The sequence below is a fragment of the Stenotrophomonas sp. TWI273 genome (assembly GCF_039674765.1).
GTDB lineage: Bacteria > Pseudomonadota > Gammaproteobacteria > Xanthomonadales > Xanthomonadaceae > Stenotrophomonas.
In genome coordinates this window covers 1-57,671 of the sequence record NZ_JBDJOA010000001.1, presented here as the reverse complement: position 1 = coordinate 57,671, position 57,671 = coordinate 1, and the positions used below count along the sequence as shown (strand labels likewise).

Genomic DNA, 57,671 nt, shown 5'->3' with positions numbered 1-57,671 from the left:
CCCTGCACCACCACGTCGGATCCAAGCGCTGCCTGCACCGCGTTGGTGCTGGCAGCGGTGGCGAAGGCGCCGGCGCCGGCCAGATACAGACCACCGGAACCGGCGACCGCGCGTGCATCCACGCTCCCGCCGTGGACGCTGGCCAGGATGTCCAGCCCACCGCGGTTGGACAGCACCGCGCCATTGCCTACATGGGCGTCCACTTTGGCACGGGAGGTGGCATCAGCGACCGCCGCACCGACCGCCAGGCCGCCGGCCAGTGCAGCACCGAAGGCTTCGGCGGACACCTGCGGGGTGGCCTCGGCATGCACCTCAATGCCGCCACCCACCCCCGATACGCGTGTCCGCTCGCCCAGCCAGGCGCGCACGTCGGAGCCATCGTCGGCCAGTGCGACGGCGGCGCTGACGCCGGCCAACACGCCACCGGCCGCACCCCACGCGCCCGCATGCGCGCCGCCCAGCGAGCTGGCGGCGAAGGTCACGTTGCCAAAGCCGGCCAAGGTACTGTCGTTCTGCAACCACGCCTGGACGTTGGCGTTGCGAGCAGCGGTTGCGACGACCGCACCGGCCGCGAGTGCACCGGCCGCCATGCCGGTGGCTGTCACATCCAGCGTGCTGGCATCGCTGGCACGGACCGCAAGACCCTCGCCCTGGCTGCCTGCCTGCAGGTCACCGGCCACCGTGGCCGTGACCGTCTGTTCCAGGCGCGCCAAGCCGATGGCCGCGCCGACGCCCACCAGGCCGGCACCGCCGGCATAGACGTCCAGACCTGCGGCCTTGCCTGCGCTGCCGTCGCCGGCGTTGGCGAGCACCGCGATGGATCCGGCCCGCGTGCTGTTCGCCGCCAGTACCGCCTCGGTGCTGCCATACAGGCCGGTCATGCCGAATGCGCCGCCCACGCCCACGCCACCAGCGCCGATGCCACCGACGGTGTTGCTGCTGCTCATCAGGGTCTGCGCGCTCACCTCAAGCGCGCGTGCCTGCACGGTGCCACCGCGGATGCTGGCGCTCACCAGATCGCCACGTCCCTGCAGACTGCCGATGTCCACCTGGGCGCGGCTGTTCAGCGCGCCGGCGCCCTGCGCCCCCAGGGTGCCGTCCAGCGCGGCGGCGTCGATCTTCTGGCCAGTCCCCAGCTGCTTCAGGCTGGCAAAGGTGCCACCCAGTTCCGTATCACTGTCACCGCGGTCGCCAATGCCGGCCAGCAGCAGCCCGGCAGCGCCGCCGATGCCGGTGGTGGCGCCCACGCCAGCCGTCACGGTGACCATGTCCACCGCACGATCGGAGACGGCATTCACTTCAACGCTGCCCGTGGTCGACAGCGTGCTGTCTTCCACGGTGGCCTTGACGGTGCTGCCAAGAATGGCCACCGAAGCGCCGGCACCTACACCGCTGCCGGCGATGCCCACGCCCACCGCACCGGAGTACGCGGACAGCCGCAGGATATCCTCGGCCACCACCGCCATATCGGTGGCATCCACCGAGGCCTGGGTGACCAGCGCACGGGTGTCGTTCTGCAGCAGGTGCACCTGTGCCATGCCGGCGATGCCGGCGGCGCCGGCACCCGCGCCACTCACCGCCACGCCGTTGAAATCCGAACGGCTGTGCGCGTTCACGTCGAGGTCGCGTGACACGGAAATGTGGGTCACGCGCGCACGTTCGCCCACCTGCGCCAGCGTGGTTGCAGTGCCCATGTTGACCAGCGCGGTGCCGGCCACCGCCGCGCCCCCCCCGACCGCGCCTGCGCCGCCGACCAGCGAGGCGGCGTTATCGCTGTTGGCGTTGACCGCAAGGGAGCCCGCCCGCAGGGTGCCGCCCAGCACGCTTGCACGGGTATCGGTGGTGAAATTGTTGACCACGCCGGTGGCAGCGCCGCCGGTCAGGCCCGCGGCCGCGCCGACCACGATCGCCAGCGCGTTCTGGCTGGCATTGGCCTCCACGGTCACCGCGTCGGCGGCCGACACGGTGGCGCCCTCGATGCTGGCGCTGGCATGGCTGTCGAACAGGTTGGTCGACAGCGCCCCTGCGCCCGAGAAGACGCCCGCGCTGGCGGCGATGCCGGCCACATAATTGGCCGAGGCCACGTGATGGCTGGCGCGCACATCCACGCTCTGCTCCGCTGCGGCGAGCCCTGCGCTGTCCTGGTCGGGGTCGCTGCTGGTGCCCAGCCCATGCTGGTTGATCCGTGCGTCCTTGATGATCGCGGTGGTACTGCCGGCGATGTCGTTGACGGCCGCCATTACCGCTACCGCACCACTGGCGATCGGGGTGGTACCCAGCGCGCCACTGACGCCGATGGTCCTGACCTGCTGGCGCGTGGCCGCATTGACCGCGATGCCATGCACGTCGATATGGCCGGTGCCCAGGTCCACGGTATCGAAGGCCATGCCGGCGGCGTCGGTACGGGTGCTGTGGGTATTGCCCGCCGTGCGCCGGCCACTGTCCACGCCTGCCAGCGCATCGCCCAGGCCCAGCGCGGTCACGGCAGTTCCGGCACCGGTGATCGCCGCCTCGGTGCTGCCATCCACCAGGTTGACGACGGTACCCAGGCCGATGCCCGCGTTGACGCCCCCGCCGATGCTGCCGGCGTACACGTCAATCTGCTGCGCCTGGGCGGCGAGCACGCCGACGTTGTCCTGTGCCAGGACATTGGCGCCTGCTTCAATCCGTGCCGAGACGGCGCCCTTCATCCGGTTCACCGCCACCGACGCTGCGCCACCGACCGCGCCGCCGCCGCCCAGGCCAGCAGCCACGGTGCGGATGCGGTTGCCCTGACCGCCGGCCTGTCCAGAGGCATCGGCCTGCACCAGCAGATTGCGGACATCCAGGTCCAGCGCACTGCCGGCAACCACCGCTGAGGTAGTGCCGCCGATATCGTTGTAGGCCACTGCCGCGCCCACGCCCACGCTGCCGCCGACCGCTGCGCCACCCGCCAGCGAATCGATGCTGCGCTCGTCACGGGCGCTCACCTTCACATCGGCCAGCGTGTTGTGCAGGCTGCTGTCACTGAGGCTGGCCTGCGTATCGGAATGGATCAGGTTGGTGGTGACACTGCCGGCCACCGCTGCCGTGCCCGCCCCCGCACCGGACACGGCCGCGGTACGCACCAGGCTGCGGTTGGCCGCATCGATGCTCAGCGCACTGGCGCCGCCCAGCCTGGCATTCTCCACCACGGCACGGGTACGGCCGCCGATGTCGTTGACGCTGCTGGCTGCACCGATGCCTGCCGTCCCCCCCGCCGACAGCGCGCCCCCCAACGAATAGGCCGCACCCAAGGTGTCGGCGCTGACGGACACCGCACCGGTGATACCACTCCCCTGCCCGGTGACACCCCGCAGGCGGGCCTCGGTGAGGGTGTCGATCAGGTTGGTGGTGTTGCTGCCGGCAACGGACGCGGTGCCCCCCAGCGCACCGGCAATGGCCAGTGTCTTGGTGGTGGCGGCCGACGTCGCACTGACCTCCAGCGCAGTACTCACCTCCAGCGCGGTGCCATCCACCTCGCCCAGCGTGGTATCGCCGATGGTGGCCACGTTGATCGCCGCGCCGATGGCGGCGGTGCCGCTGCCGGCAACCGCACCGGCCAGTGTGTGGATACGCGATTCGTTGCTGCCGGCCACCTGCACGATGCCTGCCTGCACCGTGCCGCCCTGCAATGCTGCCTCGGCATGATTGTCGATCATGCTCCAGCCCACCGAGCCTTGAATGGCGACATTGTTGGCTGCGCCTGCGGCAACCGCACCGGACAGGATCCTGGCGGCATTGGCGGCCTCGAGGTCGACCCGGCCGGTGCCAGCGGTCAGCTGCGCATCATCGACCAGCGCCAGCGTGGTATTGCCGATGTCATTGATGGTCAACGCCGCACCCACGGCGACCTTGGAGCCCAGCGTTGCCGCCCCCGCCAGCGAGCCGATGAAGGATTCATCGCGTGCCTGCAGGTGGATGCTGCCCGCGTTGAGCTGTGCGCCATCCCGGGGCACCTGGCCCTGCGCGTCCGCCAGGCCACGACCGACCAGCACCGAGGTGGTGTTGCCGATGGCGTTGTAGGACGCACTGCCCACCCCGGTGAAGTTGCCGGTGCTGCCGCCGATGCCGGCACTCACTGCCAGGATGTCGGACTGGTCACTGGCCGTGAGCGCAATGCGCCCGGCGGTGAGCGTGGCATCGTTGACCGAGACGGTATGTGTGTTGTTGATGGTGTTGTAGGCGAAGGCCACGCCGGCATTGTTGCCACCCACCTGGACCATGCCGGCAACAGCGATGATCGAGCTGCGGCCATTGTTGCGACCCGCCGCATCCACCCGCGTATCGTCAGTGCTCGCGGTATCGGCATTGGCATCCACCTCGATGCTGCCGATCCCGGTGCCACAGTAATCGACCGCAACGCCCGAGCCGCAGCCGTCACCGGTGCCACGCACGTCGTCGATCGTCGCCGTCCCGGCGAAGGCTTCAATGTCACCACTGGCAGTGATGCGGCTGCCGCCGTCAATGCTGGCGGCGGTCTGGCTGGCGATCTGGTTGACCAGCACCGAACCGGCGATCGCCACGCCGTCGCTGCGCGTGGACGCCCCTCCACTGGCGGCCGCCGCCACGATCCGGGATGCATCGGCCGCACGCACGCGCACGTCCTGTACGCCTTCGATGTCGGCGCCACTGACTGACGCGCGGGTGCTGTCGCCCACTTCGGCATACGTCACTGCCGCCCCGAGGCCGGCCTTGCCACCCGCATACAGTGCGCCACCCCCGTTGGCGATCTTGGAGGCGTTCACGGCCTTGACATCAACATCGGCCGCCGCGCCGCCCATGCCGCGGAGGCTGCCCCCGACGATGCTGGCGGCCGTATCGTTGTGGGACATCGCCACGGTCGCCGAGATCGCGCCGGCACCGGCCGAGCTCTGGTTGGAGGAGGCATTCACGCCCACGCTCAGCCCGACGTTGACCTGTTCGCTTTCGTTGCGTGCGGTCACCGTGACGGTGCCGGCATCCTCCACGGTACTGTCACGCAACTGCGCGGTGGTCGTGTTCTGGATGTCACCGTAGGCCACGCCACCGGCCAGCGATGCGCTGCCCTGGGTGTTATCCGACCCGGCCGCGGCCACCGACAACGCGCCGCTGACGCTGACCAGCAGCGTCTGGTTGGTCGCGGCAAGATCCAGCTTCAGGCCGTTGCCGCTGTTGTCCTTGATCACGGCCGAGCTGATGTCCGCCTTGGTGTTCTGCCGGGCACGATTCACCGTCGCACTGCCGGACAGGGCGATGCCGAACTTGGGTTGCGGCGTCTGCGCGCCCTGGCCCTGCCCCGGTGCTGCATTCCCACTACCCAGCAGGCCCTTGGCCTTGTCGAAGTAGGCGGTCAGCCCGGCGCTGCCGTTGCTGTCGGCCTTGTTGGCCATGCCTTCCAGCGCGGTCACCTTGCCGAGCGCACGGGTCTTGAGTGAATCCAGGAAGCCGGGATTCTCCGCGTTCTGCTTTGCCGCCAGCTCGTCCTGAGCCTTCTGCAGCTGTTCGGACGAGCTCTTGGCAACTGCGCCGGCGGCGGCCACCGCACCGGCCAGGCCACCGCTGGTGGCGTTGACCGCCAGCTCACCCGTGGTGATCGCGCCGACCGGCGCCGTGCTGCTGCCGGTCGCGAAGGCTGCAGGCACCGCACCGATGAAGGCGCGGGTATCGGTATCCAGCTGCTGGTAGGCGACGCTGGCCCCCACCGACACACTGTCGCTCATCGCAACCGCGCCGGCCACGGACCACACGAACAGATCTTCGTCGGCACGTACGCCGACCGTTGCGGCGCGGATGTCGGCACGGTTGCTGATCCCCGCCAGCGTGGTGCTGTCCAGGTCCAGCGCGGTGGCGGTTCCGCTGACACCGATGCTGCCGCCCTGGCCTGACTGCAGCGCCAGCGCCACCACGGTTTCCTTGTTGTCGGCCTGCACTGCCAGGCTGCCTGCACCGGCGTCGACGCGGACGCCATCATGGAGGATCGCTGCCGCCGTGTTCTGGTAGTCGATATAGCCGACGCTGCCGCCCAAGGCAGTTCCGCCGTTGCCGACGTTGCTGTCCTTGAGGTTCTTCAGGGCAAGATCACCCGCCGCGTGCAGACCGGTGACATCGGTGTTGGCACGCACGGTGGCGGTGGCGTCAAACGTCCGGCCGCGCGCAGCGCCGGCATGGTCCTCACCTTCCAGTGCGGCGCTCCACGCTGCGGTGCTGGTGTCGCGGGTGGTCAGCGAAGCACCGGCGGCGACATCGGTACGTGCGCTGTTGGTCGCCTTGAACCAACTCACCGCGCCCCCGATGGCCACTTCCTCGGCCGAGCCGCGCGCCGCCGCGTACGAGGCGAACAACTCCGATGGGTCGGTGATCAGGTCCTTGGCGGCGGAGATCGACGTCTTGAACGCGTCGAAGCTGCTGAAGTCCGGGACGGCCCCGGTGAGCGCACTGAAATCCCGAGGCAGGCGCACATCCGACGACAACCCGATGCGTTGCGCCGAGAGCTCAGCCGAACTGCCCACCAAGGTCCGTGCCTCATGGGTGAGGTTGGCGATGTTGACCGCCCCGGACAACGCGAACGCCGAACCATCCGCGCTCTTGCCCTTGGCCAGCACATTGCTCATCGCATGGTTGCCGATCTGTGCATCGGTTACCTGGCTGTCGACCACGATCGCGCCGGCGCTGTCGATGGTCGTACCGGCGCCGATACTGGCGGTGGCCGTATGGTCGCCGTCGACAACGCTGATCGCCCCGCCGAGGCGGAAGGGCGACGCCGTGGTCGGTGTAGTGGCCGGCGGCGTGCTGCCGCCGTCCTGGCTGCCGGTCAGTTTGGCGATGGCGCCACCCACGCCGGCGCCGGCCAGCGACTGCGCCACGCTCATCAGGCCATCGCTGCCGCTGCTGATCGCTTCCACCTGCTCCTGGCCGGGCAGCGGCTCGCTCTTCGGGCCGGTGATCAGCGTGCTGGTCTTGTTGAGGCGGGTGATGCTGGCCGCCTGCACGGTGACGTCGCCTGCCGTGGTGCGGGTGTCGCGGTCCAGGCGCGCTTCGGCCGCGATATCCTGCAGACTGATCGCGCCAGCCAGGCCGACCGCGCCATTCTTGTCGGCGCGCGCCGTGGCGGAGGTGTCCAGAGAGACCGCGTTGACCGCCGAAACGTTGACACTGCCGGCCTGCAGTGGCCCACCCGCTTCAATCACCGCGCGGGTGTCAACGTTGACATTGCTGATCGCCGCCGTGAACGCAGCGGCCGTGTTGTTCACCGCGAACGATTCGGCCGCAAGCTTCAGCGTCGTATCGGCATCGGCCTTCACCGCCACGTCGCCGCCAGCCGCAAGGGTTGCGCCCGAACGCACGATGGCTTCCGTGGTGGCGTTGATCTGCGCGTACGCCGCACCGAGGCTGAGCATGTGCTTCTTCGGAATGCTGTTGCCATTGGCATCCTTCACGGGATCGCCGTTGGCATCGGTGACGACATCACCTTTCTCGTACGCCTTGCCGGCCGCCGAGTTGTCGATGGCCTGGCGGGTGCTGGCATGCAGCGTAATGTCGTCGCGCGCGTCCAGTACTGCGTTGTCCTTCACCTCTACCCGCGCCGTGGTGGCGCCATGCAGGAACGAAATCTGCTCACCCAGCAGCTTGCCCGCCCCCAGGTTCACCAACGCATCGCCGAGGTCCGTGAGGGTGCTGGAGTCGGTGACGCTGTTGACGAGATCGGCCTTGAGCTCGTCGAATACCGCACCGTCCTTGTCGTAGCCGGAATCGATGACCGCAAGCGCGGTCAACTCGATATCGTCCGCCGCCAGACGTGCGTTGCCGCCCACCGTTACCGTTGCCTCGGCACTGCGCACACCCAACCCGGTATCGGAGATCGCCGCCGCGCGCAGTTGGATCCGGCCGCCCTCGTTGACCAGTACCAGCGGCTGCGAGGCGCCGGTATTGACGGCCGCCTCGATGCCCTGCAGATCGCCATTGGCATCGCGCGGGCCGGCCTGTACGAACAGCGTGCCGGTGACATCAATGGCCCTGGCCTGTACGCGGATGCCGTTGCTTGCATTCACCGTCCCGTGCAGCGCCACCGTCTTGTCGGTGAGTTGACCCGGCGTCAGCGTGCCGTACATCAGGGCATCCAGGCCCTTTCCGGCGTTGAGGATGTCGTCGGCCGTGGCGCGGTTGGCCGTGGCCACCGACAGCGAGCCGACATTGAGCACGCCACCGTTGCCGACCAACAGGCCATCCGGGGCGACGAAGAACACCTTGCCGCCCACCGCATTGGTCGACTCCAGCACGCTGTTGAGGTTGCCGTTGATGTAGGCACGCGCGTCGGTGACCAGGTTGACCAGGTTGTGCACCTGTTGCTGACCCTGGGTGGGCAGCACAAGATCAACGGTCTGGCCGACGTCCACCCCGAATTCGCGGAAGGCGTTGAAGGCGACCTGGTTGCCGGCGGCCCCCTTCACTGTACCGGTGGTCACCTTCCAGTGCAGATCGTTGCCCTGGCGGGTCACGCGGGTATCGGTGCGACCGTCGGTGACCATCGCACTGCCGTCATCGCCGGCAATCACGCTGCCTGGCAACGCCAGCCCCAGCACGGAGCCGATGGCCACGGCCAGGCCCGCAGGACGCAGGCGGCGTTGCGCCGGGGGCACATGACGCACGCTGGAGGACGGGCAGGACGAAGGGTCGCGATGGTTCATGGCAGGCTCCGGGCAGTGGCAGGCGGGGCAACCGCGGGCCAGCAAGGGTCGCGGCAAGGCAGGCGTGCCTTGCCGCTCGGTGGCGTTACTGGAAAGGGATCAGTGCGTTGCGGCAGCGGCTGGACGGCTGTCCAGCGCGCGGCTGAGCAGCTCGACATTGCCCAGCGAAAGCAGATGGGCGTAGATCAACCCGAGGTCGCCCGAACGCGCCAGATCCTGGAGCGCCTTGCCCTTCAATTCGCGCAGCTTCTGCTCATCGACCACAAAGAAGCCATCCAGCGAGAAGCCCTCGCCCAGCGCGGTCTGCACGTTCACCTGCCGCGGCACCAGCAGCCCATGGCTGGCCAGCGCCGCACTGAAGGCACGCGTACGCGCCAGATGCACCTGGTATTCCTGCAGGAACTGCAGTGCGTTGCTCAGCAGCGGGCTGTCCTTGCCCTCGTCATCGAACAGCGGCGCACCTTCCTCGCCACCTTCGCGGATGCCCGCATATGCCTCATCCAGGCACACGGTGAAGTCGCTGCCCTTCTCATCGCGTTCGGCAAGCACGAAGGGATAGCGGCGCAGAAACGCCGGGACATAGGCCCCTTCGGCCCAGCTGCCCTGCTCATCGACCATCAGGTTCTGGCCGGCGCGCAGGCCCAGCAGTGCGGCCGGCACCACCGCGTCGGCGCTGCTGCCGGCGAACAGGATCGGGTACTCGCGGGCGACCGGCGCGAATTCCACGCAGGCCAGCGGGACGGAATTGAGCGCGGCGGCGAAGGCAAAATCGCCCGGGGTCGCCACCACCCGATGGTTGCGATGGGCAACGCGGTTGAGCTGGATCGGACGTTCGTAGATGAGCAGCTGCTTCATGGTGGTTCCCCCTGGAGTGATCAAAAAGTGTCCCTTGCCAAATAACCGTGGAAAACAGGCCACTCCCATCAACCCACCGGCTATTCATCACACTTTTTTAATGAATCCGTTCATAAACAGCTGCCGCCCGGCCATGGGGGTCATGGCCGTGACGACCCCCTCAGACGAACATGCCGCCCGAGGCTTCCACGCGCTGCGCAGTGATCCACGCGGTCTGCGGCGACAGCAGCGCCACCGCCACCGGGCCGATGTCATCGGGTTTGCCGGGGCGGCCCATCGCGGTGACCGAGGACACCATCGCATTGACCTGCGCATCGTCGCGCACGCGCCCACCGCCGAAGTCGGTTTCGATCGCGCCCGGGGCGAGTGTGTTGGCACTGATGCCACGTGCGCCCAGTTCCTTGGCCAGGTAGCGGGTGAATACCTCGATGCCGCCCTTCATCATCGCGTAGGCCGAGCTGCCCGGCAGCGAGAAACGCGCCAGCCCGCTGGACACGTTGAGAATGCGGCCGCCATCGGCGATCAGCGGCAACAACGCCTGGGTCAGGAAGTACGGGCCCTTGAGGTGCACGGCGACCAGCGCGTCGAACTGCTCGACCGTGGTGTCGGCGATCATTGCGTGCAGGCCTTCGCCGGCGTTGTTGAGCAGGCCCTGCAGCTGGGTTTCCCCCCATCCCTCCAGCACGCGGCGGACCTGGCTGGCGAATGCGGGGAAGCCGGCGCTATCGGCCATGTCCAACGGAATCGCGGCGGCGCGGCGGCCCAGTGCTTCGATCTTGGCGACCACGTCCTGCGCGGCATCGGCCTGGCTGCGGTAGGTGAGCACGATGTCGGCGCCATCGGCGGCCAACGCGAGGGCGGCGTTGCGGCCGAGGCCACGGCTGCCGCCGGTGATCAGGACGACTCGGGTTGCGTTGCTCATGTCAGTGCACCTGCTTGGGGAGTGGGGCCAGCGTATTGATATTGCCGTGCGGCATAAATCAGTGGATGCTGATTTGACTGTCCAGACATTGCGAACAATCCATGGATCGCCTCGATCACCTGCGCTGCTTCCTGCGCGTCGCCGAACTGGGCTCGTTCACCGGGGCCGCCGACAGCCTCGGTTTGCCCAAGGCCAGTGTGTCCCTCGCCGTTCAGCGCCTGGAAGCAGAGGTGGGTGTGCAGTTGCTCCACCGCACCACGCGCCGTGTGCAGCTGACCGCCGATGGCGCCCAGTTCCAGACCCGCGCGCACGATCTGCTGCACGACATGGACGACCTGCAGGGCATGTTCCGGGTGGACACCAGTCAGTTGAAGGGCCGCCTGCGGGTGGATATGTCCAGCGGACTGGCCCGCCAGCTGGTGATCCCGCAGTTGCCGGACTTCCTGGCCCAGCACCCCGGGGTGGAAATCGAACTGAGCGGTACCGACCGCCGGGTGGATCTGATCCGCGAGGGCTTCGACTGCGTGCTGCGGGTCGGGCCGCTGGATGACAACACCCTGGTCGCCCGCCCACTCGGGCAGCTACGGATCATCAACTGCGCCAGTCCCGCGTATCTGGCGGCCCGCGGTACGCCCGCCACGCTGGACGATCTCGCCAGCCACGCCCTGGTCCACTATGTCGGCACGCTGGGCCAGCGCTCACCGGGGTTTGAGTATCACGACGGCGAGGCCTATCGCAGCCTGCCGATGGGCGGGGCGGTGACCGTCAACAGTGGGGATGGGTATACCGCTGCGGCGCTGGCCGGGCTGGGCATCATCCAGGTGCCGCTGCTCGGCGCGCGCCCGGCGCTGACCGCAGGAACGCTGGTGGAGATCCTTCCCGGGCTGCAGGCTGAGCCGATGCCGGTGACGCTGCTCTATGCCCAGCGCCGCCACCTGCCGCGTCGCGTCGCCGCCTTCATGGACTGGGCGGCAGCGGTGATCCGGCCGGAACTGCTCCCTGCCCTGTGACGCAACAGCGCGGGCGCAGCGCAAAGGCGCAAATTGACGCACCTTCATGCAGATTACCGCACACAAGCGCGCCAACTCTGGTAAAGTCTGCGGCCAATACAAGCAGTACCACGCACGAATGCGCATGCTCAGGCATGTCGGCATGGTGCTACCCGCCCTGACCGAGGTTACCCATGACCATCCAGGACGCCCTGCCGGGCGAACGCCAACAGACCATCCTGCGCCTGCTGCGCGACCACGGCCGCGTCATGTCCGCGCAGCTGGCCATCGAGCTGCAGGTCTCGGAAGACTCGATCCGCCGCGACCTGCGCGAGCTGGCTGCGCAGGGTCTGTGCCGCAAGGTGCATGGCGGCGCACTGCCGGCGGCCCCGGCGTTCCCGGCGTTGGCCGAGCGCCACGAAAAGGACCATGACCGCAAGCGCGCGTTGGCGCGGATCGCGGCGGCCCAGGTCCTGCCCGGGGAGCTGGTCTTCCTGGACGCCGGCTCGACCAATACCGTGATCGCCAGCTGCCTGCCCGAGCACCAGGGCCTGCGGGTGGTCACCAACGCGCCGGATATCGCGTTGGCCTTGATGGCGCGTCCGGGCATCGAGGTCAGCCTGGTCGGCGGCCGCATGGACCCGCGCATCGGCGCGACGGTGGGGGCGCAGACACTGGAAGCGATCCGTGCGCTGCGCGTGGACGTGTGCTTCGTCGGCACCTGCGCGGTGGATGCCGAGGCTGGCATCTGGGCAGTGGATGGCGAGGAAGCAACGCTCAAGCGCGCCCTGCTTGCCGCCAGCAGCCGCTGCGTGGTGGTCGCCACCAATGACAAGCTCGGTGCACAAGCCTCACACCGCATCGGCGATGTGGACCAGATCGATCTGCTGGTTGTCGAAGCCGATGCCCCGCCCGCCCAGGTGGTGGCGTTCGAGCGTCGCGGTGTCACCCTCCAGCGCGCTGCGCAGCACTGAGGCCCGAATTCCATGTCGACGCTTTCCGCTCCTTCGTCCCTGCTTGCCCGCAGCCAGCAGCACGCCACCCGCGCAGCCTTCTTCCTGCCCGGCTTCGCCACCGCAGCCTGGGCGCCGCTGGTCCCGTTCGCCAAGAACCGCACCGCCCTGGATGAAGGGTCGCTCGGCCTGGTGCTGCTGTGCCTGGGTGCCGGTTCGCTGCTGGCGATGCCGATCGCAGGCATGCTCGCTGCGCGCCACGGCTGCCGCGCGGTCATGATCGCCACGCTGTTGATGGTGATCGCCACCCTGCCCCTGCTCGCCGTTGCCCCTTCGCCGCTGACCCTGGGCCTGGTGTTGTTCGTGTTCGGCGCCGGCGTGGGTGCCTGCGACTGCGTGATGAACATGCAGGCGATCATGGTCGAGCGCGACAGCGGCCGGCCGATGATGTCCGGCTTCCATGCCTTCTACAGCATCGGCGGCGCGGTCGGTGCCGGTGCGATGACCGCTCTGCTGGCGTTCCACCTGCCGCCGTGGCTGGTGTGCCTGCTGGCCTCGGCGGTGATGGCCGCCCTGCTGGCACTCTCGCTGCCGTACTGGCGGACCGACAAGGCACCCAGCGATGCGCCGATGTTCGCGGTGCCGCATGGGGTGGTGCTGGCGATCGGCGTGCTGTGTTTCGTGGCGTTCCTGGCCGAAGGCTCGGTGCTGGACTGGAGCGCGGTGTTCCTGCATGAAGTGCAGCACGTTGATCCCTCCCGCGCCGGCCTCGGCTATCTGGCCTTTGCCATCGCGATGACCATCACCCGGCTCGTCGGCGATGGCGTGGTGGCCAAGCTCGGCCGCCATCGTTCGATCCTGATCGGCAGCCTGGTGGCGGCATCCGGCTTCGCCCTGGCAACGTTCGCCACCTGGATGCCACTGGCACTGTGCGGGTATGCGCTGGTCGGCCTGGGCTGCGCGAACATCGTTCCGGCGCTGTTCTCGATGGCCGGCAACCAGAAGGTCATGCCGGAGAGCCTGGCCATCCCGGCAATCACCACGCTCGGCTATGCCGGTGTGTTGGCCGGCCCGGCGTTGATCGGCTTCGTCGCGCAGGCCAGCAGCCTGGTGTTAGCGTTCAGCGCGGTGGCAGTGACGCTGGTACTGGTCGGGCTGTGCGCGCGGTGGGTGCGCGCCTGAGGCCGCCCAGGCCGCTCAGACGCTAGCGCCCGTGGCGCGCGAGGATCACCAGCGCCAGCAGCGCGATGGCGCTCAGTACCAGCACCAGCAGGAAGACCATGCGATAGCGCGCGGCCTTGCCCTGTTCGCGGCGCAGGCGCTGGCGGTAGGCCGGGTCACGCAGATAACGGATGGGGCTGATCCTGAACAGCGGCGCCAACAGCAGATCGATCACCTCGAGCATCCCTGTCTCCTTGGGCGCCCGGGCCAACGGCGCTGCGCCAGCGTTGCACGCGGCAAGGCCCCGGGCAACCCCGCTCAGCCTCGCAGCACACGCGCAACCTGCCCCTGCCCGCTCCGGACCGCCGTACGCATGCACACCCTTCCCGCACGCCGCTCCCTCAACAAGGGCGTGGCGGCCGCTGGCGTTACCATCGGGTGACTGCTGACCGGATGCGCACCATGACGGACCTTTCCTTCGATCCCCGGCCGCGCCGCGCGGCCTTCCGTGCGCTGCACGAGGAAGGCTGCTTCGTGCTGCCCAACCCGTGGGATGCAGGCAGCGCACGCTACCTGCACAGTCTCGGCTTCCAGGCGTTGGCCTCGACCAGTTCGGGTTATGCGTGGAGCCAGGCCCAGGCCGACGGCACGCTGACGCTGGAGGAGACCCTCGCACATCTGCGCAGCCTGGCCGCGGCGACCCCGTTGCCGTTGAATGCCGATTTCGGCGATGGCTTCGGCTCGCTGGAAGCAGTCGGCCGCAACGTCACCCTTGCCGTCGCCACCGGCGTGGCCGGCATCTCCATCGAGGATGCCAGCCCGGATCCCGCGCATCCGCTGCGCACGCTGGACGATGCGGTGGCACGGGTACGTGCCGCCCGCCGCGCGATCGACGCGTCCGGCGAGGACGTGCTGCTGATCGGCCGCGCTGAGAATTTCTTCGTCGGCCGGCCCGACCTGGACGATGCGATCACCCGCCTGCGTGCCTATGCAGAAGCCGGTGCGGATTGCGTGTATGCGCCGGGCATCACCAACCGCGAGCAGATCGAAGCGGTGGTGGCCGCGGTGGCGCCGCGGCCGGTCAACCTGCTGGTTGGCAGCGCGCTGCCGTTCACCCTGCAGGACATCGCCGGCATGGGCGTGCGCCGGGTCAGCGTGGGTGGTGCGATGGCGCGCACCGCCTGGGGCGGGATGATGCGGGCCTCGCAGCTACTGATGGACGAAGGCCGCTTCGACGGCTTCGCCGATGCGGCCTCCGGGGCGGTGTTGAATCAGTTGTTCCGCTGATCGGGGATCAATGGCTCGACAGCACCACCACCGCACCGGTGACCAGCGCGATCCCGACCCAGCCGATCGGGCGCAGCCGGTTGCCGAACAGCACGCGCCCGCAGAGGGCCGTGCCGATCACGCCGATGGCACCCCACATCGCATAGGCCGTGGCCAGATCCATGGTTTTGACCGCCTGACCGAGCAGCGCGAAGGCGATCCAGACCAGCACGATCGCGGCAAAACCCCAGGCCGGCTTACGGAAGCCATCAGATTTGGCCACCATCATGTTGGCCGCGATATCGATCAGTGCCGAGCACAGCACGAACAGGAAGGCAGTGAGGTTCATGGCGTGTGCGCCTCGCCGAGGGTGACGCAGACGATGCCGACCGCCGCCATCACCAGTCCGATCATCTGCTGCACGGACAGACTGTCCTTGAACACGAACATGCCGACCAGCGTCAGCAAGGTCAGGCCCAGGCCTTCCCACACGGCGTAGGCCACGCCCACCGCGATGCCGCGCACCGACAGCGCCAGGAAGTAGTACGCAATGGCCAGCGCCACGGCCATTACCACATAGCCCAGATAGCCCCCATGACGGGCGGCATCGGCCATGAACGAGGTGCCGACCACTTCGGCGACGATCGCCACGGCCAGGCAGGCCCAGGCGATCAGACCGCCACGGGCACGGGGTTGCGAATGCACCTGTGTGTGCATGGAAAGCTCCTTGATTGCGGCCGCGGGATGACACCCGGGCGACGCGCCCATTATCATCGCCATTTCCATCAGACCAAAGATGGAATCCATCGATAAAGGCGATACATCAATGCGCTACGGCCCCGAATCCCTGCACGCCTTCGTGGAAGCGGCTGCGCTAGGCTCGTTCTCCGCCGCCGCGCGCCGCCTGAAAAAGACCCAGTCGACCATCAGCACCGCGATCGCCACGCTCGAGGCCGACCTGGGCCTCACGCTGTTCGACCGCAGCGGCCGCTACCCGGTCCTGACCGAGGACGGCCGCAAGGTGCTCGGCCATGCACAGGAAATCCTCGCGGCCGCCGACCGTCTGGAGCAGCTCAGCATCCGCTTGGCGGATGAGGTCGAGCCGCGCCTGAGCCTGGTGTTCTCGGACATTTACCAGCTCAACCCGGACCAGCACCTGCTGCGCCGGTTCGAGCAGCGTTTTCCGGATATCGAACTGGAGTGGCTGGATGCCGAAGGCAGTGACGTGCTGGACGTGGTGCAGCGTGGGCGTGCCCATCTCGGGCTGATGCCGCATCAGCCGGCCTACCCGTCCGAACTGGCGGTGCGCGCCCTGCCCCTGCGCGCAGAGATGGCGGTGTTTGTTGCCGCCGGTCATCCGCTGGCCGCGCTGCACGCGCCGGACGAATCCCACCTGGCCAGCCACCGTCAGATCTGCCTGAGTGGCGATGCGGCGCGCGAGGGCCACGCACGCGGGCGCACGTGGTCGGCCTCGGACTATCTGATGGTGCTGGAGATGGCCGAGGATGGCTTCGGCTGGGCGGCATTGCCGCGCGCACTGGTGGCGCGCTATGGCCGGGGCATGCTGGTGGAGCTGCCCCTGCCCGGCTGGCCGCGGCTGGTCTCCACCGATGCGGTATGGCACAAAGGCGCGCCGCTGGGGCCAGCGGCGCTGTGGTTGCTGGATCAGTTCCTGGGGGCGGCCAACGCGTAATCGATCGCCGCGCAGATTGCCGCCACCTGGGCGTCGTTGCACTGCTGCGGGGTGGCGCGCGGGCTGTCCGGATACACCTCGGTAGTGGTGGTGTACCGGGCACCACTGACGCTGGCGCACAGGCCCAGTTTTTCCAGCGGGTACTCGATCACCCCCGGGGCGACCACCGGGGAACCGATGATCTCGCCCTTGTCGTCGGCCGGGGCGATATGGGTCACCCGCTCGACGGCCGCATTGACCGCGGTCTGGAAGGCCGGCTGCGGGTTTTCGGTGTCATCGACCAGGTAGAAACCATCCGGGATCAGGCCGGGCTCGAACGGCTTGCCGTCGCGCGCGGCCAACGCCGGGCGGAACTCGGTTTCATCGGTGTCCGTGGTTTCGTGCAGGTCGATATGCATCACGATGCTGCCGCGCAGGGGCGCGACCAGTGCGATCAGCGCAGCCGATTCGGCCGCCGGGCTGTTGGCCATGAACGAACGGTTCGGATCGATCGCCTCGGCGTTCCAGCGCTGGATGCGCTCGTAGCCCCACGGGCTGACGCAGGGCACGACCAGCAGATTGGCGCGCCCGGCGTATTCGGCCGCGCGGGTCTGCAGGAACTGCAACGCGCCCTGCACGCCGCTGGTTTCGTAACCGTGGATCCCGCCGGTGACCAGCATCGTCGGCAGTGCGGGGTTCCAGTCGCGGCTGCGCACGGCAAACAGCGGGTATTGGTCCGGGGCGTACTCGAGCGTGCCGTACCGGGTCACGTCGAAGCTGCCGCGCAGCGCCTCGACGGCCGGCAACACGTCATCGGCATAGCGGCGCTGCGGCACCTGACGAGCGCGCCACAGCGCCTTCTCCGCTGCGCCCCAGGGCTGGCCGGGGGTGCCGATGGGATAGAAGGGGGCGTTGGTCATGGCGTGCTCGTCTGTGCTGCGGGTGGAAACGTGATTTTACCATCGCCGCACACGGCGGCCCGAGTTACGCCCGGGCAAGCTGCGCGATCGCCTCATCGGCAGGCCGGTCACCTTCAGTCAACTCGATGATCGTGCGCCGCACCTGCGGATGCTCCACCAGCGCCACCAGCGTGGCGGCCACATCGGCGCGCGGGATATCACCATAGGCAATCGCCGGGCCCGCCGTGACGCGGCCGGTGCCCGGCGCATCGCTCAAGGTGCCGGGGCGCAGGATCACCCAATCCAGATCAGTCGCGGCCAGATACACATCGGCGCGCTTCTTGACCGTCATGTAATTCTCGAAGCCCTCGCCCATGCCTTTGTTGCGGCCGGCTTCCGGGAATGCCGAGACCAGCAGGAAGCGGCGCACGCCCGCCTGCCGCGCCGCATCCACCGCAAGCTCCAAGCCGCGGCCATCGATGGCGTTAGTGACCTCGATACCGGCACCACCCGCACCGGCGGTGAAAACAACCGCGTCACTGCCGCGCATCTGGCCGGCCAGCGTGTTCACGTCGGTGACGGTGAGATCGCCGGTGACCGGCGTTGCGCCCAGGTCGCTCAGTTCAGTGCCCTGCTCGGCGCGGCGATGCAGCGCCAGCACGCGATGTTGCTTGTCGGCCAACTGCTTGACCAGGGGACGGCCGACCTTGCCGGCCGCGCCGACGATGAAAACGGTACTCAAGACGGTTCTCCTGTTTCAATCGGCCTGTGAGGGTACGTAGGTGGATGTGACACGGCCGTCCCCATCGCGGAGCGTGGTTCAGTTGCCGCTGTACTGCGCGTCGCTGACCTGCTCCAGCCACGTCACCGGTGAGCCATCGACCGCTTCGGCGATCGCGATATGGGTCATTGCGGTGGCAGCTTTCGCACCATGCCAATGTTTGACGCCCGGCGGAATCCAGACGATGTCGCCCGGGCGGATCTCACGGGCGGGCTTGCCCCATTCCTGCACGCTACCCACGCCCGCGGTGACGATCAGGGTCTGGCCCAGCGGATGGGTATGCCACGCGGTGCGTGCGCCGGGCTCGAAGGTGACCGTGGCGCCGCTGACGCGCGCCGGCGCATCGGTCTGGAACGGTGCATCGATGCGCACCCGCCCGGTGAAGTACTCGGCCGGGCCGGCGGCCGAAGGGGCAGTACCGGCAGTGGTGATGCGGATGGGCGCGGTCTCGGCGGGTACGGTGGCCACCATGGAAAGCGACAGTGCTGCGGTGAACAGGTCCATGAAGCGATCTCCTGTGGGGAGCAGCGGTTCGCACCGCCGGGAGGGTCACTGTAGGCGCGCACCCACGTGGGTACTAGCCATCGCGATCGGCATGCAGCCATGATCGCAGCTCATCAATCGCAAAGCGAAGCTCCTTGAGCTCATCAGTCGGCAGCGCGCATCATGGACGCGCATGACTGCCATGCGCCCTTGGCCCTGCCCATGGCCCGCGAGAATTTCAACGACCTGCACGTGTTCGTCACCGTCGCGCGCGAGCGCAGCTTTACCCGTGCGGCCGCGCAGTTGGGTGTCTCACAATCCGCACTCAGCCACACGGTGCGCGGGCTGGAAGAGCGCCTCGGCGTGCGCCTGCTGACCCGCACCACGCGCAGCGTCTCGATGACCGAGGCCGGCGAGCGGCTGTACGAGACCGTCGCCCCGCGCATGCAGGAGATCGAGGCCGAGGTCGCCGCGATCAGCGAGTACCGTGACCGGCCCGCTGGCACGATCCGCATCACCACGGCCGAGCATGCCGCCAACACGATCGTCTGGCCCCGGCTGTCCGCCGTGCTGCCCGCCTACCCCGATCTGCATGTGGAACTGACCATCGACTATGGCCTGGCCGACATCGTCGCCCAGCGCTACGACATCGGCATCCGTCTCGGCGGCCGCGTGGCCAAGGACATGATCGAGGTGCCGATCAGCCCGCCGCTGCGCATGGCCATCGTGGCCAGCCCCGCCTACTTCGCCACGCATGCCGCGCCGCAGCTGCCGGCCGACCTGGCCGCGCACAACTGCATCGGCCTGCGCCTGCCAACCCATGGCGGGCTGATGGTGTGGGACCTGGAAAAGAACGGCGAAGAAGTAAACGTGCGCGTGGATGGCCAATGGACCTTCAACGGCAGCAGTGCGATCCACCGCGCGGCGCTGGCCGGTGCGGGCCTGGCCTATCTGCCCGAGGACATGGTGCGCGATGACATCGCCGCCGGCGCACTGCGGCGTGTCATGGAAGACTGGTGCGATCCGTTCGACGGGTACTACGCCTACTACCCCAGCCGCCGGCAATCCTCGAGCGCCATGAAGGTCGTGATCGAAGCATTGCGCGCAGACCGGTAGAGCCGACCGTTGGTCGGCTGGCGCAGCGCCCGATCACCCGTAGAGCCGACCGTTGGTCGGCTGACGCAGGCCCGATCACCCGTAGAGCCGACCGTTGGTCGGCTGACGCAGCGCCCGATCAAGGGCAGCCGACCAACGGTCGGCTCTACCGTGCACCTCAGGGGTGCAGCAGCACCTTGCCGTTGCGGCCCGGTTCCAGGCTGGCCTTGGCGGCATCGGCCACCTCATCCAGCCCGAACACGCCGTCCACCGGCAGGCTCAATCCACCGCGCGCGGCCAGCTGCAGCAGTTCGCCAACAAGGCGACGCTTGTCATCCGGCGCCATCGCCTGGCTGACCTTGCTGCCCCAGAAGCCCTTCACCGTGGCCTGCTTGAAGATCACATCGCCCGAGCTGAACTGCATCGGCTCGCCGGTCATGGAGCCAAACGAGACCAGTGTGCCGCCATCGCCCAACAGCGTCATCAGCTCGCTGCTGGCGCGACCGCCCACCGAATCCACGGCGGCCGCAATCGAGGCCTTGCCTACCTTTGCCTGCACCTGGGCCATCCAATCCGACTGCGCGGTGGAGATGGTGTGGTCGATGCCGAGCTCGGCCATCTCGGCCACACCGGCATCGCGCCGCACCAGGTTGATGCAGTGCACCCCACGCGCCTTGGCCAGCATCGCCAACGCCTTGCCGACCGCACCATTGGCGGCGTTCTGGAGGATCCACTGGCCTTCCTGCACCTGCAGGAATTCCAGCAGCATCAGCGCACTCAGCGGCATGGCGATCAGCTGCGCGGCCGTGTTGTCATCGATGCTGTCCGGCATGGGGATGACCATGCGCGCCGGCGCGATGAAGGACTCGGCCCAGGTGCCATGCACCGAGGCAGCGCTGACCCGCTGGCCGATCTTGAGCCCCTCGACGCCTTCGCCCAGCGCCTCGATCACGCCGGTGCCTTCGCTGCCACCGACTGCGGGCAGCTCGGGCTTGTAGCCATACTGGCCGCGCACCGTCCACAGGTCGTGGTTGTGGATCGGCGCCAGCACGGTGCGGATCCGCACCTCACCGGCCGCGGGGGTCGGCTGCGGCACATCGCCGCCGTGGAGGACCTGGGTCGGGTCACCGAAGGTGGTGTGGACGGCAGCGCGCATCAGCAGCGCTCCTTCATCACGATGTGCATGGGCGTGTCTCCTGCAGAAAGAATCAACGGCGATGACGGTGGGCGGCGGCGATCGCGCGCGGCTGGCGGTACGCGCGTACGCGCAGCCACACGGTCTGGATCACCACGATGATGATCAGCACCAGGGCCAGGGTGGCGATGTTGGCCGCGCCCGGCAGATCCCAGCCGGACTGCTTGACGTACATCCCGGCCAGCGCCCAGATGACGGCGGCTGGATAGGCGAAGTGCCCGCGCAGCAGCTGGTTGACCACCAGCACCAGCAGCGTGGCCAGGACCAGCAGAACCAGGCTCCAGCCGAGCATGTTGTCGGTCGGCAGCCAGCGGTAGGCGACGATCACCTGGGCGGTATTGAGGTAGGCCGCCAACGACAGCCAGCCGGCGTGCAGCCCCAGTGGGTACGCCGCCCAGGCACGCTGACCGCCCGGGGCGGTGATCGGTGAGGCGCGGTAGGCGGCCACGATCAGGCAGATCAGGGCCGCCCAGATGATCGCCAGCGCCGGCAGGAACCACTGGTTGGAGAACACCGGCATCCAGGCGGCGGTCAGCGCAAAGCCCGCCGCGGCCCACGGGCGAACCCCGGTGATGTCCGGTTTGCGCAGGCGCAGCTGCCAGAACCCGAACAGCACATCCCACAGGAAGATCACGCCCCAGATCGCGAAGGCGTACCCGGCCGCGACCAGCAACGTGGGGTACTGGTCGGAGACTGCACCGTTGGTCGGGCCGAACATGCCGGTCTGTGAGAGCCACGCCACCACGGGCATGGCCAATGCGGCCAACAACACGATCCAACGCATGCACCCACTCCATCTGAAAAGAGCGGTGACGATACGCGGTTCAGGGTTAAGGCGCTGGGATGCCTCAGATTGCAAAGCCTTACTAACATAGCCTCTGCTATATTGCGCCCGTGGACAGTCGCCGCCGCCCCGAGAGCTCCCCCGCCTGGCCTTCGTCGGCCGGGCATACGCCCAGCCTGGGCGAGATGAACGCCAGCGTCGCGGTGCCTACGGGCGGCCACTGGTGGTTCCGCCTGCTGGCCTTCCTCGGCCCGGGCTACATGATCTCGGTCGGCTACATGGACCCGGGCAACTGGGCCACCGATATCGCCGGTGGCGCGCAGTTCGGCTACCTGCTGCTCTCGGTGATCCTGCTCTCCAACCTGATGGCGATCGTGCTGCAGGGGCTGTCGGCGCGGCTGGGGATCGCAACCGGGCGGGATCTGGCGCAGGCCTGCCGCGACCACTACTCACGCCCGGTGAACCTCGGCCTGTGGCTGCTGTGCGAGATCGCGATCATTGCCTGCGACCTGGCCGAGGTGATCGGCACCGCGATCGCGTTGAAACTGCTGTTCGGCATCCCGCTGCTGGCCGGCGCGATCATCACCGCGGTGGATGTGGTGCTGGTGCTGCTGCTGATGAACCGCGGCTTCCGCGCGCTGGAGGCCTTCGTGATCGCGCTGCTGCTGGTGATCTTCGGCTGCTTTGCGATCCAGATGGTCATCGCCGCGCCGCCGCTGCAGGCGGTGCTGGCCGGGTTCATTCCGCATGCGCAGGTGGTGACCGACCCCAAGGCGCTGTACCTGGCGATCGGCATCATCGGTGCCACCGTGATGCCGCACAATCTGTACCTGCATTCCTCCATCGTGCAGACCCGCGCTTATCCGCGCACCGATGCCGGGCGCCGCAGTGCGCTGCGCTGGGCGGTGACGGACAGCACCATTGCGTTGATGCTGGCACTGTTCATCAACGCCTCGATCCTGATCCTGGCCGCCGCGGTGTTCCATGCGCAGGGCCGTACCGACGTGCAGGAGATCGAACAGGCGTACGAGCTGCTGGCGCCGATGCTCGGCGTCGGACTGGCCTCGACCCTGTTCGCGGTCGCCCTGCTCGCCTCGGGCATCAACTCCACCGTGACGGCGACGCTGGCCGGCCAGATCGTGATGGAAGGTTTCCTGCGCCTGCGGATCGCCCCGTGGGCACGGCGCCTGATCACCCGCGGCATTGCGATCGTGCCGGTGGTGGTGGTGACCGCGATCTATGGGGAGCAAGGCACCGCACGGTTGCTGGTGCTGAGCCAGGTACTGCTCTCGATGCAGCTGCCGTTCGCGGTGGTGCCGCTGGTCCGGTTCGTCTCGGACAAGGCCAAGATGGGCGCGCTGGTGGCGCCACGCTGGCTCATCGTGCTGTCCTGGCTGATCGGCGGCCTGATCATCGTGTTGAACGTGAAGCTGCTGGTGGACGTGTGGCGGGGCTGAGGCCTGCGCGCTTGACCTCAACGATGGTTGAGGTGGCACAGTGCAGCCTCCTCATCCCACTGGCAATGCCAGATCGAGCCCTGCAATGACCGACACCTCGCAGCACGCGTTATGGAATGGCCCGGCCGGTGAGGCATGGGTGGAAGCGCAGCGCATTCTCGATCAGATGTTCGCGCCGCTGGCCACTCACCTGCTCGATGCCATCGCGCCGGGCACCGATGCGCAGGTGCTGGATGTGGGCTGCGGGACTGGGGCGGTGGCGCTGGCCATTGCCGGACGGCTGGCTCCGGAGGCACACGTCATCGGAGTCGACCTCTCCGCCCCGATGATCGCCTTGGCGCGTGAGCGCGCGCAGCGAGCCGGGCTGGCAGTGGACTTCATCGTCGCCGACGCGCAGCAGCATACGTTCGCACCCGGACGTCTGGACCGGATCGTGTCGCGCTTCGGCGTGATGTTCTTCGATGACCCGGTGCAGGCCTTCGGTCAGTTGCAGCGCGCCGCCAAACGCGGCGGCGTGCTGCAGGCGCTGGCCTGGCGCGGGACGGACGAGAACGCGTTCATGACCACCGCCGAGCGCGCGGCGGCACCCTGGCTGCAGTTGCCGCCGCGTCAACCCGGGGCACCGGGTCAGTTCGCGTTTGCCGACCAGGTCCGGGTCGAGCAGATCCTGAGCGACGGCGGCTGGGAGGATATCGAGCTGCTGCCGCTGGATGTCGTATGCCGCATCGACCGTGCGGATCTGGCGACGTACGTCTCGCTGCTCGGACCGGTCGGGAGCGCGCTGCGAAACGGCGACCTCGCCGCGGACGTCCAAACGCACGTGCTCGACGCGGTGCTGCATGCCTTCGAGCCGTTCGTCGACGGCGATTCGGTGACATTCACTGCCGCCTGCTGGGACGTGCGCGCCCGCGCGTGGTGACCGCCGGCCGGATCCACGCCATGCGCGGACGCCACCTTCGGACTGTCTAGCGCCTGGCCATCAACGTGCTGGTCAGCAGCATCGCCACCCATGCCATGGCCGCCGCGGTCACGAATGCATACGCCGCGCCATCGCCATAGGCTTGGCGCGCCACCAGTGTCAGGGTGTCGTGTGCAGCCCCGGACACGGACAGCTCGCCGGCCACCACGCGCTCGATCAGCGCCGGCGACCCTGCCTGCCCGGCCTCGGTCAGCGCCCCGCGGGCGGCGTCACGGACGTGGCTGGACAACACCGCGCCCAGCGTGGCGAACCCGATCAGGATGCCGGAGAAGCGCGCGGTGGTGCTGATGCCGGAGGCCATCCCGGCGCGGTCCGGCGGAATCACGCTCATGATCGCCTTCTGTGTTTCGCCGTTGAGCAGGCCACCGCCACTGCCGAGCACCGCCATCGCCAGCAGCAGGCCGAGATCGCTGTGTTGCCACAACGCCACCGCGATGCCCAGGTTGCCGATCACGGCAACGCCCAGGCCCAGCGCCAGGATCCGCCCGGAGGCCCACCGCGTCCCCAGCCGGCGCCCCACGAACGGAAGCAGCAGCATCGCCAGTGCGAACGGCAGCATGTGCACGCCGGCCTGCAGCACGCTGTCGCCGCGGGCGTTCTGCAGCAGCAACGGCAGCAACGAGGCCATCACCTGTACGCAGGCGGCGTAGGCGAACATCGCCAGCACCGCACCGACCAGTGCCGGCGCGCGGAACAGGCGCAGATCCAGCATGGGCTGGGCGCGGCGCTGCTCGACCACGATGAAGCCTGCGCCCAACGCGGTGCCGGCCAGCAACCATGGCAGCACCGTGGCACTGCCCCAGCCCTCCACCGGGCCACGGATCAGCGCCCAGGTCCAGCACAGCATGCTGCCGGCGAACAGCAGCACGCCCGGCACGTCGATGCGGCGGCTGACCGGATCGCGCGACTCCGGCACGAAAGCCCCGCTCAGGCCCGCCAGCAGCAGGCACAGCGGAAGATTGATATGGAAGGCCCAGCGCCAACCCCACCAGGTCGCGATGGCGCCCCCGATCAGCGGGGCGAGCACCATGGTCAGGCCCATGATCGCGCCCCAGATTGCCCAGGCACGCGCACGCGAGGGCGCGCTCTGGTGCGCATGCCCGATCAACGACAGCGCCGGTGCCAGCATGAACGCGGCCGCAGCACCCTGCCCGGCCCGTGCCAGAGACAAGGCCATCGCGGTGCCGGCGATGCCGCACGCCACCGAGGTCAGCGCGAACAGGCTCAAGCCGACCAGGAACAGACGGCGACGCCCGATCCGATCGGCCAGGGTGCCGGCGGGCAGCAGCAGCGAGGCGAAGCACAGCACGTAGGCACTGACCACCCATTCGATGTCTGCGAACGAGGCCGACAGATCGCGGGCGAGGGTCGGCAGCACCACACCGACCACGTTGGTATCGAGCACGGTGAGCGCGCAGCCGGCCGAGCCGAGCAGCAGGACGGCATCCGCGCGGTGCGCGCCGGCACGGCTCATGGCAGCGCAATTCCCCGGGGTGTGGCGGTCCGCCGGCTCACCCTTCGGCCGCCGCCAGCCGCATGCGAAGCTTCTCCACGATAGCCTGCTCGCTCATCGCATAGCCGTACACATCCTGCAGCTGCCCGTCAGCGCCGAGCAGGAACCAGGAGGCGGTGTGCTCGAACGTGGCCGCGTCACCCTCGCCGACGCGCCGATAACTCACGCCCAGGCTCTCGGCGATGGCGCGGGTACCGGCCTCGTCACCGGCCAGGCCCAGGAACGTGGTATCGAAGGCCGCCAGATACTCGCGCAGGTGCGCCGGCGTATCGCGCTGCGGGTCGACCGTCACGAAGATGACCTGCAGGTGCTCTGCCGCCGGGCCCAGCAGCCGCTTGATCTGAACCGCTTTGACCAGGCTCAGCGGGCACACTTCGGGGCAATGGGTGAAGCCGAAGAACAGCAGGGTCGGCGTGCCCTGCAGATCGCGGATGGCAAGCGTGCGCCCGTCGCTGCTCGCAAGCTTGACCGCCCCGAGTGCCGCCTGGCCCATCACCGGCGCCTGGCCGTCGGCGCAGCCGGCCAGCAGCCCCAGTGTAAGCAGGCCCGCGGCCGCCCAGCGCGTCACTTCACCGCCCCGTGCGGCACCAGGCCATCGCGCACACTGAAGTTCACCACCTGCGCTGCGCTGCGGGCAAACTGCAGCGTCACCCGTACCGTCTGGCCGGCCGACAACGGCCGCTTCGGCTTCAGCAGCATCAGGTGGACCCCCCCGGGCTGCAGCGCCAACGTCTGGCCGCCAGGCAACGCCAGGCCATCGGGCAGCGCCTGCATGCGCATCACTTCCCCGTCCATGCGCATGGCATGGATCTGCACCTCGGCAAACGCCGAGGACGCGGCCGACAGCAGCCGGTCCTCGCCGCCGCCGTTATGCAGCTGCACATAGCCGGCGGCCACGTTGGCCGCCGGTGGTGGCAGGCGCACCCACGGATCGCTGACCGACACCGTTGCCGCGGTGTGGGCCTGCGCGGCCGCAGCCACCACCGGCATCACGGAACACGTCAACAGCAGACCGGCAGCCAGGACACCCGAGCGTGACCCGCTCATGGCGTGCCCGACATCTGCATCGGCATCATGTTGAGGTTGGCGTTGTGCATCACCCACAGCGAGCCGGCCACCACGATGGCGATCAGGAACGCGGTGCACAGGAAGATGCCGGTGTTCTCGCGCTGGCTGCGCCCTGCCCCGATATGCAGGAACAGCACCAGCTGGGCGACCAGCTGCACCACGCACAGCACCACGATGGCGGTCAGGCGCAGCGGCTGCGGCACCAGATCGGTCATGACCACGCCGAACGAGGCACCGGTGAGCACCAGGCACAGCAGCAGGCCGAGGAGGTAGCCCTTCAGGGTGGCGTGGCCGCCACCGTGATCGGCATCAGGCGCGTTCGCGCTCATACAAACTCCCTCAGGTAGACGAAGGTGAACACACAGATCCAGATCAGATCCAGGAAATGCCAGAACAGGCTCAGGCAGGCCAGGCGGCGACGCACGATGCCGTCCAGGCCGAACTTCAGCACCTGGTGGATCATGATCGCCAGCCACAGCAGGCCGAAGGTGACGTGCAGGCCGTGGGTGGCCACCAGCGTGAAGTACGCCGACAGATATGCACTCACGTCCGGGGTGGCGCCTTCATGGATCAGCTCGGCGAACTCATACAGCTCCATGCCGATGAAGACCGCACCGAGCACGCCTGTCACGGCCAGCCAGCCCACCACCTGGTTGCGCTTTCCGGCCTGCATGCCGAGCATCGCCAGGCCGAAGGTGAAGCTGCTGAGCAGCAGCACCACCGTTTCGGAGAGCACGAAGCCCAGCTTGAACAGTTCCTTGCCACTGGGGCCATCGGCCGTCCCGTTGAGCAGCACGCCAAAGGTGGCGAACAGCACCGCGAAGATCAGGCAGTCGCCCATCAGGTACATCCAGAACCCGACGACGGTCTTGTTGCCGTCGTCGTGGTGCTCATGGGCGTGGTCGTGGTGACCGGCCGCGAGCTGCCCGTGCTGCGTGGCAGCGGTCAGGGTATCCCCGCTCATGCCTTGGCTCCTTCCATCTGCGCGAAGTGCGCGTCTTCGATGCGCTTCACCTCGGCGGCGGGCACGTAGTAGTCCACGTCACGGTCATACGAACGCAGCACGAAAGTCGCGATCACCCCGATCAGGCCGATGCCGGCCAGCACCCACATGTGCCAGACCAGGGCGAAGCACAACACCAGGCTGAACACCGAGATCACCACACCCGACGCGGTATTGCGCGGCATGTGAATGTCCTCGTAGGTGTCCTGGCGCTGCCAGGCACGGCCGTGCTGCTTGTCGTCCCAATGCTGTTCCAGCGAGGTGATCGCGGGGAGCTTGGCGAAGTTGTAGAACGGCGGTGGCGAAGACGTCGCCCACTCCAGGCTGCGCGCATTCCACGGGTCGCCGGTGAGATCCATGTTGGCCTTGCGGTCACGCACGCTGACATAGAACTGGATGAACATCGCGGCGATACCGGCGGCGATCACCAGCGCACCGATGGCGGCCACGATCAGCCACGGCTGGTAGCCCTCCACCCCGTAGTGGTTCATGCGCCGGGTCATGCCCTTGAAGCCCAGCACGTACAGCGGCATGAAGGCCAGATAGAAGCCAACCAGCCAGCACCAGAACGAAATCTTGCCCCAGCGCTCGTTGAGGGTGAAGCCGAACGCCTTCGGGAACCAGAAGCTGATCCCGGCCAGGCAGCCGAACACCACGCCGCCGATGATCACGTTATGGAAGTGCGCGATCAGGAACAGGCTGTTGTGCAGCACGAAATCCGCCCCCGGGATCGCCAGCATCACGCCGGTCATGCCGCCCAGCGCGAAGGTGACCATGAAGCCGATGGTCCACAACGTTGAGGAGTGGTAGCGGATCCGCCCGCGGTACATGGTGAACAGCCAGTTGAACAGCTTCACCCCGGTGGGGATCGAGATGATGGAGGTCATGATGCCGAAGAAGGCATTGACGTTCGCGCCCGAGCCCATGGTGAAGAAGTGGTGCAGCCACACGAAGAACGACAGGATGCCGATCGACGAGGTCGCATAGACCATCGAGCGGTAGCCGAACAGCGGCTTGCCCGAGAACGTGGCGATGATCTCCGAGAACGCGCCGAAGCACGGCAGGATCAGCACGTAGACTTCCGGGTGGCCCCAGATCCAGATCAGGTTGACGTACATCATGGCGTTGCCGCCGGCGTCATTGGTGAAGAAATGCATCCCGAAATAGCGATCCATGGTCAGCAGCGCCAGGGTCGCGGTCAGCACCGGGAAGATCGCCACGATCAGGATGTTGGTGATCAATGCGGTCCAGGTGAACACCGGCATCTTCATCAGGTCCATGCCCGGCGCACGCATTTTGAGGATGGTGACGATGAAGTTCAGGCCGGTCAGCGTGGTGCCGATGCCCGAGACCTGCAATGACCAGATGTAGTAGTCAACGCCCACCGTGGGGCTGTACTCGATGCCGGACAGCGGCGGATACGCCACCCAGCCGGTCGCGGCGAAATCGCCGACGAACATCGACAGCATCACCAGCACCGCACCCACGGCAGACAGCCAGAAGCTGAGCGAGTTGACGAACGGGAAGGCCACGTCGCGCGCGCCGATCTGCAGCGGCACCACGATGTTCATCAGACCCACGATCAGCGGGGTGGCCACGAAGAAGATCATGATCACGCCATGCGCGGTGAAGATCTGGTCGTAGTGCTCCGGCGGCAGGTAGCCGGCACTGTCATTGGCGGCGATGGCCTGCTGGGCACGCATCATCAGCGCATCGGCGAAGCCGCGCACCAGCATGACCAGGGCCAGGATGATGTACATCACGCCAATCTTCTTATGGTCCACCGAGGTGATCCACTCGGTCCAGATATAGCCCCACTTTTTGTAATACGTGATGGCCGCGACGATCGCCACGCCCAGCAGCAGCGAGCCCACCAGCGCCGACATGATGATCGGGTCGTGGTAGGGAATCGCGTCGAGGTTCAACTTTCCAAGCACAATCAGTTCTCCGCGGTACGGCTGGCAGACGCGGCCAGGCTTACGAGTTGGGATTTTGCGCCGGGTTCTTCGCCGGGCAGGCAGATCTCGTCATCAGGCATGCCGCCGTAACGGCGCAGGATGCTGTCGAACAGTCCGGTATCCACGCTGGCGAAGCGCTGCATCGGCGCACCGTGGGTCGGCTTCTCCAGTTCGGCCAGGCGGGCCTGGTCCAGGTGCTGGGCGGTGCCACGCGACTGCGCCAGCCACTGGTCGAAGTCCGCCTCGGTCATCACCCGCGCATCGAACGTCATGTCCGAGAAGCCCGAGCCGCTGTAGGCCGATGACATCCCGGCATAGGTGCCCGGCGTGTGCCCGATCAGGTGCAGGCGGGTCTGCATCGCGGGCATGGTGTAGACCATGCTGCCCAGTTGCGGCACGAAGAAGGCATTCATCATCGACTCGGAGGTCAGCTTGAAGGCGACCGGCGTATCGACCGGCATCACCAGTTCATTGACCGTGGCCACGTTGTGGTCCGGGTAGATGAACAACCATTTCCAGTTGAGCGAGACCACTTCCACGCGCAGTGCGGGCGTGTCCGACGCGATCGGGCGGTAGGGATCCAGCGCGTGGGTGCTCTTCCAGATCAACACGCCGAGCACCACCACGATCAGGCACGGAATCGTCCACACCACCACTTCGATCGCGGTGGAATGCGACCAGGTCGGCGCGTAGGTGGCCTCTTTGTTGGACTCGCGGTAGTGCCACGCGAAGTACAGCGTCAGGATGATCACCGGGATCACCACCAGCAGCATCAGGCCGGTGCAGACCAGGATCAGCTGCATTTCCTGCTCGGCGATGCTGCCCATGGGATTGAACAGCTCCAGGTTCTTGCACCCTGTGAGCAATGGCAGCAGCGCTGCCAGGCCGAACCAGCGTCCGGCGCGGGCTCGACCGGCCGGGGTGGCGCGGCGAGCGGAGTGTGTAGCGGGGTTCATGCGTGACGGCCCTTCCAACGCAGTGCCGGGCCGGGCGGCCCGGATCATGAAAAGTGGCGAACACCCCCCTGCATGACCGATATGCATGGGGGGTGCCCGCCGCAGCCGCGTACGTTAGGCAACGACATGATCCATACATGATGCGACACACTGTCGCAGCCGCTCTCCCGGCCGCGCGTACCATGCGCGCATGGAATGGAGCCCCCTCATCGCCGATGGGCACGGGCCGGTGTACCTGCGCATCGTGCAGGCCCTGGAACGTGCGGTGTGGTCCGGTGCGTTACGTCCCGGCCAGCGCCTGCCCGCACAGCGCACGCTGGCCACCGAGCTGAAGGTGGACCTCACCACCATCACCCGTGCCTTCACCGAGGCACGCAAGCGCGGGCTGATCGATGCCCGTGGCCCGCTGGGGTCGTTCGTCGCGCCGCCGCAGGTGGAACTTACCCAGCTGGTGGACCTGAGCATGAACCTGCCGCCCAGCCCCGGCGGCGGCCAGGTCGCCGACGTGTTGCGGCGTGGACTGTCGTCCGTGCTCACCCGCAGTGATGCGGACAATCTGATGACGTATCACGTGGGCGGTGGCAGCCGCGCCGATCACCGGGCGGCCCAGCACTGGCTCAAACCGATCCTCGGCAAGGTCGATGCCGATACGCTGGTCGTCACGGAAGGCGCGCAGGCGGCGCTGTCTGCCCTGCTGCTGGCGTTGACCGACGCCGGCGACACGATCCTGTGCGAGCCCCTGGTCTACCCGGGACTGCTGCACGCCGCGCGGGTGCTGGAGCGGCGGCTGCACGTGGTCGAGTGCGACGCGCACGGCATGCGTCCAGACGCGCTGGCGCGCGCCGCGAAGCAGCAGGGCGCACGGCTGATCTATCTCAACCCGACCGCACAGAACCCCACCGCCCACACGATGCCGCAGGCACGCCGCGAGGCACTGGCCGAGGTGATCCGCGCGCAGCACCTGCTGCTGATCGAAGACGACCCCTACTGGCTGCTGCTGGAGGACGCCCCTGCCCCGCTCGCGCTGCTGGCACCGCAGCAGGCCTGCTACATCTCCACGCTCTCCAAGTGCCTCAGTCCGGGATTGCACACCGGTTTCGTGCGCCTGCCCGACGGCATGGACCGGCAACCGGTGCTCGACGCCCTGCGCGCGGTCAACCTGATGGCGCCACCGCTGATGAACGCCCTGGTGACGCAGCTGATCCTGGATGGCTCCGCGCAGGCCATGCTGAAACTGGTGCAGGACGAAGCGGCCGAACGACGCTATCTGGCGCGGTCGGCGTTGTCGCCGCGGTTCCTGCAGCATTGCGCGGGCGTGCACGCCTGGTGCCGTCTTCCCGCGCACTGGACCGATGCCAGCCTCACCCACGCCGCGCGCCTGCAGGGGCTGGGCATCGCACCGTCATCGGCGTTCACGCCCGACGGGGTAGCGATCAACGATGCGGTGCGGATCTCATTGGGCGCGGCCGCCAACCGGCAGGAACTGCACCGGGCGCTGCGCCAGCTGGATCAGCTGATGCATGTGGCGGCGGAAAGCCCCGGCTGGACGGTGTGACGCCCGCCTTTCGGCACGCTCAGCCGGAAACGGCTTTGGCCTGCTTCCAGACGGCTTCAAACTGACTGGCAGTGATGGCGTCATCCGAATCCAGATCCAGCCAGGACAGCGGCTGATCGGACAGCGGGAAGCGCTCATCGGCCTGCCCGGATTTGTCCGCCCAGACCAGCACGCTGCGGTAGCTTTCCACCTGCCGCACGATCACATCGCCCTGCGCCTCGAGGTAGATCGTGCCGTTGCCGATCTCGGATTCTGCGGGGTGTTTGTAGTGCTTGCGGGGCGTGCTCATGGCGGGGCGATATCTGGCAATGAAAATGGGGCCGGGGAATATACCTTGATCCGCCCCCTTCCCGTCGGCAATCGCCGCCCGGGGACGGGGTAGTGCCGGCCGCTGGCCGGCTTCCCGTGGACCACGCAAGCAGGCACTAGACGACCGGTCTAATCAGGCGTACAGTGGCGTCCATGAACTCGCCCACCACCCCCTCCACCGTCCGCGACACGATCCTGGCCAGCGGCCAGCGGATCATGGGCGCCAAGGGCTTCTCCGCCGTCGGCCTCAATGAAGTGCTCGCGGCGGCGGGCGTCCCCAAAGGCTCGTTCTACCACTACTTCGCCTCGAAGGAAGCCTTCGGCGAGGCATTGCTGGAGGACTACTTCAGCGCCTATCTCGCCGATATGGACCGCATCTTCCGCCAGCCGGGCCAGACCAAGGCCGAGCAACTGGCCGCGTACTTCCGCGCCTGGCAGGACAGCCAGTCCTTCGAGGACTGCCAGGGCAAGTGCCTGGCCGTAAAGCTTGGTGCCGAAGTGGCGGACCTCTCCGAACCCATGCGGGCCGCACTCCAGCGTGGCACCACGGGGATCACCGATCGGCTGGCGCGTGCCATTGCAGCGGGCCTGGCCGACGGATCGGTGGCGACCCGGGAGCCACCCGAGGCGGTCGCCCGAAGCGTGTATCAGCTGTGGCTGGGGACCAGCATCATGGTCAAGATCGCCCGCACCACCGGCCCGTTCGACGACGCCGTGGCGTTGACCGCCCGCCTTCTGCATACCGGCCCCTGACAAAGGCATGTCTCACGCACGCCGGCATCGGCGTGTTTTTCTCGGCCCCATCACTAGACGACCAGTCTAATCAAGCACCCACAGGAGCATCATCCATGAAAGTCCTCATCGTTCTGACCTCGCACGACGAACTCGGCACCACCGGCAAGAAGACCGGCTTCTGGCTGGAAGAGCTGGCTGCGCCTTACTACACCTTCAAGGATGCGGGCGCCGAGATCGTGCTGGCCTCGCCCAAGGGTGGGCGGCCGCCGCTGGATCCCAAAAGCAACGAACCGGACTTCAAGACCGACGCCACCCGCCGCTTCGAGGCAGACGCGGATGCCAACGCGCAGCTGGCCAACACCGTGCGCCTGGACAGCGTTTCGCAGGACGCGTTCGATACCGTGTTCTATCCCGGCGGCCACGGCCCGCTGTGGGACCTCGCCGAAGACACCCACTCCATCGCGCTGATCGAAGCCTTCATCGCCGCCGGCAAGCCGGTCGCGCTGGTCTGCCATGCGCCGGGCGTGCTGCGTCACGTCAAGACGGCCGAGGGTGCCCCACTGGTGCAGGGCAAGAAGGTCACAGGCTTCACCAACACCGAAGAAGAGGGCGTCGGCCTGACCGAGGTGGTGCCCTTCCTGGTCGAGGACATGCTCAAGGCCGCGGGCGGTTCCTACTCCAAGGGGCCGGACTGGGGCTCGTATGTCGTCAGCGATGGCTTGCTGATCACCGGCCAGAATCCGGCCTCGTCGGCCGAAGCGGCTGAGGTGCTGGTGGAGCGACTCGCGTCCGCCACCAAGGCCTGAGCCGCCGCGACGGCATCGGATGTCACGGTGCCCCACGCCGCCAGGGACGGCAGCAGCGGCAGAAGATGTTTCATGCACATGCGTTGTCCTCCGGGATGGCGTGGGACCGCCCGCTCATGGCGTGGCAGGGAATCCAGCATCGGCCAGCGCGGCCAGGAAGGCGGCCCGCTCGCGGTCGCTCTCCACACGTACTTCGCGCGCGGGCGGATCGGTCTCGATGCGTGCGTGCGGATCGACGCCCTGCAGGGCCTTGGTGACGGAGCGGGCGCAGCCGCCGCAGGTCATGGTGGGAAGGGTGAAACGATGCATCGGGCGACCTCGCCGTGGTGGGTATGAGCCCACTGTCGGGGCTGACAACGTGGCAAGGTCAAGGCCTTAGCGCGTCCGTGTCCTTTTTGCAGGGCATGGACGCGGCCGGGTCGATCAGGAACGTGGCTTGCGGGCCGCGCGCCCGCGCGAGGACACCGGCGTATCCGCACCGAACAGCGGCGTTTTGCGGGGCTTCCCGGCGGATGCAGTCTCCGCCGGCGCGGAAACGGGCTGGGCCAGGTCGGCGATGATCGGGCAATCCGGGCGGTCATTGCCGTGGCAGTGTTCGGCCAGATGCTCCAATGTCTGCACCATCGCCTGCAGCTCGGCGATCTTCGCCTTCAACCCGGCCACATGGGACAGCGCCACCGCCTTGACGTCGGCGCTGGCGCGTTCGCGATCGCGCCACAGCACCAGCAGCTCGCCGATCTGCTCGACCGAAAACCCCAGGTCACGCGCACGGCGGATGAAGCGCAGGCTGTGCGCGTCCTGCGGGCTGTAATGCCGGTAGCCCGCCTCCGAGCGCGCCGCCGGCGGGATCAGGCCGATCTGCTCGTAATAGCGGATCATCTTTGCCGACACGCCCGAAAACGTCGCGGCTTCCCCGATATTCATCGTCCGGTCTCCCTCTCACTTTCCGCCATGCCGGTGCCCAGCGTATCGGCCTGCATCGGTGCATGGAAGCGCTTGAGCCGCAGCGCATTGCCGAGCACGAACACACTGGACAATGCCATCGCCGCCGCGGCGAAGATCGGCGAGAGCAGCGTGCCGTTGAACGGGTACAGCAGGCCAGCGGCCACCGGGATCAGCACCGCGTTGTAGGCGAACGCCCAGAACAGGTTCTGCTTGATGTTGCGGATCGTTGCCTGGCTCAGGGCGATCGCGTTGGGCACGCCGCGCAGGTCGCCGGACATCAGCACCACGTCGGCCGCCTCGATCGCCACATCGGTGCCGGTGCCGATCGCCAGGCCGACATCGGCCTCGGCCAGCGCCGGTGCGTCATTGATCCCGTCCCCGACGAAGGCCACCTTGGCGCCACCAGCACGGAAACGCTTGAGCGCGGCGACCTTGCCATCGGGCAGCACTTCGGCCGCCACCTCATCGATGCCAAGCTGGCGTGCGATCGCCGCGGCGGTGGCCGCGTTGTCGCCGGTGATCATCGCGACCTTCAGGCCCAGGGCGTGCAGCGCCTGGATCGCCGCCGGCGTGCTTTCCTTGATCGGATCGGCCACCGCGATCACGGCCGCCAGGCGGCCATCGATTGCGGCGTACAGCGGGCTCCTGCCCTGCTCACCCAACCGCTGGGCGGTGGGCCGGAACGCCGCCACCTCCAGGCCGAGCCGGGTCATGTAGCGGTCCGCGCCGACGGCCACGGTGCGGCCGGCGACACGCGCGGAAACGCCGAAGCCCGGCACCGCCTCGAAGCGTTCGATGGTGGCCAGTGCGAGACCGCGCGCTCTGGCGGCCGCAACGATCGCCTCGGCGATGGGATGCTCGGAGCGGGTTTCCACCGCGGCAACCAGGGCCAGCACCTCATCCGCCTGGAAACCATCGGCCGGCTCCAGGTCGGTCAGTTCGGGGCGGCCCTTGGTCAACGTACCGGTCTTGTCCAGCGCGATCACACTCACATCGCGCAGTGCCTGCAGCGCCTCGCCCTTGCGGAACAGCACGCCCAGCTCCGCCGCGCGGCCGGTCCCGACCATGATCGAGGTCGGCGTGGCCAGGCCCATCGCGCAGGGACAGGCAATGATCAGCACCGCCACCGCATTGACCAGCGCAAAGGTCAGCGCCGGTGCCGGGCCGAGCACCAGCCACACCAGGAAGGTCAGCGCGGCAGCAGCCATCACCGCCGGCACGAACCACATGGTGACCCTGTCGACCAGCGCCTGGATCGGCAGCTTGGAGCCCTGTGCCTGCTCGACCAGACGGATGATCTGGGCCAGCACGGTGTCCCCGCCCACCTTGGTGACACGGAAACTGAAGGCACCGGTGGTGTTGAGGGTGCCGCCGACCACCTCGGCGCCCACGGCTTTGGCCACCGGTACCGGCTCGCCGGTGATCATGCTCTCATCCACATAGGACGCCCCCTCCAACACCGCGCCGTCCACGGGCACTTTCTCGCCCGGGCGGACCAGCACGACATCGCCGAGCGTGACCTCGTCGAGCGGCACCTCGACCGTCTCATCGCCACGCTGCACGCGTGCAGTCCGCGCCTGCAGCCCGACCAGGCGCTTGATCGCCTGCGACGTGCGGCCCTTGGCCCGCGCCTCCAGCGTGCGCCCCAGCAGGATCAGGGTGACGATCACCACGGCCGCTTCGAAGTAGACGTTGGCGGTGCCCGGCGGCAGCACGCCCGGGGCGAAGGTGGCGACCACCGAGTAGCCATAGGCCGCCGCGGTGCCGAGCGAAACCAGCGAGTTCATGTCCGGGGCGCCGCGCAGCAGTGCCGGCACGCCTTTGCGGAAGAAGCGCAGGCCCGGCCCGAACAGCACCAGCGTGGCCAGCGCGAACTGCAGGTACCAGCTGGTCTGCAGGCCGACGGCATGCATCACCCAGTGGTGCATGGCTGGGACAAGGTGCGAGCCCATTTCCAGAATGAAGACCGGCAGCGTCAGCACCGCCGCCAGCAACAGGGAGCGGCGCAGCGCACGGGCTTCAGCCTCGCGGCGTTCCTCCTCCTGGTCACCGGCCGCAGCCGTGCTCACGCCTGCAGCGCGCGCGGTGTAGCCGGCGTTTTCCACGGCTGCGACCAGATCAGCGACGGAGACCGTACCGGCCAGATGGCGCACCTGCGCCCGTTCGGTCGCCAGGTTGACGCTGGCCGCGATCACGCCCGGCAGCTGCGCAAGGCCGCGCTCCACGCGACCAACGCAGGACGCGCAGGTCATTCCCTCGATGCTCAGCTCGGTGGTGGCTTCGCGCACGGTGTAGCCCGCGCGTTCGATGGCACGCACCGCCGCCTGGGGATCGGGCGCCCCGATGAAGCTGAGATCGGCCCGCTCCGTGGCCAGGTTGACCGACGCCGTCTGCACGCCGGGGACGGCCGTCAGCGCGCGCTCCACCCGGCCCACACAGGAGGCGCAGGTCATGCCCTCGATGGGCAGGCTCAGGCGGCTGAGCGGCGCGCCGGACCGGGAAGCAACAGAAGACATGGGGCAGTCCTTGGGGTGAGGTTACCCGCCACCCTAAAGATTCCCATCGTGGGAAGGTCAAGCCCCCGCTTGATGGGGACGGAGGTAATTATTCATCCCCTCCGTCCCCGTCAAGGCGCTTTACGGCTGGGCGGGCGTGCCGTCGTGGGTGACCCGCCAGATCGTGTTGGAGAGGTCATCGGCAACGATCAGTGCCCCACGCGGGTCGACCGTGACACCCACCGGGCGGCCGCGGGTCTTGCCGTCTTCGCCGAAGAAGCCGCTCACGAAATCGATCGGCTCGCCGGCCGGACGGCCATTGCTGAAGGGCACGAACACCACCTTGTAGCCGACCGGTGGATTGCGGTTCCAGCTGCCGTGCTCGCCCACGAAGACGCCATCGGCAAACTGGGTGCCCATCACCGGCGACGAGAAGGCCACGCCGAGTGCGGCCACATGCGAGCCCAGCGCGTAATCCGGCGCGATGGCCGAGGCGACCTTGTCCGGATTCTGCGGCATCACCCGGCGATCCACATTCTTGCCCCAGTAGCTGTACGGCCAGCCATAGAAGCCGCCCTCCTTCACCGAGGTGAGGTAATCGGGCACGAGGTTCGGGCCGATCTCATCGCGTTCATTGACCACGGCCCACAGCGTGCCGGTGCCCGGCTGGATCGCCAGCGCGGTGGGATTGCGGATACCGGTGGCGTAATCCTTGTGTGCGCCGGTGGCCACATCGATCTGCCAGATCCGCGCACGATCGATCTCCACCGCCATGCCGCGCTCGGTGATGTTGCTGTTGGAGCCGATGCCTACATAGAGATAGCGGCCATCGGCACTGGCGGTCATCGCCTTGGTCCAGTGATGGTTGATCGCCGCGGGCAGATCGGTCAGTTTCGCCGGTGCGCCGCTCGCCTTGGTCTGGCCTTCCTGGTAGTCAAAGCGCACCACCGCATCCTGGTTGGCCACGTAGATCGCGTTGCCGATCATCGCCAGGCCGTACGGCGCATTGAGCTTGTCGGCGAAGACCGTCTTCAGTTCGTAGGTGCCGTCGCCATCGGCGTCGCGCAGCAGGGTCAGGCGATTGCCGCTCTTGACCGCCGTGTTGCCCTTGGCCTTGATCTTGCCGGCGATCACATCCTTCGGCTTGAGGGCAGGCGCACTGCCGCCGCGACCTTCCGCGACCAGAATGTCACCGTTGGGCAGCACCAGGGTCTGCCGCGGAATGTTCAGATCGGTGGCGATCGCCGAGATGCGGTAGCCCTTGGGCACCGTCGGCAGGGTGTCGCCCCACTGCGCCGGCTTGGCGATGGTCATGTCCGGCATCAGCCCGCGATGCGGCTTGGGCATCTCCGGGTTGCCGCCGTACTGTTCCAGCTCGGGGGCCTTGCCGCTGCAGGCCGCCAGCGCGACCGCAAGCGCGGAAACCGAGAGCACCCGGATCGTCATCTGGCGGCTCATCGCACACCTCCCACGCGCAGGCTGGACAGCCCCACCCAGGTCGCGAGCAGCGCCAGCACCGTCAGGATCACCGAGAGCACCAGGCCCGCCGGCATCACCGCCCATGCATCCCGCGCATGGTGGAGACAGTTGATGAAGCCCACGCCCCAGGTCACCGCCAGAATCACGACGTAGGCCAGGTTGCGGCTGCGACGGACCAGGCCGACGATCCCGCACAGCAGGGCCAGCGTGGTCATCACCATCGCACCGATCAGCAGCCAGGAGGCGAAGTTGGCCCACTGGATCTCGTACGAACTCCAGTAGGCGTAGTCCGCCAGCAGTGCGCCGAGGAACAGCGGCAGCACCCCGCCCAGTACAGCGGCGTGGAACGGATGGATGACCCATGATCGGGTCAGGACAACGGTCGAAGCCATGGTGGTCTCCTGGTGAGGGGGCGAATCTCTCCCGATCCTGCCACCCCTGGTGTGATGGGGGTGCTGAGATGCCGCCCACACGAAACCGGGGGACAGCCTGCCCCCCGGTTCGTCGCCATGCCAGCGCTGCGATGGACCTCGCCGCTACTTGCCCGTCACCGCTTCCTGCAGCTTCTCCACCGCCTGGTCGGCCGTGAACGTGTTCGGCTTCTGGATCTTGGGGAAGTCCACGAACGTCTCGTTGAATTTCGTGAGCAGCGCGATCGCGCCGTACACGATGTAGACGTGGTTGATGTACCAGTCCCAATAGGTATTGGAGGTCACATCCGCGAACTCGTACGGATCGGTGCGCAGGTTGTAGATCTTGGGGATGCGCATGACCGTGAACGGTTCGCCCCACAGCTGCATCGTGCCTTTGCAGCGCTGCTCGATGAAGGTCACCTTCCAGTTGTCGTAACGGATGCCGAGCATGTCGCCATCATCGGAGATGTAGACGAACAGCTTGCGCGGCGACTTGTCCTGCTTGCCGGTGAGGTACGGCAACAGGCTGACGCCGTCGATGTGGTTCTTGTAGGTGCGCCCGATCGCCTTGACCCCCTTCTTGAGGTCCTCGACCACGCCCTTGTTGCCCGCCAGTTCCAGGAAGGTGGGCAGCCAGTCATGGTGCTGCACGATCTCGTTGGACACCGAGCCCGGCTTGATCTTGCCCGGGTAGCGAACCACCAGGGGAATCCGGAACGCGCCTTCCCAGTTGGTGTCCTTCTCACTGCGGAACGGCGTCATGCCGCCATCCGGCCACGAATTGCGGTGCGGCCCGTTGTCGGTGGAGTACACCACCAGGGTGTCTTCGGCGATGCCCAGTTCGTCGAGGTAATCGAGCAACGCGCCCACGTTCTTGTCGTGGTCGATCATCGTGTCGTGATACGGCGACTGCCAGCGCCCGGCCTGCCCCAGGCTTTCCTTCTTGGTATGCGTGATCAGGTGCATGTGGGTGAAGTTGACCCAGACGAAGAACGGCGTGTCGTCGTCGTTCGCCTTCTTGATGAAGCCCTTGGCGCGGTCGGCGAAGTCGTCATCGCAGGTCAGCATGCGCTTGCGGTCCAGCGGGCCGGTATCCTCGATCTTCTGCTTGCCTACCTTGCCCCAGCGCTTCTGGTCGGTGCTGTCATCCTTATCGGTGGCGAAACTGTGGATCACCCCGCGCGGCTTGATGGTCTCGATGAAATCCCCGAACTCGTCCTTCGGGAAGTAGTCGTACATCTCCGGCTCTTCTTCGGCATTGAGGTGGTACAGATTGCCGTAGAACTCATCGAACCCATGGTTGGTGGGCAGCATGTGGTTGAGGTCGCCGAGGTGGTTCTTGCCGAACTGCCCGGTGGTATAGCCCTCGTTCTTCAGCAGGGCGGCGATGGTGACGATCTTCTCGTTCATGCCGACCGGCGCGCCCGGAATGCCGACCTTCGACAGGCCGGTCCGCAGGACGCTCTGGCCGGTGATGAAGGACGAACGCCCTGCCGTACAGGACTGTTCGCCGTAGGAATCGGTGAAAAGCATGCCCTCGTTGGCCAGGCGGTCGATGTTCGGCGTCTGGTATCCCATCAAGCCGCGCGAGTAGCAGCTCAGGTTGGAGATGCCGATGTCGTCTCCCCAGATGACAAGGATGTTGGGCTTCTTTGCGGATGAACCGGGCTTCTTCTTTGCGGATGAGCTGGCCATGCACTTCTCCGACGACGGTGGTGCTCAATAGTCCGTGTCGGTCATCGTCGCGGCCAGCGTGTTTCTACTTAGACGGCGTCAGTAAGTCTTCGCCTCCCCCGCTCATCCCTCCCAGCTGATGCCTTTTGGCGCACTGGAGAAACCGGCGGCCCGCAGCGCGTCCATCAGGCCGTCGCGTCGGGCCGGCGCAGCGTCGATCAGCTCCACGGTGAACGAGCTGCGCCGGCCCCACCGCAGTGCGCTGGCCAGCGCCTGCGCCGCGGCAGCCGTCGTGCCTGCCAGGGACGGATCGTCCGCATCGAAGAACGTCAGCAGCTGGCGGCCCCCCTGGGCCAGGTACATCAGCAGCCGTCCACCGCCGATCACCACCACGGCACCGGCGCGGCGCACCGGCCGGGCCGCCGAGCCGTGCACCGGCCAGGGCACCACGGTCCCGAACGGGTTGGCCGGGTCCACCGCGGACAGCCCGATCGCCACCTCGCCAGCACCGGGCCGCAGGGCATCGGCGACGCCACGCAGTCGATCCACGATCAGGCGATCGGCGAACTGGGCCCCGCCCAGCCCTTCGACGAAGCGGCCGCGCAGCACCCGGCCTGCATCCTCCATGCCGCGATACACCTGTTGCAGCGCCGGGAAGCCGCCGGCGATCCCTTCGGCCATCGCGGCCCCGCGGGTCACGATGCCGTGCCGGTCCAGCAGCCCCTCGGCCAGCGCCACCGCGCGCGCCGTGTCGCTGATCGCCTCACGCTGCAACAGCGACCAGCGCCCGGCCAGCGCGGGGGCCGCAAAGCTGGCGATCACGGCCGGCGCGCCGTCGGCCAAGGGCATGTCGTGCATCGGGACGCCACGGACGCGTCGACCGCGCCGCGAGGCGCGCGCGACCCGCGGCCGCGGCGCGCGGCCCCCGGCCATGCCGCGCAGCGGCGCCCACAGATCCGTGGTCAGGTACCCCGACCATGCCAGGCCCCACAAGGCGTCGTGCAGCTGCGCGGCGGTGATCTCCATGGGCGGGCTGCCGGCCCGCCCCCCGTGCGTGCCCACCGCGGTGACCAGCTGACGCGCGAAGTACGCGCCACCGTCGGCCAGCACCTGCAGCAGCGCATCCTGCAGCGGCGACAGCGCGGTTGCCACTGCAGGCGCGGGCAGCGTTTCTGCCGCGAATTCCTGCAGGTGCAGCGAGACCAGGCCGTCCTCCTCGCCGAGCCGCCCGTGCCCGGCCCACACCACGGTACCCGTGGCGAGCAGCGCATCGAGCATCGCCGGCGCGTAATCGACCACGCGCGCGGGCAGGATCTGCTGTTCCCACACCGACGCCGGCAGCGCCACGCCCGCCAGCAGTTCCACCACGCGCAGCACGCCGTCGATGCCTTCCAGCGCACCCGGCCCGCGGTGAGCGATGCCACGTGCAGCCTGTTCGGCATCGCTCAGCAGCCCATGCCGCTCCAGCAACAACAGGGCATAGGCGTCGCGCGCGACCGGCCGGGTCGCCTCGCGCGCCGCCTGCAGCGAGCGCACCCGCAACCGACGGAACACCGCCTCACCCACCCATTCGTGACGGGCCAGCGGCGCCGGCTCGGCGGCCGCGCCGACGGCCTCGGCATCGCGACGCGCCACACCGAAACGACCCTTGAGCAGCTTGCCCTGCGTTTCCAGCTGCGTGAGTGCCGCATCGGCCACGGCCACGCCCAATCCAAACGCGGCCGCCACCTCGGCCGTGGTAAACGGCGCATGGGTACGCGCATATCGGCCCAGCAGCTCGCCCAGCGGGTCCGATGAGGCCTGCAGGAAGGGCTCGGGGATTCCGCGCGGGAGGGTGACCCCCAGCGCATCGCGCAGGCGCGCAGCATCTTCGATGGCGGCCCAGTGCAGGCGGCCGGCGAGCTGGACCTGGATCGCACGCCGCTCAGCGGCGAGATTGTGCAGATCCCCGGCAGGTTCGTCATCGACCCGCCGCAGCGCCATCGCTTCATCGGTGAGCGGGCCCAGTTCCCGCAGCAGATCGGCCACCCCTTCCTTGCCGCGCGCACGGCGGTCGGGCGCCAGGCGCTGCAGCTCGTTGCCCACCTGCTCCACCACGGCCGCATCCAGCAGTTCGCCCAGATCGACCTGGCCGAGCAGATCGCCCAACAGGCCGCTGTCCAGTGACAGCACCGACGCACGGCGCTCGGCCAGCGGCACATCGGTGCCGTACATGAACTCGGCGACATAGCCGAACAGCAGGTTCGCCGCGAATGGCGACGGTACCTCGGTGGTGACATCGGCGATCGCCACGCGGCCGTCGGTGAGCCGATGCATCAGCACGCCCAGCGCATCGAGATCGTAGACGTCCTGCAGGCACTCACGCGCGGTCTCGATCAGGATCGGGAACTCGGGATAGCCCTGCGCGATGGCCAGCAGTTCACCGGCGCGCAGGCGCTGCTGCCACAGCGGCGAGCGACGACCCGGCGTGCGCCGCGGCAGCAACAGCGCGCGTGCGGCACATTCGCGGAAGCGCGCAGCGAACAGGGCCGAGCCGCCCACGGCGCGCGTGACGTCGCTGCGCAGACGCTCGGGCTCGAACAGGAACAGCTCCGCGCCCGGCAGGCGCCCCTGTGCGTCGGGCAGCCGCGCGATGATGCCGTCGTCGCTGGCGACCACTGCTGGATCCACGCCCCAGCGTTCGCGGATGCGCGCGGCCACCGCCAGCGCCCAGGGATCGTGTACGCGCCGCCCATACGGCGAATGCAGCATCAGCCGCCAGTCGCCGGCCTCATCGCGGCAGCGCTCCAGTACCAGCGTGCGATCGGTGGGCAGGACGCCGGTGGCCTCACGCTGTTCGGCCAGCAGGCCGGCGATGTTGGTGATCGCGTTGTCGGCCAATCCGCAGGCCTGCAGCCGCTCGCGCAGCCCGGCCGGCAGGCCCGCTTCCGCGGCACCGGCATCCAGCGCACCGATGAAGGCACCCACCGCCTCGCCCAGTTCGGCCGGGCGGCCCACGCCCTCACCGCGCCAGAACGGCAAGCGCGCCGAACGCCCCGGCGCGGGGGTCACCACGACCTGGTCATGGGTGATCTGCTCGATCCGCCACGAGGTGGCGCCCAAGGTGATCACATCATTGACCCGTGATTCGTGGACCATCTCCTCATCGAGCTCACCGACCCGGCGCGACCCGGCACGCTCTTCGCCTTCCGGAAGCACCACACCGAACATGCCGCGGTCGGGGATGGTGCCCCCGCTGGTGACCGCCAGCTGTTTCGCGCCCGGCCGCGCGCTCAGTGCACCGGTGTCGCGGTTCCAGACCAGCCGCGGGCGGAAGCCGGCGAAATCATCGGAGGGATAACGCCCGGCCAGCATGTCCAGGGTGGCATCGAACGCGCTGCGCGGCAGCGAACGGTACGGCGCAGCGCGGCGTACGCGCGCATACCAGGCCTCCACGTCCAGTGTTTCCATCGCCGCGGCGGCCACTGTCTGCTGGGCCAGTACGTCCAGCGGGTTGCGCGGCGGATCGATCGCTTCGATCTCACCGGCCAGCATCCGCTCCACTGCCACGGACGCATCGATCAGGTCGCGCCGCGTGCGCGGGTAGACCAGGCCGGTGGAGATGCCCCCGACCTGATGGCTGGCCCGCCCCACCCGCTGCAGCGCGCTGGCGACCGAAGGCGGCGCGGCGACCTGGATCACCAGGTCGACCAGCCCCATGTCGATGCCCAGCTCCAGGCTGGAGGTCGCCACGACACAGCGCAGCTCGCCGGTCTTGAGCGCCTGTTCGATCTCGCGGCGCTGTTCCTTGGAGACCGAACCATGGTGCGACCGGGCGATCAGCGCCTCCGCTCCGGCGGCCCGCCCGGCGGTGCCGCCGTTGAACGACCCGTAGTGCTCGGGGGCAGCCGCCGCCATCGAGGCACGCGCCGGGAGCTGGCCACGGGCGACACGGTCGGCATGCAGTTCATTCAACCGGGCAGTCAGCTTTTCGGCCACGCCCCGTGAGTTGGCGAACACAATCGTCGAACGTCGCGCCAGCACCTGGTCCAGGATGCTGGCCTCCACATGCGGCCAGATCGAGCCGACCCGGCCCGCGGACGCGGGTGCATCGGCGGCAGCGGGATGCGGCGGGATGTCGCCCATATCCTCGACCGGCACCACGATCCGGACCTCCAGCGCCCGCTGCGACGGCGGATGGACCACGGTGACCGGACGGTCGCCGCCGAGGAACCGCGCGACCTCCTCCACCGGGCGCACCGTGGCCGAGAGCCCGATGCGCTGCGCGGGCACCTGCAGCAGGGCATCCAGCCGCTCCAGGCTCAACGCCAGGTGGGTGCCGCGCTTGCTGCCGGCCACCGCGTGGATCTCATCGATGATCACGGTATGCACGTCGCGCAACGTCTCGCGCGCCTGTGAGGTGAGCATCAGGAACAGCGATTCGGGCGTGGTGATCAGGATGTCGGGCGGACGCCGCAGCAGCCGCGCCCGCTCTGCCGGGGTGGTGTCGCCGGTCCGGATCGCGACGGACAGGGTGACCGCCGGATCGCCACGCCGCGCACGTTCGGCGCTGACGCCCTGCAGGGGTATCTGCAGGTTGCGCTGGACATCGGCGCCGAGGGCCTTGATCGGCGAGAGATACAGCACACGGGTGCCGCGCTTCTTCGGCGCCGACGCCTCCGGCTGCGCATCGCCCGGCTGCTCATCGCTGGGAGGCTCACCGCTGCGGAACAGCTGGTCGATCGCCTGCAGGAACGCGGCGAGGGTCTTGCCCGAGCCGGTCGGCGCGATGACCAGCGTGTGCTGGCCGGCGCTGATCGCCGCCCAGGCATGGTCCTGCACGGGCGTGGGCGCAGCGAAGGCTGCCGTGAACCAATCGCGCGTGGCCGGAGTGAAGGTGGCCAGTGCGCCGGGGGCGGGGTCGTTCGAGGTGGGCATGGATCCGGATGTCATGGGACGCTCGCCCAGCGACGGCCGCGAGCGCAATGGAACCAGACTAGGGTATGCCGCGTCGGGCATCCGTCAATCGGCGCGGGACCGACGCGTCTCCGCCTGGCACCACCCGCCCCTGAGCCCCCGCCACTCGTCCCTTCATCACCCACATCCGGCCCCAGGCCAAGGCCCGCGGGCCTCTGCGGGAACACACTCGCTGGCATCGACCACGCTGCCGCCGCAGGAACGACCCTCATGAAACGACGCGATTGCCTCAAAGCCGGGCTGACCCTCCCGCTGCTGCCGATGCTGCTCAAGGCCGGCCCTGCCTTCGCAGCGATGCGTTCGAGGGTCCGGCCGGGCGCTGCGGGGTGGCCCGCTGCCGCCGAGTGGGACCGATTGTCGCGTGCGGTCGGCGGTCGGCTGTCGGTGCCGCAGTCCCCCTTCCTCGCTGACGCCGCCACCCGGGCCGCCGCGCTGGAACAGTTGCAGAATCCATTCTTCCTCGGCGATGCGCCCGCGCTCACCCAGACCAGTGGTTACTTCGGCGCATGGCGGTCAGTGCCCAGCGCGAAGGTGGTGGCCGCCGCCAACAGCGCCGATGTGGCCGCGGCGGTGAACTTCGCCCGCACCCACCGCCTGCGGCTGGTGGTCAAAGGCGGCGGGCACAGCTATCACGGCACCTCCTGCGCGCCGGATTCGCTGCTGGTCTGGACCCGCGCGATGAACCAGGTCGAGCTGCACGATGCCTTCGTCGCCCACAACGCCCGCCCGGGCACGGCGCCGCAGCCGGCGGTCAGCGTGGGCGCCGGGGCGATGTGGATCGATGCCTACGATGCGGTCACCACCCGCGGCGGGCGCTATGTCCAGGGCGGCGGCTGCACCTCGGTGGGCGTGACCGGCCTGGTCACCGGCGGCGGCTTCGGCAGTTTCTCCAAGGCGCATGGCACGGCCGCGGCCAGCCTGCTCGAAGCCGAGATCGTCACCGCCGACGGGCAGATCCGCATCGTCAACGCCGACAACGAGCCAGACCTGTTCTGGGCCTTGAAGGGCGGCTGCGCCGCGAGTTTCGGGATCGTCACCCGGATGACGCTGCGGACCCATGACCTGCCCGATACCTTCGGCGGCGTCTCCTGCCAGATCCAGGCCAGCGACGACGCCAGCTGGCGGGCACTGGCGGCAGAGATGCTCCGCTTCTACCGCGACACGCTGTGCAACCCGCACTGGGGTGAGCAGTTCACCTTCAAGGACACGCGCCGGCTGTCGATCTCGATGGTGTTCCAGGGCATGTCGCGGGACGTCGCCGAGGCGACCTGGACGCCGTTCCTGGACTGGGTCCGCGCACGACCGGCCTATACCATCACCGAACCCCTGCAGGCACTGGCGATGCCGGCCAGAGACTTCTGGGACGCGGATTTCTTCCGCCAGCACGCCCCTGCCCTCATCGCCGAGGACACCCGCGAAGGCGCCTCCTCCCGGCACATGCTGTGGAAGGGCGACCAGGGCCAGGTCGGCTGGTTCCTGCATGGCTACGCATCGGCCTGGCTGCCGTCGGGATTGTTGGACGATGCGCAGCGTGAGCAGGCGGCCGCCGCGATCTGTGCCGCCGCCGATCACATGGATGTCGGCCTGCACTGCAACAAGGGCCTGTTCGGTGCACCGGCGGCCGCGCTGGCCGCGAGCCGCGACACGGCCACCCATCCGGCGGTACTGGACGCCTTCGCGCTGGCGATCATCGGCAATGCCAGCGGGCCGGTGTATCCGGGCCTGGGCCGGACCGTGGATGAGCCCCGGGCACGCCGGGGCGCCTTGAACGTGGCGCGCGCCTACCAGGCCCTGAGCGTGGTGGCGCCCTCGGCCCCGGCCTATGTCTCGGAGAGCGACTACTTCCAGCAGGACTGGCAGCAGGCGTTCTGGGGGCCGAACTACCCACGGCTGCAGGCCGCCAAGCGCCGCTACGATCCGCAGGGCCTGTTCGTGATCCATCACGGCGTGGGCAGCGAGGACTGGAGCGCGGACGGCTTCGAGCGCATCGGCGGCTGACGGCGCGACGGGCAGCGTCTACGCCGCCGCTCCACCCTGGGCCTTGCCCAGCTGGGCGAGCACGCTGCGCAACGCCTGCTGCGCACGCCGGTTCTCCGCCGGCGTGCCGAGGGTGATCCGTACCCAGGTGTCATACGGGGCGAACACCCGGGCGATGCGCACGCCCTGTTGCAGCAGCCCGGCGGCGACGACTGCATGGGGGTGCCCGGTATCGACGAACACGAAATTGCCGGCCGCTTCAGTCGAGCGCAGGCGCAGCCCGCTCAGGACCTGCTGCCAGTGCTGCCGCTCCGCCGCCACGCTGCGCCGGACCTGGGCCACGTGGGCGGGATCGGCGAGTGCCGCCGATGCAGCGGCCAGCGACAACTGGTTCTGCGCGTGCGCGCCGCCGACGCCGCGCTGGCGCAGTGCCTCGGCGAGCGCCACAGGCACCAGCGCATACCCGACCTGCAGCCCGGCCAGCGCATGGATCTTGCCCAGCGTGCGGAATACCACCACGTTCTGGCCCTGCCGCAGCAGCCGCACCGCGCTCAACGTGGCGGCATCCTCGCGGTAGTCGAGGTACGCCTCGTCGACGATCACCAGCGTGCGCGCCTGCGCGGCGCTCACGAAACGATCGAACTCGGCCCCGGGGCTCAGCGTGCCGGACGGGTTGTGCGGATTGACCACGAACAGCGCGCGGGTATCCGGCGCGATCGCCGCCAGCAATGCGGGCAGATCATTTTCCAGCTGCGCGTTCAACGGCACTTCCACGGCCCGGCCGCCAAAGGGCCTGGCCGCATCCACCAGGGCGCCATACCCGGGCACGCTGTAGATGAAACCGCCCGCGCCCTGGCTCAGCGCAAGATGCTGGCCCAATGCTTCGAGCACTTCACCGACGATGACCTGTTCGGGCGCGACCCCTTCCAGCGTGGCGATCTGGCCCTGCAACGCCTGCAGCTGCGCGGCGCTGACATACCGCGGCGCCTCCGCCAGCGCACGCTGTACCGCGGGCCCGACCCGAGGTGACGGGCCGTAGCTGCTCTCATTGAGATCCAGCCGCAGCAGGTCCGTGGTGCGGCCGGCGGACGTCACGGCGGCCGGCGCGGGCGGCGCAGCGGATCCAGCGGCCGGCGCCAGCGCGACCGCTGCGGCACTGGTCAGCCCGGCACGCAGCCAGTGGCGGCGCTGCGGGTCGGCAGGCAGGTGGCCTGCAGTCGTCTTACGGGTCATTGGAAACGGGCCTCCAGGCGTGCGTAGTAGTAGGTGCCACTCCAACCGAACGGCGACAGCTCGCTGTACGGGAACACGCCAAAGGTATCCGCGCCGGAGACCTGCGGGGTGGTCGCGATGTTGCGCGTCGGATAGGTGTTGAACAGATTGTTCGCGCCCAGCACGACAGTGACCGTGTCGGTGGCGCGGAAGGCGATGTCCAGATCGGTGACCCAGCGCGCCTCCAGTTTCTGGATCACGTCGACATTGCCAGCACTACCCGCTTCGGTCGGCAGCGTACGGAACCGGGTCGAACCCTGCGCAAAGGCGGCGACATTGGCCGCGCTCTGGTTGGTTGCCGCCACCCCTTCGATCTCACCGTAGCGGTGCGTGCCCAGGTGGATGCCCCAGCGGCCGACATCCCAGCCCAGCGCGACGGTCAGATTGTCGCGCGGCTGGCCTTTCTCCACGCGGGTGCGCTCGGTGACATCGAACAACGGCGTGCGCACGCCGAGCGCGGTGAGCTGCGCCGGGGTCGAGGCGACATGGGTCAGCTCGGTCTTGTTGCGGTTGTACGCGACGGTCGCGGTGAGCCTGCCATAGTCCGCCAGCTCCCAGCGGTAGCGCGCCGAGGCGTCCACGCCGGTGGTACGGGTATCGGCGGCGTTGCTGAAGTAGCGCACGCTGGTCACGCCCGGCGAGCCCAGCGCGGCCAGGTAGTCACGGATCGCGCTCGACCCGGCCGCATCAACGAAGTTGCTGGACAGGAAGATCCGGTCGTCGATGTCGATCCGGTACACATCCACCGATGCGCTCAGCCCACCGATGCCCCAGGTGAGGCCCGCCGTGACATTGGTCGCCTGCTCCGGCTCCAGCGAGCGCGCCCCCAGGGCACGCGCTTCCACCGTATCCACCGGTGCGGTGCGCACCAGCACATACTCGGGCACCCCGGTCACCGCGTTGTTGAGCGTGCGGCTGCTGGTCGAACTGAAGTACTGCTGGGCCAAGGCCGGCGCATGGAAGCCGGTGCTGACCGAGGCCCGCACCGCCACCCCGCCGTCGAGCTGGTAGCGCAGGGCCAGCTTGCCGTTGGTGGTGCTGCCGAAATCGCTGTAGTCCTCCCAGCGCCCGGCCAGCGACACCAGGAAGCGATCGGTCACATCGGTTTCCGCTTCGGCGTAGGCCGAGACGTTGTGACGGTGATGGTTGCCGGCGTCCGCCGGCTGGATGCCCGCGAAGCCCTGCGAGCCGATCGTCGGCACGGCACCGGCCGAGGGGCCATCAAGCACCCGCGCCGGCCCCCAGACGTATGCGTTCAGCTCACCGGGTGAAATGCCGTAGGTATCGCGGCGGAACTCTGCCCCGAGCGCCAGCCGCAGCGGTGCATGCCAGCCCAGCTCGATGCTGTTGTTGGCATCCAGATTGGTGGTCCACTGCGAGGCCTCCAGCGCACCGTTGTAGAACGCGGTGGGGCTGGCCGCACCCAGCGTGGCGTTGAGCGTGTTGCGGGTGCGGTAGACCAGCTTGTTGCGGCCGTAGACGCTGCTCAGGTCCCAGTGCCAGTCGCCGAGCAGACCTTTGATGCCTGCGCCGAGCGAGGCGTTGGTGCTCTGGGTATCGACCCACGGCAGGAACCCGTCCGGGTAGATCGCGCGCACGTTCTCGACCTGGCTGGCGCGGCGTAGGGAGGCGTTGGAACTGCCCTCGCTTACTCCGTAGCCGCCAAAGGCATACGCCTCCAATCCTTCAGCCCAGGCGAGCGGCTTGCGCAGGTTGCCGAACACGGTCTTTTCCACGGTGTCGGCCGAGTCGGCGAAGCGCCACAGGGCATCGCGGTCGATGGTGGCTTCGCGTGGGTCGGCCACGGCACCCGCTGCCGCGCCCCCGATCGGTGCCAGGCCGGTGCCGGAGCCGAAGGTGCCCGACGGCGCCACCGGCGCACCGTTGCGACCGATCCCGAAGTACTGCTGACGTGTATCGGGCAGGGCGCGGTTGGCGGCCTTGCGATCACGATAGTCCCAGGTGAGGTGCAGACCGCCGCCGTCGGCAAAGGCCACGCCGGTGTCCAGGGCGACGGCGGTGGTGCCACCGCCGCCATCGCGGGTGGTGCCGCGGCTGACCCGCCCTTCGAAGCCGGCATCCTCGCGCAGCACGATGTTGATCACCCCGGCAATGGCATCGGAACCGTACTGGGCTGACGCGCCATCACGCAGCACTTCGATCCGCTCGATCGCACTCACCGGGATCGCATTGAGATCGGTCGAGACCGCGCCTTTGCCCACCGTCCCGCCGGTATTCACCCATGCACTGGCATGCCGCCGCTTGCCGTTGACCAGCACCAGGGTCTGATCCGGCGACAGCCCGCGCAGCGTTGCCGACCGGATATGCGTGTTGCCGTCCGGTGTGGTCGGGTGCGGGAAGTTGAACGAGGGCAACAGCGACTGCAGGATCTGGCTGATATCGGTGTAGCCGCTGCTGCGGATGTCCTGCGCGCCCAGCACATCGATCGGCACCGGCGATTCGAGCACGGTGCGGGCCTGGGTGCGGTTACCCAGGACGGTGAGCTGGTCGAGCTGGGTGACCGCGGGCGCACTTGCCGCGGTTTGAGCATGCACCGGAACGGCGGTGAACAGGCTGGCAAGCACGGCGACGGACAAGCGGCGACGTCGCAGCGCGGTGGTGCGAGGATTCATGACAACTCCGAAGAGATCGGGCATCAAGCCCGAGGAAGACGATGGAACAGCGCAGGCGGTACGTCAGCGGCGACATCGCCGTGGCAGATTCGAAGCAGGCAAGACACGTCCCCAGGTGACCCTGCCGGACATGTTGCAAACTTGTTGCAGAGCGTCAATCGGTGCGGACTCGTGCATTCGCGCCGGGCTGCTCAGGTGGGTAACGAGCGCGGGGCAAGTCACTGATTTCATTCGGCGCGGCCAACGGCCTCGCACCGGGGTCCTTACTTCCAGGCATATCCAGATAGCCAACCGTGCGCGACCGGCAGTGCCTGTACCCTGCCCGCATCTGCCCACCTGCGCAGACATGACAATCCGCAGGTGCAGCCGCACCCGTGCAGGCGTAGCCTGCCCGCAGCCTGCCGCCAACGGAGATCGCCCCGTGATTACGACCTCGCCTGCCCGCCGTGTTCCTGTCCTGCTCGCACTGGCCATCGCCGGCGCACTGCTGCTGCCGCGAGCCGACGCACATGCGCAGGCCCCGTCCACCGCGAGCACATCGGCCACCCCCTCGTTCAATGCCCTGCTCGATGCGCAGACGATGGCCGCGATCAACGCCGATCCGGAACTGCGCACGATGCTCGGCATCAGCGACGATGCAGGCGGTGATCTGTCCGGCCAGCTGACCGACGTCTCGCTGGCCCGGCGCGCGATCAACCGCCGCTTTCTTGTCGACAACCTGGCGCAGATCCGTGCCTGGAAAGGTGCACCGCTGGATCCGCAGCAACGCCTCAGCGACGGCCTGGCGCGCTGGTTCTACCAGACCCAGATCGATCTGATGGCCGTGCCATGGGCCGCGGCCTGGTTGCCGGTCGGCGGCAGCACCTACGCGATCGACCAGTTGTTCAGCCTGCCGGTCAACCTGCCGCAGTTCATGGACAACCAGCATGCGGTGACCGACGACACCAGCGCCCGCCGCTACATTGAACGGCTCCAGGCGATGGGCACCAAGCTGGACCAGGTCCGCGCCAACGTCGACATGCAGGCCCAACAGGGCGTGGTGCCGCCGGCGGTTGCGCTGGAAGGGGCGGCCAACCAGTACCGTGCCCTGCTGAAACCGGCGCCGCAGGACAGCCTGTGGGTGCAGTCGTTGCAGCGCAAGCTGGACAAGGTCCCGTCCATCCCGGCGGCCCGGCGCGCTGAACTGATCGCGCAGGCCACCGCTGCGGTGCGAGACGCGGTGAACCCGGGGTATCAACGCCTGCTCGACAACGTGCAGGCCACGCTGGCGACCCATCCCGGCAACAACGGTGTGTGGGCGCTGCCCGAGGGCAAGGCCTACTACGATGCCGCGCTGCGCTGGTATACCAGCACCGACCTGGATGCCGATGCGATCCACCAGATCGGCCTGCGCGAAGTGGCGCGGCTGGACACGGCGATGGATGACCGCCTGAAGCAGCTGGGCCTGCGCGAGGGCAGCGTGGCCGCCCGCATCGAACAGCTACGCAAGGACCCGCGCTACCTGTATGAGGACAGCGACGCCGGCCGCAGGCAGCTGATCGGCGACATCGAACAGCGCCTGCGTGATCTTGATCCGATCCTGCCGACCTACTTCGGCCATCTGCCGACGCAGGAGCTGCTGGTTCAACCGGTACCCGCGCACATGCAGGCCACTTCGCCCGGCGGCTACTATTACCCACCGGCGATGGACGGCTCGCGGCCGGGCACCTTCTTCATCAACCTGGGCGATATCACCTCCAATACGCGCTGGAGCATTCCCACCCTCACCTATCACGAGGGCTCGCCGGGGCATCATTTCCAGATCTCGATCGGCCAGACCCTGACCGCGCTGCCGATGCTCCGCCGCAGTCTCAATCCCAGCGCCTTCAGCGAAGGCTGGGCACTGTATGCCGAACAGCTGATGGCCGAGACCGGCGTGTACCGCGACGACCCCGCCGGTGATCTGGGCCGCCTGCAGGCCGAGATGTTCCGGTCGGTGCGGCTGGTGGTCGACACCGGCCTGCATCGCAAACGATGGACCCCCGAGCAGGCCATCGCCTACATGCAGGACAAGACCGGCATGACCCCGGCGGATGTGCGCATCGAGGTCTACCGCTACCTGGTGCAGCCCGGTCAGGCCGCCTCCTACAAGATGGGCCAACTGCGGCTGCTGGAACTGCGCGAGCAGGCACGCCGGGAGCTGGGCGACCGCTTCGACATCCGTGCGTTCCACGACCTGATCCTGGGCAACGGCGCCATGCCGATGACGGTGGTCAGCCAGGCCGTGGACGCCTGGATCGCCGCCGGCGGACCGGCCTCCACCCGGACACCATGACGCCCCTGCACAGGTGCCGGCCGCTGGCCGGTGCCTGCGTATAAATACCTAGCGACTTACCGTGTAACTCCGGTTGTCCGTCGCGTGGGCGGTGCGCAGAGTGTCAGCAGGGTCGGCCCGTCGCGCGCCCCACTGACGACACTCTGGAGACTGTCATGCCGCGCACCTCATCGAGCCTGCTGTTGGCGCTGGTCCTGGCCGGCCCCCTGCTGCTGCTTCCTCCTCCGCTGGCGGCGCAGCCCGCGGCGGCCAGCGTTGATGCCCAGGCCGTACAGGCACTCACCCGCATGGGCGCAGCCCTGCGCGCGCTGCCGCACTTCACCCTCAATGCCACTACCAGCACCGAGTACGTGCTCGACGATGGGCAGAAGATCGCCCTGCCGGGCACCGTCGCGTATCGCGTGCTGGGACCGGACCACTTCTTCGTGGAGATACAGAGCGAGGACCAGCACCGCCAGCTGTTCTACGACGGCAAGGCGCTGACGATCTACTCGCCGCGGCTGAAGTACTACGCCACGTTGGATGGTCTGAACAAAAGCAGTCAGGCGCTGTTGACCGAATCGGCGACGACGTATGGCATCGAGTTGCCGCTGGCGGATCTGTTCCTGTGGGGCACGCCGGCGTTTCCGACCGATCAGCTGCAGTCCGCGCTGCGCATCGGCAGCGCCCGCATCGGTGGCGAGGCAACCCAGCACTACGCCTTCCGGCAACCCGGGGTGGATTGGCAGGTCTGGATTTCCGACGCGACCCACCTGCCCCGCCAGCTGGCGATCACCAGCCATAGCGACCCCGCGTTGCCGACCTACCAGGCCACGTTGAACTGGGATACGCGGCGCGCGGTGACCGCCAGGGAGTTGGCGTTCGATCCCAAGTGCGCGACGAAGATCGTGTTCGTACCGGTCGCGCTGGCCGTACAGACCACTGACGGGGAGAACTGAGCATGGACCGTTCCGCTTGCCTGCGCGCCACGCTGGCCCCGGCCCTGATGACCCTGATGCTCGGCGCCGCGCTGCTGCCTGCCGACGCCGACGCGCGCCCCGGGCTGCGCGGCTTTGCCCATCCCTCGATCGCCCATGCCGGCGGCTTCGGCGGCGGCGGTCTGCCTCATGGAGGCGGCGGGTTCGCGCCGCACCCGCCGGGGCCTGGCCCCGCCCCGCATCCCGGTCCGGGCCCGCGCCCGGAGCCCGGCCCGCATCCTGGCCCAGGTCCCGGTCCCCACCCTGCTCCGGGGCCGGGTCCCGGCCCGGGACCTCATCCTCCAGGTCCTGGACCAGGCCCAGGCCCAGGCCCTGGACCTGGACCCGGTCCTGGCCCCGGGCCGCATCCGCCCGGGCCACCCCCTCCGCCGCCCCCGCCGCCGTACTGGGACCATCCGTTCTGGGACGCCGCCGCGTTCACCGCAGGCGTGGCCGTCACGTCGGCCGTGATCGGCTCGGTGGTGTACTCCTTGCCGGTGGACTGCAGCACGGTCGTCGTCAATGGCATCGGCTACCAGCAGTGCGACAACGCCTGGTATCAGCCGCGCTATGCGGGCACGACGGTGCAGTACATCGTCGTGGATGCGCCGCGATGAGGTGTCGGCGGCATCGGGCCTGGCTGGCGCTGCTCGCCCTGCTGGGTGCCGCGCCCCTCGCCGCGCAGCAGGCGCCGGCCGGATCGGCGTCCTCCGACGACATCGCACGCAAGCTGGCCGATCCCGGTGCGGCGCTGATCTCCGTGCCGTTCCAGTACAACTACCAAGGCTCGGTCGGGCCTGGCGGCGACGCGCACAACCAGCAGTTGAAGATCCAGCCGGTGATTCCGTTCGTCGGCGACAGCGGCAAGTTCATCCTGCGCCCTATCCTGCCGCTGAGCTGGAACCAGTTTCCGCAGGACAAACACGGCACCGGCGATCTGTTCGTGCAGGGGTATTACATCCCCAAGACCGCGGCGGAAGCGCATGGCACCGAATTCGGCTACGGCTTCGCCGCGCTGCTGGACACCGCTTCGCACGAGAGTCTGGGCACGGGCAAGTACTCGCTCGGCCCGGCCTTCATCCTGGTCCACAAGACCAAGGCGTGGACCGTCGGCGCACTGGCCAACCATGTCTGGTCCGTTGCCGGCGATGACGACCGCGAGGATGTCAGCAGCACCAGCGTGCAGCCGTTCGTGACCCGCAACCTGCCCGATGGCTGGTCACTCAGTGTCACCTCGGAAACCAATTACAACTGGAAGGCGGCCAGCGGCGATGCCTGGACGGTACCGCTGGGTGCCACCGTCTCCAAAGTGCTCAGGCTCGGGCATACCCCGATCAGCATCGGTGTCGGCGGCTTCTACAACGTGGACCGGCCGCAGTACGCCAGTCGCTGGACCGGCCGGTTGATCGTGACCCTGGTCTTTCCCGAATGAGGCTGCTTCCCATGAACCGTTCTCTTCTTGTCGGCACCGCCCTGATCCTGCTGGGCGTGGCCCCCCTCGGCTGCAGCACCTCCACGCCCGCACGCAGTGACGCACCGCCCTCCACCGAAAAGATCGAGGCGCAGAACCAGGCGCGTACCGCCACCGCCGCGGTGCTCTCGCGGTTGTATGCCGCGCAGCCCGGTGCACGCCAGGCCGTGGAGCAATCGGCGGGTTACGCGGTCTTCCGCAGCTTCGGGGTCAAGGTATTGATTGCCGGCGGCGGCGGCGGGCATGGTGTGGCCATCGACAACCGCAGCGGCCGCGAGACCTTCATGCGCATGGTCGAGATCCAGGCGGGCCTGGGCTTTGGCGCCAAGACCTTCGACCTGGTCTGGGTCTTCAAGACGCCCGAGGCGTACCAGGACTTCATCACCCGCGGCATCGAGATCGGCGGCCAGGCAACGTTGGCAGCGAAGGTGGACAAGGCCGGCGGTGGACTCACCGGCGCGGTGCAGATTTCCGAGAACGTCTGGGTGTACCAGATGACCGAAAGCGGCCTGGCGGCGGAGCTGACCGTCAAAGGCACCCGCTACTACCCCGACAAGACATTGAACTGAGCCGGCAGGCCAAGGAGTTCCCATGCATGGCCATCCGCTGGTCTGGATCGTCAGCCTGTTCGTGCTGCCCCTGGTGGCGGCGCTGGTGCTGAGCCTGTTCGTCCGCCACCGCGGCATCAGTGCCAATGCGGTGCTGGCCTGGTTCGTGATCGTGTGCTGGTGCGGGGCACTCGGGGTAATTCTCTCGCAGGTGTGGTGACCCGCGCTGCCGGCCAGCGGCCGGCACTACCTGTGCATTGCGTGTTCGCCCTGCCCGCGCTGCCGGCCAGCGGCCGGCACTACCTGTGCATTGCGTGTTCGTCCTGCGCGCGCTGCCGACCAGCGGCCGGCACTACCCAGGCAGGCGAGCACTCCACGGTAGTGGCGGCCGCGGGCCCGCCGCCACACGGGTGGCCCAGCGCCAAGGAGAGCCCCAGGACACCCCCCGGGCGGGAAACCC

General features: G+C 68.2%; 46 protein-coding genes (1 of these 46 running past the window's edge). 18 read left to right on the top strand and 28 right to left on the bottom strand.

All coding sequences use genetic code 11. The features are described from left to right. The 3 genes from ABE571_RS00230 to ABE571_RS00220 form a co-directional block, all read right to left on the bottom strand. Positions 1-8,684 carry the beginning of a leukotoxin LktA family filamentous adhesin gene (locus ABE571_RS00230; protein WP_346492955.1) on the bottom strand. Its footprint begins 8,713 nt before the window's first position, so the window shows 8,684 of its 17,397 coding nt (coding positions 1-8,684); the start codon lies at positions 8,682-8,684; its stop codon lies beyond the left edge, outside the window. A gap of 99 nt (positions 8,685-8,783) precedes the next feature. Beyond that, positions 8,784-9,539 (bottom strand): SapC family protein, encoded by a 756-nt coding sequence (locus tag ABE571_RS00225; protein ID WP_313211953.1) that lies wholly within the window; start codon positions 9,537-9,539, stop codon positions 8,784-8,786. A gap of 160 nt (positions 9,540-9,699) precedes the next feature. Continuing rightward, on the bottom strand, positions 9,700-10,461 hold the full coding sequence (locus ABE571_RS00220; protein WP_313211954.1) for an SDR family oxidoreductase: 762 nt from the start codon (positions 10,459-10,461) through the stop codon (positions 9,700-9,702). Between the two features lie 101 nt (positions 10,462-10,562). Here ABE571_RS00220 and ABE571_RS00215 point away from each other — a divergent pair, with 101 nt between their 5' ends. The 3 genes from ABE571_RS00215 (at position 10,563) to ABE571_RS00205 (ending at position 13,585) form a co-directional block, all read left to right on the top strand. After that, positions 10,563-11,471, top strand: a complete 909-nt coding sequence (locus tag ABE571_RS00215) for a LysR family transcriptional regulator (RefSeq protein ID WP_313218499.1) — start codon at positions 10,563-10,565, stop codon at positions 11,469-11,471. Between the two features lie 173 nt (positions 11,472-11,644). Next, positions 11,645-12,424, top strand: coding sequence for a DeoR/GlpR family DNA-binding transcription regulator (locus ABE571_RS00210; protein ID WP_346492954.1), 780 nt, complete (start codon positions 11,645-11,647; stop codon positions 12,422-12,424). A 12-nt stretch (positions 12,425-12,436) separates the two neighbouring features. After that, positions 12,437-13,585 carry an MFS transporter gene (locus ABE571_RS00205; protein WP_346492953.1) on the top strand — a complete coding sequence of 383 codons (1,149 nt, stop codon included), beginning with the start codon at positions 12,437-12,439 and terminating at the stop codon, positions 13,583-13,585. Positions 13,586-13,607: 22 nt separating this feature from the next. On the opposite strand, the gene ABE571_RS00200 is transcribed toward ABE571_RS00205, so the two are convergent. Continuing rightward, positions 13,608-13,808, bottom strand: coding sequence for a hypothetical protein (locus tag ABE571_RS00200; RefSeq protein WP_346492952.1), 201 nt, complete (start codon positions 13,806-13,808; stop codon positions 13,608-13,610). Positions 13,809-14,017: 209 nt separating this feature from the next. On the opposite strand from ABE571_RS00200, the gene ABE571_RS00195 reads away from it, so the two are divergent. Then, positions 14,018-14,851 carry an isocitrate lyase/phosphoenolpyruvate mutase family protein gene (locus ABE571_RS00195; RefSeq protein WP_346492951.1) on the top strand — a complete coding sequence of 278 codons (834 nt, stop codon included), beginning with the start codon at positions 14,018-14,020 and terminating at the stop codon, positions 14,849-14,851. Between the two features lie 7 nt (positions 14,852-14,858). On the opposite strand, the gene ABE571_RS00190 is transcribed toward ABE571_RS00195, so the two are convergent. Together ABE571_RS00190 and ABE571_RS00185 are read right to left on the bottom strand one after the other, a co-directional pair. Beyond that, on the bottom strand, positions 14,859-15,179 hold the full coding sequence (locus tag ABE571_RS00190) for a multidrug efflux SMR transporter (RefSeq protein ID WP_346462475.1): 321 nt from the start codon (positions 15,177-15,179) through the stop codon (positions 14,859-14,861). Then, positions 15,176-15,547, bottom strand: coding sequence for a multidrug efflux SMR transporter (locus tag ABE571_RS00185; protein ID WP_346492950.1), 372 nt, complete (start codon positions 15,545-15,547; stop codon positions 15,176-15,178). The genes ABE571_RS00190 and ABE571_RS00185 overlap by 4 nt, the downstream gene beginning before the upstream one ends. A 109-nt stretch (positions 15,548-15,656) precedes the next feature. Here ABE571_RS00185 and ABE571_RS00180 point away from each other — a divergent pair, with 109 nt between their 5' ends. Then, positions 15,657-16,523 (top strand): LysR family transcriptional regulator, encoded by an 867-nt coding sequence (locus ABE571_RS00180; RefSeq protein WP_313211964.1) that lies wholly within the window; start codon positions 15,657-15,659, stop codon positions 16,521-16,523. Here ABE571_RS00180 and ABE571_RS00175 read toward each other — a convergent pair. From ABE571_RS00175 to ABE571_RS00165, 3 genes are all read right to left on the bottom strand, one after another. After that, positions 16,496-17,422, bottom strand: coding sequence for a M14 family metallocarboxypeptidase (locus ABE571_RS00175; RefSeq protein ID WP_346492949.1), 927 nt, complete (start codon positions 17,420-17,422; stop codon positions 16,496-16,498). The two genes, ABE571_RS00180 and ABE571_RS00175, sit on opposite strands and share 28 nt — an antisense overlap. Before the next feature lie 64 nt (positions 17,423-17,486). Beyond that, on the bottom strand, positions 17,487-18,143 hold the full coding sequence (locus tag ABE571_RS00170; protein WP_346482394.1) for an SDR family oxidoreductase: 657 nt from the start codon (positions 18,141-18,143) through the stop codon (positions 17,487-17,489). Between the two features lie 78 nt (positions 18,144-18,221). Further along, positions 18,222-18,686 (bottom strand): cupin domain-containing protein, encoded by a 465-nt coding sequence (locus ABE571_RS00165; RefSeq protein WP_346492948.1) that lies wholly within the window; start codon positions 18,684-18,686, stop codon positions 18,222-18,224. A 201-nt stretch (positions 18,687-18,887) separates the two neighbouring features. Here ABE571_RS00165 and ABE571_RS00160 point away from each other — a divergent pair, with 201 nt between their 5' ends. Further along, positions 18,888-19,781 carry a LysR family transcriptional regulator gene (locus ABE571_RS00160; protein ID WP_346493111.1) on the top strand — a complete coding sequence of 298 codons (894 nt, stop codon included), beginning with the start codon at positions 18,888-18,890 and terminating at the stop codon, positions 19,779-19,781. 157 nt (positions 19,782-19,938) lie between these two features. On the opposite strand, the gene ABE571_RS00155 is transcribed toward ABE571_RS00160, so the two are convergent. Both ABE571_RS00155 and ABE571_RS00150 read right to left on the bottom strand, forming a co-directional pair. After that, positions 19,939-20,916, bottom strand: a complete 978-nt coding sequence (locus tag ABE571_RS00155) for a zinc-binding dehydrogenase (protein WP_346492947.1) — start codon at positions 20,914-20,916, stop codon at positions 19,939-19,941. A 52-nt stretch (positions 20,917-20,968) separates the two neighbouring features. Next, complete coding sequence (locus tag ABE571_RS00150) at positions 20,969-21,739, bottom strand: hypothetical protein (RefSeq protein WP_313218517.1); 771 nt, start codon at positions 21,737-21,739, stop codon at positions 20,969-20,971. Positions 21,740-21,849: 110 nt separating this feature from the next. Here ABE571_RS00150 and ABE571_RS00145 point away from each other — a divergent pair, with 110 nt between their 5' ends. Together ABE571_RS00145 and ABE571_RS00140 are read left to right on the top strand one after the other, a co-directional pair. Further along, on the top strand, positions 21,850-23,196 hold the full coding sequence (locus ABE571_RS00145) for an Nramp family divalent metal transporter (RefSeq protein WP_313211972.1): 1,347 nt from the start codon (positions 21,850-21,852) through the stop codon (positions 23,194-23,196). 85 nt (positions 23,197-23,281) lie between these two features. Then, positions 23,282-24,115, top strand: a complete 834-nt coding sequence (locus ABE571_RS00140; protein WP_346492946.1) for a class I SAM-dependent methyltransferase — start codon at positions 23,282-23,284, stop codon at positions 24,113-24,115. Between the two features lie 46 nt (positions 24,116-24,161). Here the strand turns inward: ABE571_RS00140 and ABE571_RS00135 are convergent, their stop codons facing one another. From ABE571_RS00135 to cyoA, 7 genes are read right to left on the bottom strand one after another with little or no spacing between them, the layout of a single operon-like run. Continuing rightward, positions 24,162-25,649 carry an MFS transporter gene (locus tag ABE571_RS00135; protein ID WP_346492945.1) on the bottom strand — a complete coding sequence of 496 codons (1,488 nt, stop codon included), beginning with the start codon at positions 25,647-25,649 and terminating at the stop codon, positions 24,162-24,164. 37 nt (positions 25,650-25,686) lie between these two features. After that, the gene (locus tag ABE571_RS00130) at positions 25,687-26,256 is read right to left on the bottom strand and encodes an SCO family protein (protein ID WP_346492944.1); all 570 of its coding nucleotides are present in this window, start codon (positions 26,254-26,256) and stop codon (positions 25,687-25,689) included. Then, a complete protein-coding gene (locus ABE571_RS00125) occupies positions 26,253-26,735 on the bottom strand; it encodes a copper chaperone PCu(A)C (protein ID WP_346492943.1) in 483 nt (160 codons plus the stop codon). Before ABE571_RS00125 ends, ABE571_RS00130 begins: the two co-directional genes overlap by 4 nt. Next, positions 26,732-27,085, bottom strand: a complete 354-nt coding sequence (gene cyoD, locus ABE571_RS00120; protein ID WP_313218526.1) for a cytochrome o ubiquinol oxidase subunit IV — start codon at positions 27,083-27,085, stop codon at positions 26,732-26,734. The genes ABE571_RS00125 and cyoD overlap by 4 nt, the downstream gene beginning before the upstream one ends. Continuing rightward, positions 27,082-27,720, bottom strand: a complete 639-nt coding sequence (gene cyoC, locus ABE571_RS00115) for a cytochrome o ubiquinol oxidase subunit III (protein ID WP_102789309.1) — start codon at positions 27,718-27,720, stop codon at positions 27,082-27,084. Before cyoC ends, cyoD begins: the two co-directional genes overlap by 4 nt. Then, positions 27,717-29,696, bottom strand: coding sequence for a cytochrome o ubiquinol oxidase subunit I (gene cyoB / locus ABE571_RS00110; RefSeq protein WP_313218528.1), 1,980 nt, complete (start codon positions 29,694-29,696; stop codon positions 27,717-27,719). The genes cyoC and cyoB overlap by 4 nt, the downstream gene beginning before the upstream one ends. Before the next feature lie 2 nt (positions 29,697-29,698). After that, a complete protein-coding gene (cyoA, locus tag ABE571_RS00105; protein ID WP_313218530.1) occupies positions 29,699-30,673 on the bottom strand; it encodes a ubiquinol oxidase subunit II in 975 nt (324 codons plus the stop codon). Positions 30,674-30,863: 190 nt separating this feature from the next. On the opposite strand from cyoA, the gene ABE571_RS00100 reads away from it, so the two are divergent. Next, positions 30,864-32,228: a PLP-dependent aminotransferase family protein gene (locus ABE571_RS00100; protein ID WP_346492942.1), complete on the top strand. Its 1,365-nt coding sequence runs from the start codon at positions 30,864-30,866 to the stop codon at positions 32,226-32,228. Positions 32,229-32,247: 19 nt separating this feature from the next. Here the strand turns inward: ABE571_RS00100 and ABE571_RS00095 are convergent, their stop codons facing one another. Next, the gene (locus tag ABE571_RS00095) at positions 32,248-32,517 is read right to left on the bottom strand and encodes a hypothetical protein (RefSeq protein WP_083298829.1); all 270 of its coding nucleotides are present in this window, start codon (positions 32,515-32,517) and stop codon (positions 32,248-32,250) included. 173 nt (positions 32,518-32,690) lie between these two features. Here ABE571_RS00095 and ABE571_RS00090 point away from each other — a divergent pair, with 173 nt between their 5' ends. Next, the gene (locus tag ABE571_RS00090; protein ID WP_346466743.1) at positions 32,691-33,290 is read left to right on the top strand and encodes a TetR/AcrR family transcriptional regulator; all 600 of its coding nucleotides are present in this window, start codon (positions 32,691-32,693) and stop codon (positions 33,288-33,290) included. Positions 33,291-33,385: 95 nt separating this feature from the next. Further along, entirely contained in the window at positions 33,386-34,078 is a 693-nt protein-coding gene (locus ABE571_RS00085) for a type 1 glutamine amidotransferase domain-containing protein (RefSeq protein ID WP_346492941.1), read from the top strand. 114 nt (positions 34,079-34,192) lie between these two features. Here ABE571_RS00085 and ABE571_RS00080 read toward each other — a convergent pair whose 3' ends face one another. The 7 genes from ABE571_RS00080 to ABE571_RS00050 form a co-directional block, all read right to left on the bottom strand. Beyond that, the gene (locus ABE571_RS00080; RefSeq protein WP_070473916.1) at positions 34,193-34,387 is read right to left on the bottom strand and encodes a heavy-metal-associated domain-containing protein; all 195 of its coding nucleotides are present in this window, start codon (positions 34,385-34,387) and stop codon (positions 34,193-34,195) included. 114 nt (positions 34,388-34,501) lie between these two features. After that, entirely contained in the window at positions 34,502-35,002 is a 501-nt protein-coding gene (cueR, locus tag ABE571_RS00075; RefSeq protein WP_346466741.1) for a Cu(I)-responsive transcriptional regulator, read from the bottom strand. Continuing rightward, on the bottom strand, positions 34,999-37,539 hold the full coding sequence (locus ABE571_RS00070) for a heavy metal translocating P-type ATPase (protein WP_346492940.1): 2,541 nt from the start codon (positions 37,537-37,539) through the stop codon (positions 34,999-35,001). The genes cueR and ABE571_RS00070 overlap by 4 nt, the downstream gene beginning before the upstream one ends. Positions 37,540-37,659: 120 nt before the next feature. Beyond that, positions 37,660-38,976, bottom strand: coding sequence for a sorbosone dehydrogenase family protein (locus ABE571_RS00065; protein WP_346492939.1), 1,317 nt, complete (start codon positions 38,974-38,976; stop codon positions 37,660-37,662). After that, positions 38,973-39,389 carry a DUF2231 domain-containing protein gene (locus tag ABE571_RS00060; RefSeq protein ID WP_070473908.1) on the bottom strand — a complete coding sequence of 139 codons (417 nt, stop codon included), beginning with the start codon at positions 39,387-39,389 and terminating at the stop codon, positions 38,973-38,975. The genes ABE571_RS00065 and ABE571_RS00060 overlap by 4 nt, the downstream gene beginning before the upstream one ends. 144 nt (positions 39,390-39,533) lie before the next feature. Then, entirely contained in the window at positions 39,534-41,105 is a 1,572-nt protein-coding gene (locus ABE571_RS00055) for an arylsulfatase (protein ID WP_319624651.1), read from the bottom strand. A 102-nt stretch (positions 41,106-41,207) separates the two neighbouring features. Then, positions 41,208-46,001 carry an ATP-dependent helicase gene (locus tag ABE571_RS00050; protein WP_346492938.1) on the bottom strand — a complete coding sequence of 1,598 codons (4,794 nt, stop codon included), beginning with the start codon at positions 45,999-46,001 and terminating at the stop codon, positions 41,208-41,210. Positions 46,002-46,250: 249 nt separating this feature from the next. Here ABE571_RS00050 and ABE571_RS00045 point away from each other — a divergent pair, with 249 nt between their 5' ends. Then, positions 46,251-48,038 (top strand): FAD-binding protein, encoded by a 1,788-nt coding sequence (locus ABE571_RS00045; RefSeq protein ID WP_346492937.1) that lies wholly within the window; start codon positions 46,251-46,253, stop codon positions 48,036-48,038. A gap of 18 nt (positions 48,039-48,056) precedes the next feature. On the opposite strand, the gene ABE571_RS00040 is transcribed toward ABE571_RS00045, so the two are convergent. Continuing rightward, complete coding sequence (locus tag ABE571_RS00040; protein ID WP_346492936.1) at positions 48,057-49,250, bottom strand: histidinol-phosphate transaminase; 1,194 nt, start codon at positions 49,248-49,250, stop codon at positions 48,057-48,059. Next, positions 49,247-51,922, bottom strand: a complete 2,676-nt coding sequence (locus ABE571_RS00035) for a TonB-dependent receptor (protein WP_346492935.1) — start codon at positions 51,920-51,922, stop codon at positions 49,247-49,249. Before ABE571_RS00035 ends, ABE571_RS00040 begins: the two co-directional genes overlap by 4 nt. Positions 51,923-52,343: 421 nt before the next feature. On the opposite strand from ABE571_RS00035, the gene ABE571_RS00030 reads away from it, so the two are divergent. The 6 genes from ABE571_RS00030 (at position 52,344) to ABE571_RS00005 (ending at position 57,431) form a co-directional block, all read left to right on the top strand. Beyond that, a complete protein-coding gene (locus ABE571_RS00030; protein ID WP_346492934.1) occupies positions 52,344-54,236 on the top strand; it encodes a DUF885 domain-containing protein in 1,893 nt (630 codons plus the stop codon). Positions 54,237-54,391: 155 nt separating this feature from the next. Then, entirely contained in the window at positions 54,392-55,174 is a 783-nt protein-coding gene (locus ABE571_RS00025; RefSeq protein WP_346492933.1) for a DUF2092 domain-containing protein, read from the top strand. A gap of 467 nt (positions 55,175-55,641) precedes the next feature. After that, positions 55,642-55,809, top strand: coding sequence for a DUF6515 family protein (locus tag ABE571_RS00020; RefSeq protein WP_217350029.1), 168 nt, complete (start codon positions 55,642-55,644; stop codon positions 55,807-55,809). After that, complete coding sequence (locus ABE571_RS00015; RefSeq protein ID WP_346492932.1) at positions 55,806-56,624, top strand: hypothetical protein; 819 nt, start codon at positions 55,806-55,808, stop codon at positions 56,622-56,624. Before ABE571_RS00020 ends, ABE571_RS00015 begins: the two co-directional genes overlap by 4 nt. An 11-nt stretch (positions 56,625-56,635) precedes the next feature. Beyond that, positions 56,636-57,232: a YSC84-related protein gene (locus tag ABE571_RS00010; RefSeq protein ID WP_346480894.1), complete on the top strand. Its 597-nt coding sequence runs from the start codon at positions 56,636-56,638 to the stop codon at positions 57,230-57,232. 22 nt (positions 57,233-57,254) lie between these two features. Then, positions 57,255-57,431 (top strand): hypothetical protein, encoded by a 177-nt coding sequence (locus ABE571_RS00005; protein WP_167390385.1) that lies wholly within the window; start codon positions 57,255-57,257, stop codon positions 57,429-57,431. Positions 57,432-57,671: the final 240 nt, after the last annotated feature.

Coding starts and splice junctions, on each gene's coding strand:
- ABE571_RS00175 (WP_346492949.1), bottom strand. CDS start 17,422: ATGACCAACGCCCCCTTCTATCCCATCGGCACCCCCGGCCAGCCCTGG.
- ABE571_RS00090 (WP_346466743.1), top strand. CDS start 32,691: ATGAACTCGCCCACCACCCCCTCCACCGTCCGCGACACGATCCTGGCC.
- ABE571_RS00080 (WP_070473916.1), bottom strand. CDS start 34,387: ATGCATCGTTTCACCCTTCCCACCATGACCTGCGGCGGCTGCGCCCGC.
- ABE571_RS00005 (WP_167390385.1), top strand. CDS start 57,255: ATGCATGGCCATCCGCTGGTCTGGATCGTCAGCCTGTTCGTGCTGCCC.
- ABE571_RS00095 (WP_083298829.1), bottom strand. CDS start 32,517: ATGAGCACGCCCCGCAAGCACTACAAACACCCCGCAGAATCCGAGATC.
- ABE571_RS00050 (WP_346492938.1), bottom strand. CDS start 46,001: ATGCCCACCTCGAACGACCCCGCCCCCGGCGCACTGGCCACCTTCACT.
- ABE571_RS00210 (WP_346492954.1), top strand. CDS start 11,645: ATGACCATCCAGGACGCCCTGCCGGGCGAACGCCAACAGACCATCCTG.
- ABE571_RS00165 (WP_346492948.1), bottom strand. CDS start 18,686: ATGGACCTGTTCACCGCAGCACTGTCGCTTTCCATGGTGGCCACCGTA.
- ABE571_RS00220 (WP_313211954.1), bottom strand. CDS start 10,461: ATGAGCAACGCAACCCGAGTCGTCCTGATCACCGGCGGCAGCCGTGGC.
- ABE571_RS00045 (WP_346492937.1), top strand. CDS start 46,251: ATGAAACGACGCGATTGCCTCAAAGCCGGGCTGACCCTCCCGCTGCTG.
- ABE571_RS00205 (WP_346492953.1), top strand. CDS start 12,437: ATGTCGACGCTTTCCGCTCCTTCGTCCCTGCTTGCCCGCAGCCAGCAG.
- ABE571_RS00015 (WP_346492932.1), top strand. CDS start 55,806: ATGAGGTGTCGGCGGCATCGGGCCTGGCTGGCGCTGCTCGCCCTGCTG.
- cyoC (WP_102789309.1), bottom strand. CDS start 27,720: ATGAGCGGGGATACCCTGACCGCTGCCACGCAGCACGGGCAGCTCGCG.
- ABE571_RS00125 (WP_346492943.1), bottom strand. CDS start 26,735: ATGAGCGGGTCACGCTCGGGTGTCCTGGCTGCCGGTCTGCTGTTGACG.
- cyoD (WP_313218526.1), bottom strand. CDS start 27,085: ATGAGCGCGAACGCGCCTGATGCCGATCACGGTGGCGGCCACGCCACC.
- ABE571_RS00215 (WP_313218499.1), top strand. CDS start 10,563: ATGGATCGCCTCGATCACCTGCGCTGCTTCCTGCGCGTCGCCGAACTG.
- ABE571_RS00185 (WP_346492950.1), bottom strand. CDS start 15,547: ATGCACACACAGGTGCATTCGCAACCCCGTGCCCGTGGCGGTCTGATC.
- ABE571_RS00200 (WP_346492952.1), bottom strand. CDS start 13,808: ATGCTCGAGGTGATCGATCTGCTGTTGGCGCCGCTGTTCAGGATCAGC.
- cueR (WP_346466741.1), bottom strand. CDS start 35,002: ATGAATATCGGGGAAGCCGCGACGTTTTCGGGCGTGTCGGCAAAGATG.
- ABE571_RS00190 (WP_346462475.1), bottom strand. CDS start 15,179: ATGAACCTCACTGCCTTCCTGTTCGTGCTGTGCTCGGCACTGATCGAT.
- ABE571_RS00160 (WP_346493111.1), top strand. CDS start 18,888: ATGGCCCGCGAGAATTTCAACGACCTGCACGTGTTCGTCACCGTCGCG.
- ABE571_RS00150 (WP_313218517.1), bottom strand. CDS start 21,739: ATGCGTTGGATCGTGTTGTTGGCCGCATTGGCCATGCCCGTGGTGGCG.
- ABE571_RS00025 (WP_346492933.1), top strand. CDS start 54,392: ATGCCGCGCACCTCATCGAGCCTGCTGTTGGCGCTGGTCCTGGCCGGC.
- ABE571_RS00010 (WP_346480894.1), top strand. CDS start 56,636: ATGAACCGTTCTCTTCTTGTCGGCACCGCCCTGATCCTGCTGGGCGTG.
- ABE571_RS00225 (WP_313211953.1), bottom strand. CDS start 9,539: ATGAAGCAGCTGCTCATCTACGAACGTCCGATCCAGCTCAACCGCGTT.
- ABE571_RS00135 (WP_346492945.1), bottom strand. CDS start 25,649: ATGAGCCGTGCCGGCGCGCACCGCGCGGATGCCGTCCTGCTGCTCGGC.
- ABE571_RS00140 (WP_346492946.1), top strand. CDS start 23,282: ATGACCGACACCTCGCAGCACGCGTTATGGAATGGCCCGGCCGGTGAG.
- ABE571_RS00085 (WP_346492941.1), top strand. CDS start 33,386: ATGAAAGTCCTCATCGTTCTGACCTCGCACGACGAACTCGGCACCACC.
- ABE571_RS00195 (WP_346492951.1), top strand. CDS start 14,018: ATGCGCACCATGACGGACCTTTCCTTCGATCCCCGGCCGCGCCGCGCG.
- ABE571_RS00035 (WP_346492935.1), bottom strand. CDS start 51,922: ATGAATCCTCGCACCACCGCGCTGCGACGTCGCCGCTTGTCCGTCGCC.
- ABE571_RS00100 (WP_346492942.1), top strand. CDS start 30,864: ATGGAATGGAGCCCCCTCATCGCCGATGGGCACGGGCCGGTGTACCTG.
- ABE571_RS00155 (WP_346492947.1), bottom strand. CDS start 20,916: ATGCGCGCTGCCGTCCACACCACCTTCGGTGACCCGACCCAGGTCCTC.
- ABE571_RS00040 (WP_346492936.1), bottom strand. CDS start 49,250: ATGACCCGTAAGACGACTGCAGGCCACCTGCCTGCCGACCCGCAGCGC.
- ABE571_RS00065 (WP_346492939.1), bottom strand. CDS start 38,976: ATGAGCCGCCAGATGACGATCCGGGTGCTCTCGGTTTCCGCGCTTGCG.
- ABE571_RS00055 (WP_319624651.1), bottom strand. CDS start 41,105: ATGGCCAGCTCATCCGCAAAGAAGAAGCCCGGTTCATCCGCAAAGAAG.
- ABE571_RS00180 (WP_313211964.1), top strand. CDS start 15,657: ATGCGCTACGGCCCCGAATCCCTGCACGCCTTCGTGGAAGCGGCTGCG.
- cyoA (WP_313218530.1), bottom strand. CDS start 30,673: ATGAACCCCGCTACACACTCCGCTCGCCGCGCCACCCCGGCCGGTCGA.
- ABE571_RS00070 (WP_346492940.1), bottom strand. CDS start 37,539: ATGTCTTCTGTTGCTTCCCGGTCCGGCGCGCCGCTCAGCCGCCTGAGC.
- ABE571_RS00060 (WP_070473908.1), bottom strand. CDS start 39,389: ATGGCTTCGACCGTTGTCCTGACCCGATCATGGGTCATCCATCCGTTC.